General features: G+C 58.8%; 51 protein-coding genes and 2 tRNA genes (1 of these 53 running past the window's edge). 25 read left to right on the forward strand and 28 right to left on the reverse strand.

All coding sequences use genetic code 11. The features are described from left to right. The first annotated feature begins 178 nt into the window (after nt 1-178). Together CJU81_RS13155 and CJU81_RS13160 are read left to right on the forward strand one after the other, a co-directional pair. Nucleotides 179-255 (forward strand) — tRNA-Asp (locus CJU81_RS13155). 210 nt (nt 256-465) lie between these two features. Then, nucleotides 466-1,338, forward strand: a complete 873-nt coding sequence (locus CJU81_RS13160) for a DUF2242 domain-containing protein (RefSeq protein ID WP_095036981.1) — start codon at nt 466-468, stop codon at nt 1,336-1,338. Nucleotides 1,339-1,573: 235 nt separating this feature from the next. Here the strand turns inward: CJU81_RS13160 and CJU81_RS13165 are convergent, their stop codons facing one another. Beyond that, nucleotides 1,574-2,614 carry an AraC family transcriptional regulator gene (locus CJU81_RS13165; RefSeq protein WP_095031001.1) on the reverse strand — a complete coding sequence of 347 codons (1,041 nt, stop codon included), beginning with the start codon at nt 2,612-2,614 and terminating at the stop codon, nt 1,574-1,576. A 4-nt stretch (nt 2,615-2,618) separates the two neighbouring features. Continuing rightward, entirely contained in the window at nt 2,619-3,749 is a 1,131-nt protein-coding gene (locus CJU81_RS13170; RefSeq protein WP_095036982.1) for a carbon-nitrogen hydrolase family protein, read from the reverse strand. A gap of 210 nt (nt 3,750-3,959) precedes the next feature. Here CJU81_RS13170 and CJU81_RS13175 point away from each other — a divergent pair, with 210 nt between their 5' ends. Continuing rightward, nucleotides 3,960-5,996: an oxidoreductase gene (locus tag CJU81_RS13175; protein WP_095036983.1), complete on the forward strand. Its 2,037-nt coding sequence runs from the start codon at nt 3,960-3,962 to the stop codon at nt 5,994-5,996. Nucleotides 5,997-6,109: 113 nt separating this feature from the next. Here the strand turns inward: CJU81_RS13175 and CJU81_RS13180 are convergent, their stop codons facing one another. The 6 genes from CJU81_RS13180 to CJU81_RS13205 all read right to left on the reverse strand — a co-directional run bounded on the left by CJU81_RS13180 (nt 6,110) and on the right by CJU81_RS13205 (nt 11,377). Further along, entirely contained in the window at nt 6,110-6,895 is a 786-nt protein-coding gene (locus CJU81_RS13180; RefSeq protein WP_095036984.1) for an amino acid ABC transporter ATP-binding protein, read from the reverse strand. A 16-nt stretch (nt 6,896-6,911) separates the two neighbouring features. Beyond that, a complete protein-coding gene (locus CJU81_RS13185; RefSeq protein WP_095036985.1) occupies nt 6,912-8,153 on the reverse strand; it encodes an NAD(P)/FAD-dependent oxidoreductase in 1,242 nt (413 codons plus the stop codon). 48 nt (nt 8,154-8,201) lie between these two features. After that, nucleotides 8,202-8,912: an ABC transporter permease gene (locus tag CJU81_RS13190; protein ID WP_095036986.1), complete on the reverse strand. Its 711-nt coding sequence runs from the start codon at nt 8,910-8,912 to the stop codon at nt 8,202-8,204. After that, nucleotides 8,909-9,628, reverse strand: coding sequence for an ABC transporter permease (locus CJU81_RS13195; RefSeq protein WP_095030992.1), 720 nt, complete (start codon nt 9,626-9,628; stop codon nt 8,909-8,911). The genes CJU81_RS13190 and CJU81_RS13195 overlap by 4 nt, the downstream gene beginning before the upstream one ends. Before the next feature lie 104 nt (nt 9,629-9,732). Next, nucleotides 9,733-10,488: a transporter substrate-binding domain-containing protein gene (locus CJU81_RS13200; RefSeq protein ID WP_016780527.1), complete on the reverse strand. Its 756-nt coding sequence runs from the start codon at nt 10,486-10,488 to the stop codon at nt 9,733-9,735. A gap of 13 nt (nt 10,489-10,501) precedes the next feature. Continuing rightward, nucleotides 10,502-11,377, reverse strand: a complete 876-nt coding sequence (locus CJU81_RS13205) for a MurR/RpiR family transcriptional regulator (protein WP_095036987.1) — start codon at nt 11,375-11,377, stop codon at nt 10,502-10,504. 132 nt (nt 11,378-11,509) lie between these two features. Between CJU81_RS13205 and CJU81_RS13210 the strand changes: the two genes are divergently transcribed. After that, nucleotides 11,510-12,520, forward strand: a complete 1,011-nt coding sequence (locus CJU81_RS13210) for an Ldh family oxidoreductase (RefSeq protein WP_095036988.1) — start codon at nt 11,510-11,512, stop codon at nt 12,518-12,520. 186 nt (nt 12,521-12,706) lie between these two features. On the opposite strand, the gene CJU81_RS13215 is transcribed toward CJU81_RS13210, so the two are convergent. After that, entirely contained in the window at nt 12,707-13,741 is a 1,035-nt protein-coding gene (locus CJU81_RS13215) for an AraC family transcriptional regulator (RefSeq protein ID WP_095036989.1), read from the reverse strand. Further along, nucleotides 13,738-14,658 carry a GGDEF domain-containing protein gene (locus CJU81_RS13220; protein ID WP_095036990.1) on the reverse strand — a complete coding sequence of 307 codons (921 nt, stop codon included), beginning with the start codon at nt 14,656-14,658 and terminating at the stop codon, nt 13,738-13,740. Before CJU81_RS13220 ends, CJU81_RS13215 begins: the two co-directional genes overlap by 4 nt. A gap of 418 nt (nt 14,659-15,076) precedes the next feature. On the opposite strand from CJU81_RS13220, the gene CJU81_RS13225 reads away from it, so the two are divergent. The 6 genes from CJU81_RS13225 to CJU81_RS13250 all read left to right on the forward strand — a co-directional run bounded on the left by CJU81_RS13225 (nt 15,077) and on the right by CJU81_RS13250 (nt 23,400). Further along, nucleotides 15,077-17,611 carry a TonB-dependent receptor gene (locus tag CJU81_RS13225; RefSeq protein WP_095036991.1) on the forward strand — a complete coding sequence of 845 codons (2,535 nt, stop codon included), beginning with the start codon at nt 15,077-15,079 and terminating at the stop codon, nt 17,609-17,611. Between the two features lie 149 nt (nt 17,612-17,760). Then, the gene (locus tag CJU81_RS13230) at nt 17,761-19,677 is read left to right on the forward strand and encodes a phytase (protein ID WP_095036992.1); all 1,917 of its coding nucleotides are present in this window, start codon (nt 17,761-17,763) and stop codon (nt 19,675-19,677) included. Nucleotides 19,678-19,725: 48 nt separating this feature from the next. Further along, nucleotides 19,726-20,436: a protein TolQ gene (tolQ, locus tag CJU81_RS13235; RefSeq protein ID WP_095036993.1), complete on the forward strand. Its 711-nt coding sequence runs from the start codon at nt 19,726-19,728 to the stop codon at nt 20,434-20,436. A 14-nt stretch (nt 20,437-20,450) separates the two neighbouring features. After that, on the forward strand, nt 20,451-20,897 hold the full coding sequence (tolR, locus tag CJU81_RS13240; RefSeq protein WP_095036994.1) for a protein TolR: 447 nt from the start codon (nt 20,451-20,453) through the stop codon (nt 20,895-20,897). Beyond that, nucleotides 20,894-21,676 carry a TonB family protein gene (locus CJU81_RS13245; RefSeq protein ID WP_095036995.1) on the forward strand — a complete coding sequence of 261 codons (783 nt, stop codon included), beginning with the start codon at nt 20,894-20,896 and terminating at the stop codon, nt 21,674-21,676. Before tolR ends, CJU81_RS13245 begins: the two co-directional genes overlap by 4 nt. A gap of 233 nt (nt 21,677-21,909) precedes the next feature. Further along, nucleotides 21,910-23,400 (forward strand): DASS family sodium-coupled anion symporter, encoded by a 1,491-nt coding sequence (locus tag CJU81_RS13250; protein ID WP_095036996.1) that lies wholly within the window; start codon nt 21,910-21,912, stop codon nt 23,398-23,400. A 93-nt stretch (nt 23,401-23,493) separates the two neighbouring features. On the opposite strand, the gene CJU81_RS13255 is transcribed toward CJU81_RS13250, so the two are convergent. The 7 genes from CJU81_RS13255 to CJU81_RS13285 all read right to left on the reverse strand — a co-directional run bounded on the left by CJU81_RS13255 (nt 23,494) and on the right by CJU81_RS13285 (nt 30,686). Then, complete coding sequence (locus tag CJU81_RS13255; RefSeq protein WP_095036997.1) at nt 23,494-23,847, reverse strand: Na+/H+ antiporter subunit G; 354 nt, start codon at nt 23,845-23,847, stop codon at nt 23,494-23,496. Continuing rightward, the gene (locus CJU81_RS13260) at nt 23,844-24,122 is read right to left on the reverse strand and encodes a K+/H+ antiporter subunit F (protein ID WP_048358261.1); all 279 of its coding nucleotides are present in this window, start codon (nt 24,120-24,122) and stop codon (nt 23,844-23,846) included. The genes CJU81_RS13255 and CJU81_RS13260 overlap by 4 nt, the downstream gene beginning before the upstream one ends. Beyond that, entirely contained in the window at nt 24,119-24,607 is a 489-nt protein-coding gene (locus CJU81_RS13265; RefSeq protein ID WP_095036998.1) for a Na+/H+ antiporter subunit E, read from the reverse strand. Before CJU81_RS13265 ends, CJU81_RS13260 begins: the two co-directional genes overlap by 4 nt. Then, entirely contained in the window at nt 24,604-26,289 is a 1,686-nt protein-coding gene (locus CJU81_RS13270; RefSeq protein ID WP_095036999.1) for a monovalent cation/H+ antiporter subunit D, read from the reverse strand. The genes CJU81_RS13265 and CJU81_RS13270 overlap by 4 nt, the downstream gene beginning before the upstream one ends. After that, nucleotides 26,286-26,630, reverse strand: a complete 345-nt coding sequence (locus CJU81_RS13275; protein WP_003446102.1) for a Na+/H+ antiporter subunit C — start codon at nt 26,628-26,630, stop codon at nt 26,286-26,288. Before CJU81_RS13275 ends, CJU81_RS13270 begins: the two co-directional genes overlap by 4 nt. Continuing rightward, nucleotides 26,630-29,572 (reverse strand): monovalent cation/H+ antiporter subunit A, encoded by a 2,943-nt coding sequence (locus tag CJU81_RS13280; protein WP_095037000.1) that lies wholly within the window; start codon nt 29,570-29,572, stop codon nt 26,630-26,632. Before CJU81_RS13280 ends, CJU81_RS13275 begins: the two co-directional genes overlap by 1 nt. Before the next feature lie 178 nt (nt 29,573-29,750). Next, nucleotides 29,751-30,686 carry a DMT family transporter gene (locus CJU81_RS13285; protein WP_095037001.1) on the reverse strand — a complete coding sequence of 312 codons (936 nt, stop codon included), beginning with the start codon at nt 30,684-30,686 and terminating at the stop codon, nt 29,751-29,753. Nucleotides 30,687-30,772: 86 nt separating this feature from the next. Here CJU81_RS13285 and CJU81_RS13290 point away from each other — a divergent pair, with 86 nt between their 5' ends. Both CJU81_RS13290 and CJU81_RS13295 read left to right on the forward strand, forming a co-directional pair. Then, a complete protein-coding gene (locus tag CJU81_RS13290) occupies nt 30,773-31,336 on the forward strand; it encodes a helix-turn-helix domain-containing protein (RefSeq protein ID WP_095037002.1) in 564 nt (187 codons plus the stop codon). A gap of 194 nt (nt 31,337-31,530) precedes the next feature. Continuing rightward, a tRNA-Cys gene (locus CJU81_RS13295) sits at nt 31,531-31,604 on the forward strand. 98 nt (nt 31,605-31,702) lie between these two features. Here CJU81_RS13295 and CJU81_RS13300 read toward each other — a convergent pair. The 3 genes from CJU81_RS13300 to CJU81_RS13310 are packed head-to-tail and all read right to left on the reverse strand — an operon-like array spanning nt 31,703 to nt 33,967. Next, nucleotides 31,703-32,752 carry a tyrosine-type recombinase/integrase gene (locus CJU81_RS13300; protein ID WP_095037003.1) on the reverse strand — a complete coding sequence of 350 codons (1,050 nt, stop codon included), beginning with the start codon at nt 32,750-32,752 and terminating at the stop codon, nt 31,703-31,705. A 1-nt stretch (nt 32,753) separates the two neighbouring features. Further along, complete coding sequence (locus tag CJU81_RS13305) at nt 32,754-32,993, reverse strand: DUF4224 domain-containing protein (RefSeq protein ID WP_095037004.1); 240 nt, start codon at nt 32,991-32,993, stop codon at nt 32,754-32,756. Nucleotides 32,994-33,040: 47 nt separating this feature from the next. Continuing rightward, on the reverse strand, nt 33,041-33,967 hold the full coding sequence (locus CJU81_RS13310) for a phosphohydrolase (RefSeq protein WP_095037005.1): 927 nt from the start codon (nt 33,965-33,967) through the stop codon (nt 33,041-33,043). Nucleotides 33,968-34,065: 98 nt separating this feature from the next. Here CJU81_RS13310 and CJU81_RS13315 point away from each other — a divergent pair, with 98 nt between their 5' ends. Next, nucleotides 34,066-34,308: a hypothetical protein gene (locus CJU81_RS13315; RefSeq protein WP_095037006.1), complete on the forward strand. Its 243-nt coding sequence runs from the start codon at nt 34,066-34,068 to the stop codon at nt 34,306-34,308. A gap of 91 nt (nt 34,309-34,399) precedes the next feature. On the opposite strand, the gene CJU81_RS13320 is transcribed toward CJU81_RS13315, so the two are convergent. Beyond that, a complete protein-coding gene (locus CJU81_RS13320; protein WP_176464841.1) occupies nt 34,400-34,882 on the reverse strand; it encodes a hypothetical protein in 483 nt (160 codons plus the stop codon). 572 nt (nt 34,883-35,454) lie between these two features. Further along, nucleotides 35,455-37,503 (reverse strand): DNA cytosine methyltransferase, encoded by a 2,049-nt coding sequence (locus CJU81_RS13325; RefSeq protein ID WP_095037008.1) that lies wholly within the window; start codon nt 37,501-37,503, stop codon nt 35,455-35,457. An 86-nt stretch (nt 37,504-37,589) separates the two neighbouring features. On the opposite strand from CJU81_RS13325, the gene CJU81_RS13330 reads away from it, so the two are divergent. Further along, complete coding sequence (locus tag CJU81_RS13330; RefSeq protein WP_095037009.1) at nt 37,590-37,787, forward strand: hypothetical protein; 198 nt, start codon at nt 37,590-37,592, stop codon at nt 37,785-37,787. A gap of 105 nt (nt 37,788-37,892) precedes the next feature. On the opposite strand, the gene CJU81_RS13335 is transcribed toward CJU81_RS13330, so the two are convergent. Further along, nucleotides 37,893-38,489 carry a hypothetical protein gene (locus tag CJU81_RS13335; RefSeq protein WP_095037010.1) on the reverse strand — a complete coding sequence of 199 codons (597 nt, stop codon included), beginning with the start codon at nt 38,487-38,489 and terminating at the stop codon, nt 37,893-37,895. Nucleotides 38,490-38,570: 81 nt separating this feature from the next. Beyond that, nucleotides 38,571-38,819, reverse strand: coding sequence for a hypothetical protein (locus tag CJU81_RS13340; protein WP_095037011.1), 249 nt, complete (start codon nt 38,817-38,819; stop codon nt 38,571-38,573). Nucleotides 38,820-38,934: 115 nt separating this feature from the next. Here CJU81_RS13340 and CJU81_RS13345 point away from each other — a divergent pair, with 115 nt between their 5' ends. Then, nucleotides 38,935-39,138, forward strand: a complete 204-nt coding sequence (locus CJU81_RS13345) for a hypothetical protein (RefSeq protein WP_048358250.1) — start codon at nt 38,935-38,937, stop codon at nt 39,136-39,138. A 107-nt stretch (nt 39,139-39,245) separates the two neighbouring features. Here the strand turns inward: CJU81_RS13345 and CJU81_RS13350 are convergent, their stop codons facing one another. The 3 genes from CJU81_RS13350 to CJU81_RS13360 form a co-directional block, all read right to left on the reverse strand. Further along, entirely contained in the window at nt 39,246-39,593 is a 348-nt protein-coding gene (locus CJU81_RS13350) for a hypothetical protein (RefSeq protein ID WP_095037012.1), read from the reverse strand. A gap of 394 nt (nt 39,594-39,987) precedes the next feature. Continuing rightward, a complete protein-coding gene (locus CJU81_RS13355; RefSeq protein ID WP_095037013.1) occupies nt 39,988-40,371 on the reverse strand; it encodes a LuxR C-terminal-related transcriptional regulator in 384 nt (127 codons plus the stop codon). Between the two features lie 436 nt (nt 40,372-40,807). Next, nucleotides 40,808-41,518, reverse strand: a complete 711-nt coding sequence (locus CJU81_RS13360; protein WP_095037014.1) for a S24 family peptidase — start codon at nt 41,516-41,518, stop codon at nt 40,808-40,810. A 115-nt stretch (nt 41,519-41,633) separates the two neighbouring features. Between CJU81_RS13360 and CJU81_RS13365 the strand changes: the two genes are divergently transcribed. The 10 genes from CJU81_RS13365 (at nt 41,634) to CJU81_RS24075 (ending at nt 56,961) form a co-directional block, all read left to right on the forward strand. Continuing rightward, entirely contained in the window at nt 41,634-41,903 is a 270-nt protein-coding gene (locus CJU81_RS13365) for a hypothetical protein (RefSeq protein ID WP_053225490.1), read from the forward strand. A 111-nt stretch (nt 41,904-42,014) separates the two neighbouring features. Further along, a complete protein-coding gene (locus CJU81_RS13370; RefSeq protein WP_095037015.1) occupies nt 42,015-42,209 on the forward strand; it encodes a hypothetical protein in 195 nt (64 codons plus the stop codon). After that, nucleotides 42,206-42,916, forward strand: coding sequence for a helix-turn-helix domain-containing protein (locus CJU81_RS13375; protein WP_176464842.1), 711 nt, complete (start codon nt 42,206-42,208; stop codon nt 42,914-42,916). The genes CJU81_RS13370 and CJU81_RS13375 overlap by 4 nt, the downstream gene beginning before the upstream one ends. Then, the gene (locus CJU81_RS13380; RefSeq protein ID WP_095037016.1) at nt 42,909-44,147 is read left to right on the forward strand and encodes a replicative DNA helicase; all 1,239 of its coding nucleotides are present in this window, start codon (nt 42,909-42,911) and stop codon (nt 44,145-44,147) included. The genes CJU81_RS13375 and CJU81_RS13380 overlap by 8 nt, the downstream gene beginning before the upstream one ends. Nucleotides 44,148-45,916: 1,769 nt before the next feature. Continuing rightward, nucleotides 45,917-48,121 (forward strand): OsmC domain/YcaO domain-containing protein, encoded by a 2,205-nt coding sequence (locus CJU81_RS13390; protein ID WP_095037017.1) that lies wholly within the window; start codon nt 45,917-45,919, stop codon nt 48,119-48,121. A 165-nt stretch (nt 48,122-48,286) separates the two neighbouring features. Then, nucleotides 48,287-50,077, forward strand: coding sequence for a putative bifunctional diguanylate cyclase/phosphodiesterase (locus tag CJU81_RS13395; protein WP_095037018.1), 1,791 nt, complete (start codon nt 48,287-48,289; stop codon nt 50,075-50,077). A 335-nt stretch (nt 50,078-50,412) separates the two neighbouring features. Beyond that, nucleotides 50,413-55,113 (forward strand): dermonecrotic toxin domain-containing protein, encoded by a 4,701-nt coding sequence (locus CJU81_RS13400; protein ID WP_095037019.1) that lies wholly within the window; start codon nt 50,413-50,415, stop codon nt 55,111-55,113. A 71-nt stretch (nt 55,114-55,184) separates the two neighbouring features. Further along, the gene (locus CJU81_RS13405) at nt 55,185-55,484 is read left to right on the forward strand and encodes a DUF5629 family protein (protein WP_095037020.1); all 300 of its coding nucleotides are present in this window, start codon (nt 55,185-55,187) and stop codon (nt 55,482-55,484) included. After that, entirely contained in the window at nt 55,474-56,646 is a 1,173-nt protein-coding gene (locus CJU81_RS13410) for a lactonase family protein (protein ID WP_095037021.1), read from the forward strand. Before CJU81_RS13405 ends, CJU81_RS13410 begins: the two co-directional genes overlap by 11 nt. Before the next feature lie 141 nt (nt 56,647-56,787). Beyond that, nucleotides 56,788-56,961 carry a hypothetical protein gene (locus CJU81_RS24075; protein ID WP_176464843.1) on the forward strand — a complete coding sequence of 58 codons (174 nt, stop codon included), beginning with the start codon at nt 56,788-56,790 and terminating at the stop codon, nt 56,959-56,961. A gap of 178 nt (nt 56,962-57,139) precedes the next feature. Here CJU81_RS24075 and CJU81_RS13415 read toward each other — a convergent pair whose 3' ends face one another. Then, nucleotides 57,140-57,164, reverse strand: partial view of an anti-sigma factor family protein gene (locus tag CJU81_RS13415; protein WP_095037022.1) — the final stretch only. The gene runs 710 nt beyond the window's last position; the window shows 25 of its 735 coding nt (coding positions 711-735); the start codon falls outside the window, past its right edge; it ends in the stop codon at nt 57,140-57,142.

The raw sequence follows: 57,164 nt of genomic DNA on the forward strand, positions 1-57,164 counted from the left end.
CAGCGGTAGTTCAGTCGGTTAGAATACCGGCCTGTCACGCCGGGGGTCGCGGGTTCGAGTCCCGTCCGCTGCGCCATATTTGTACAAATCAGGCTCGCCTGGTTTGCGATTGAAAAGCACCGAAGCTCTTCAATCACAGGTTTTAAAAGTTTCAAACGGACGCAAGTCCGAGCGATACGCAGCGGTAGTTCAGTCGGTTAGAATACCGGCCTGTCACGCCGGGGGTCGCGGGTTCGAGTCCCGTCCGCTGCGCCATATTTGCTTCAGAGCCCTTGAACTCTCTGAAGCTACAAACAAAGCGACCCAAGGGTCGCTTTTTTTGTGCCCGGGATTTTGTACGGTCCCAGTCACTGTGGGAGCGAATGCGGTTTCAGGCCGCGATCCAGGATCAGACGCGACAAACTGCCCGCGATTATCACCACTTGATGCACAATACGCCCCGTACCGTTCTCTTCAGGATCTTCAATGCTTATGTCATTTCCCGTGCGTGCCGTTGTAGTCGCCCTCGTGCTGGCTGGACTCGCAGGTTGTTCATCGAAGAAAACCGCAATCTACGAGCATGAGAATTTCGATGATTCCGGTACGTTCTCGCGCAATTACCCGGTGACCGACAAGGCTGCCTGCGAAGCTGCGCGGCGCGCCTTGCTCAGCCAGGGCTATATCATCACCAGCAACGACCCGAAAATGATCAGCGGCCACAAGAGCTTCCAGCAAACCGGCGAAAGCCATCTGGAAATCAGCTTCAACATTGTGTGTGCCGATGATGGCGGTTCTGAGCATCACGCCACCATGTTTGCCAATGCGCTGCAGGACCGTTATGCACTGAAGAAAGTCAACAACTCTGCCAGCCTGGGTGTCGGGGTGCTGGGTTCGGTGTCGATGCCGATTGGCTCCACCGATGATTCGATGGTCAAAGTCGCCAGCGAGACGGTGTCTTCGGCGCAGTTCTATGACCGTTTTTTTGGCCTGGTCGAAGTGTTCCTGCCCAAGCCCAAAGAAGTAGAAAAGGCCCCCCGTGCTCCTGAAAAACCCAAGCCTGACCTGGGAGTGCCCGAGGCTGCGCCGCTCAAGCCTGAAGTCAAGGCACAAGACCTTGCGCCAGCTGTTGTAGTTGAACCGGTCGTTGCCCCTGCAGTGCCTGTCGTGGTGCCGGTCAGCGAGCCTGTGGTGCCCGCGCCAGTTGCATCGCCGGCCGTTCCTGCCCAGGCCCAGCCTGCCCCTGTGAGCGAGCCCCTGGACGTCAAACCGGCCACAGTGGTACCTGAGCCGACAGCGCCTGCAATCGAGCCTGCAATCACCCCTGTACCTGCCATTGCAGAGCCTTCCACCGTTCCATAACTGTGCAGTAAATCTCAAAAGCTCTGCTACGTTTATTAAAGAGTCTTGACAGCGCCCGCGAAGGTGTCATTTTTCCTTCATGCGGGCGCTTTATGCTCTGGCACTTAAACGAACAGACTGAAAAGGGATGCTGCAATGGACGACTATCAGGAAGAGCTGCTTGAGTACCAGGCCTTTGAACTGGACCCGCTGGAACCTGCCGACGATGCAACCGAGCTTTGAGCCCGGTGCGGCATCAGGCAGTTTGGCGCTGACGACGCCGGTATTCTCCCGGCGTTTGCGCATTCCAGCGCTTGAAAGCCCGCTGAAACGCCTCGGCTGAGGCAAACCCCAACAAATAAGCGATTTCGCCGAAGGCCAGCTCCGTATCGCGGATATAGGTCATGGCGAGGTCGCGTCGTGTGTCATTGAGAATGGCGCGAAACTGCGTGCCTTCTTCGGCCAGCTTGCGGCGCAAAGTCCAGGTCGGCAGCTTCAGGCGTGCCGCCACTTCTTCCAGGTCGGGTTCACGGCCACCATTGAGCAATGGCCCCAGCAACTGCGTGATGCGCTCGCGCAAGCTGCGGGTGCGGGTCATTTGCTCCAGTTCGCGCTCGCACAGTTGCAGCAGGTAGGCCCAGGTGCTGGGGCAGTGTTGCGGGTTGCGCAGGTCGAGCGTGGCGTGGTTGAGGCGCAACTGGTTGGTTTCGGCACGAAACTGCAGGGTCGTGCTGCCAAGCGCGCTGTAGTGTTGCGCGTATTCGGGCTCACTGAATTCAATGTCGATGTGCTCACAGCTCAAGGGCTGTGCCGCGACGGCTGACAGGTGTTGCAACCAGCCACTGATGATCGAGTCCACCACAAAGCGGTTATAGGCGTTGTAAGGGCTGATGGAATAGAACCGCAGCCATGCCCCCCGGGCGTCTTCGTGCAGGCTCGACTGGCCGCGATAGTTGGAGCCGTACAGGGCCTCAAAACGGATCAGGGTGCGTGCAGCCTCACGTACAGTGGGGGCCTGGGCTGCGGTAACACCGGCCAGGCCGATCTGGCCCAGGCGGCTGAGCTGACCCATGCGCAGGCCCAGTGCCGGCTCGCCGGTCAAGACGATCGCCGCATGCCCCAGGCGCATGTAGCGCGGTATCGACAGGCGTGCCAGGGGCTGGGCCAGTCGGGCCGGGTCCAGCCCGAACTGCTCGAGGAGGGGGGCCGGGTCATGGCCGCAACTGCGTACGGCGTCGGCCAGGGCCTGGACAAATCCGACCGATAAATCGCCCAGGCGCATCGGCAGCGGTTTCATCATTCTATAACCAGAGGTTCAGCAGCCGTGCACCGCTGCCGGGCTGGTCCGGGCTGGTCTGGCCGTTGCGGCTGACAAAGCCCTGGCCGGTGCTGTGTTTGTCCCAGAACTTGCCGCGCAGGAATACGGTGACGCCCGCTTCAGCCGTGCTGATGGGCAGGCTGCTGGTGAAGGTCAGGCGGTGCCAGGCATCGCCTTCGGTGACTTCGCCTGGCTTGAGGCTGATCTCGCTGGGTGTGGACACGCTTTTGTAGCCGCCCCAGGGTTTGTCCCAAGTGATTTTACCGACGATAAATGCGGGCACGGCGATCAGTTGCGCACCTTTTTCGTTGAGGGTGCGGTAGTTCTCGGGGTACCAGCTGTCGCTGCCGATCAGGATGCCCAGACGCCCGGCCGGGGTATCCACCACATTCAGCTCATGGTCGGGGCCGGGCTGGATATAGCTTTGTTCTTCATAGGTGGGCAGCAACTGAAGCTGGGGCGTACCCAGTGCTGCGCCGGTGCGGTCAAACACCACGCTGCTGTTGTACAGCGGACCGTTGCCGGCCAACAGCTTGCCGTGCTCAATGCGCGGCTCCGGCAAGGCAATGCTGCCAGCCACCAGGGTTACCCCGAACTCCTTGGCCAGGCCGCCAAACAGCGTCTGGTAATCGGCAGCCATGCTGTCGGCCTTCATGCGCAGGTGAGCGTCGTTGACCCGGCTTTCACCGTCCGCGCGCAGCCAGGCGCCAGCAAAGGCCAGCGGGTTGCTAACAGCCAGCCAGCGCATTGCTTCGTTGAGATTGGCGGCTTGATACAGCTCGCTTTTTTCTCCGCGAAACATCAGCCAGGAACCGATGTGCTCCGGCAGCACCACGACAGTCTTGTCGTTGATCAGACCGGCTTCACGGGCGGTGTTCAGGTAGGCCGCCAGTTTCAGGTGCACCAGTTGCAGGCTCTGATAGTCGCGAGGGGACAGATCAGGCTCGATGCCCAGCAGATTGCCGCGATCATTATTGACGCCGTCATTGACCGCCAGCTTGATGCGCAGGTCTGAGAGGTAGTGGCCGACGTCCCTTTGTGTGGTCCACCAGGCATAACCGCCGGCAGCGGCGACGAGGGCAATCAGTAAGGTGCAGCCAATTAATTTGCGCATAGAAATAGAACGGACAGCTTTCAGCGGAATTCGGCCTCTAGGTTAGGCGGCACCTGTCGGCTTGCCAAGGGGTGGTGCGCATTTGGGTTAATAATTTGTAACTTTGGGTCATTGAGTGGGGTCGGTTGAGTCTTTACTGTGCCTCACATCAACGACGGGAGCCGCAGAGCATCCCGCGTTCCGTGATTTCGCCCGTTGTGGAGCCTTCTGATGACCGCCACTCGCTACCCGCATTTACTCGCCCCGCTGGACCTGGGTTTTACCACCTTGCGCAACCGCAGCCTGATGGGCTCGATGCACACCGGCCTGGAAGAAAAGCCCGGTGGCTTTGAGCGCATGGCCGCTTACTTTGCCGAGCGTGCCCGCGGCGGTGTCGGCCTGATCGTCACGGGCGGCATTGCGCCTAACGATGAAGGCGGGGTGTACAGCGGCGCAGCCAAGTTGAGCACGGTTGAAGAGGCCGAAAAGCATGTGATCGTGACCCGTGCGGTGCATGATGCCGGCGGCAAGATCTGCCTGCAGATACTTCACGCCGGGCGTTATGCCTACAGCCCGCGCCAGGTCGCGCCGAGTGCGATCCAGGCGCCGATCAACCCGTTCAAGCCAAAGGAGCTGGATGAAGAGGGTATCGAAAAGCAGATCAGCGACTTCGTGACCTGCGCCAAACTGGCACAAAGCGCCGGTTATGACGGTGTCGAAATCATGGGTTCCGAAGGCTACCTGATCAACCAGTTCCTGGCGGCGCACACCAACCAGCGCACCGATCGCTGGGGCGGCAGCTATGAAAACCGCATGCGCCTGCCGGTGGAAATCGTCCGTCGCGTGCGCGAGGCTGTGGGGGCGAACTTCATTATTATTTATCGCCTGTCGATGCTCGACCTGGTGGCGGGCGGCAGCGTCTGGGAAGAAATCGTGCAGCTCGCCAAGGCTGTCGAATCAGCAGGTGCGACCCTGATCAACACCGGTATCGGCTGGCACGAAGCGCGTATCCCGACCATAGCCACCAAGGTGCCGCGTGCGGCGTTCAGCAAGGTCACGGCCAAGCTACGCGGCTCGGTGAGTGTCCCGCTGATTACCACGAACCGCATCAACACCCCGGAAATTGCCGAGCAGATTCTGGCCGAAGGCGATGCCGATATGGTGTCGATGGCGCGTCCGTTTCTGGCCGATCCGGAGTTCGTCAACAAGGCGGCTGCCGGTCGCAGTGACGAGATCAACACGTGCATCGGCTGCAACCAGGCCTGCCTGGACCACACCTTCGGCGGCAAGCTGACCAGTTGCCTGGTCAACCCCCGGGCCTGCCATGAAACCGAGCTCAACTACCTGCCGACCATTGCCGTGAAAAAAATCGCCGTGGTCGGGGCCGGCCCGGCCGGATTGTCTGCGGCCACCGTGGCCGCAGAGCGTGGGCATGAGGTGACGCTGTTCGACTCCGCCAGCGAGATTGGCGGGCAGTTCAACGTGGCCAAGCGCGTACCGGGCAAGGAAGAATTTTTTGAAACCCTGCGTTACTTCAAGCGCAAACTGCAAACCACTCGTGTTGAGGTGTGCCTGAACACCCGTGTGGATGTGCAGCAATTGGTCGATGGCGGTTTTGACGAGATCATTCTGGCCACTGGCATCGCGCCACGTACTCCGGCGATCCCGGGCATCGATCACCCCAAGGTAGTCAGCTATCTGGACGTGATCCTGCAACGCAAGCCGGTGGGCGCCAGGGTCGCAGTGATTGGCGCGGGCGGGATTGGTTTTGATGTGTCGGAGTTTCTCGTGCATCAGGGCGTTTCCACCAGCCAGGACCGTGAAGCGTTCTGGAAAGAGTGGGGCATCGACACCGCGCTTGAAGCGCGTGGCGGTGTTGCCGGGATCCAGCCCGAGGTGCATGCACCGGCGCGTCAGGTGTACCTGCTGCAACGCAAAAAAACCAAGGTGGGCGATGGCCTGGGCAAGACCACCGGCTGGATCCACCGTGCCGGGTTGAAAAACAAGCAGGTGCAGATGCTCAACAGCGTTGAATACCTGAACATCGACGATGCAGGGCTGCATATCCGCATTGGCGAAGGCGAGCCACAGGTGTTGGCAGTGGACAATATTGTGATCTGCGCCGGGCAGGACCCGTTGCGTGAGTTGCAGGATGGCCTGGTTGCAGCGGGGCAAAGCGTGCATTTGATCGGGGGTGCCGACGTGGCGGCGGAGCTGGATGCCAAGCGGGCCATTGATCAGGGGTCGAGATTGGCGGCGCAGCTTTAACCCTCACCCCAACCCTCTCCCAAAGGGAGAGGGGGCTGGTTTGTGGTGTTGCGAAGACCTGCTTTTGCTTTTAGTTCCCTCTCCTTCCGGGAGAGGGCTAGGGTGAGGGGCTCTTAATGCACGATCTGGGCTAAAAACGCCTTGGCCCGCGGGCTTTTCGGGGCGTTGAAAAACTCTTCGGGTGGCGAGTCTTCGATCACCATGCCGCCATCCAGGAACAACACCCGCTCCGCCACCTGCCGGGCAAAGCCCATTTCATGGGTCACGCACAACATGGTCATGCCACTGCCCGCCAGGTTGACCATCACATCCAGCACTTCGCTGACCATCTCCGGGTCCAGCGCCGAAGTCGGTTCATCGAACAACATGATTTTCGGTTCCATGCACAACGCCCGGGCAATGGCCACACGCTGCTGCTGGCCGCCGGACAACTGACTCGGGTATTTATCAGCCTGGCTGGCAATGCCAACCTTGGTCAAAAAATGCTGGGCCAGTTCAATGGCTTTTTTACGCGACAAACCGCGCACCGACATCGGCGCCAGGATGCAGTTGTCGATCACGCTCATGTGCGGGAACAGGTTGAAATGCTGAAACACCATGCCGATTTCACTGCGCACCTTGCTTGCCTCGCGGGTAGGCAGCGACAGGTCGGTGTCGTTGATCAGGATACGGCCCTGCTCGGCGATTTCCAGGCGGTTGATGCAGCGGATCAGCGTCGACTTGCCAGAGCCGGACGGGCCGCACAGCACGATGCGTTCACCTTCGCGCACTTTCAGGTCGATGCCCTTGAGCACGTGAAAGGCGCTGTAGTACTTGTTCAGCCCGGCGATATCCACGACTACCTTGCGGGTGTCAGTGACTGGCGACACAGGATGAACGTAAGCAGGTTGTGCAAGCATGGTGTGTCTCCAGTGATCAGTGAAAACGCTCGGCGCTGTAGGGCGCAGGGTCGGTGAAAGGTTTTTCGCCGGTCATCATTTCGGCCAGCAGGCGCCCGCTAACCGGGCCCAGGGTCAGGCCATGATGCGCATGGCCAAAGTTGAACCACAGGCCCTTGTGGCGGCTGCCAGGGCCAATCACCGGGCACATGTCCGGCAGGCACGGGCGCCGGCCCAGCCAGGGTTCGGCATCCACACGCTCACCCAACGGGTACAGGCGCTGGGCGCGTTCTTCGCAGCGGCGCAACTGGATTTCGTTGATCGGGTCATCGCTGTCGGCAAACTCGATCCCGGTGGTCAGGCGAATGCCACCCACCATGGGTGCCAGTACATAACCGCCCACCGAATCGAGAATCGGGTGCTGCATGGTCTGGCCGTCTTTGGCCGCGTAATGCATGTGGTAGCCGCGCTTGATCGCCAGAGGAATGCGATAACCCAGCGGTTCAAAAATCTCCCGCGCTTGTGGGCCGAGTGCAACCACCACTTCATTGCCGACGATCAGGCCTTTTTGGCTGTCGACCTGCCATTGTCCGGCCGTGGCTCGCAGGCTGGTGGCATCGCCGGTGACAAAGGTACCGCCACGCTTTACAAACAGTTCGGCGTAACCACGGGTCAGGCCGCCCGGATCGCTGACGGTCTTGGGGTCAAGCCAGTGAATGCCACCGATCACATCGGTATGCAGGCCCGGCTCCAGGGCGTGCACCTGCTGCTCGCCCAGCACCCGGTAGTTGAGTTTGTACTCACTAAGGGCCGCTGCGTCGCGCTGGGCCTTGGCGAAGTCGGCCTGGGTGCGGTAAACCTCGATCCAGCCGCTGTCATCGATCAGAGCAGTGACGCCGGCCGGTTCGGCCAGCAGGTCGTGTTCGCTGACGCATTTTTCAATCAGCGGCAGCATGGCCCGGGTAGCTTTGGCCAGTGGCTTGGGGGCGGATTGCTGCCAGTATTTCATCAGCCACGGGCCGGCCTTTGGCAGGTGCTTGAGGCTGTAGCGCACGTCCGATTGCTGGTTGAGGCCATAGCGCAGCAGGCGCGAGATTTCCCGCGGGAACGAGTAGGGGATCACGCTGGCGCGCTCGATCAGCCCGGCGTTGCCGTGGCTGGTGCCGCTGCCGGGGGTGGCGCGGTCGAGCAGCACAACGTTACGTCCGCGCGCCTGGAGGTGCAGCGCAGTACTGACGCCGACAATGCCGGCGCCTAGAACGATAGTGTCGCAGTGCATAAACAAATCCTTAACACAGGGGCCGTGTTCGCAGCCCGAACAATGGGCCTACTGCAAGTGGCGGCCGAGGCGGCCTTCGATCAGTTTCAGGCTACGGCGCACCACTTCCACGATCAGCAGGTAGAGCACGGCGGCCCATAGGTAGACCTGGAAGTCGAAACTGCGCGAGAACGCCATCTTGGTCACGCCCATCAGATCGTAAATAGTCACCAGCGAGGCAATCGCACTGGCCTTGATCATCAGGATCAGTTCGTTGCCCAGCGGGCCGATGGCCACCAGCAGCGATTGCGGCAGGATGATCTTGCGAAAGGCGGTCCAGCGCGACAGATTCAGCGCCTTGCAGGCTTCACGCTGGCCCTGGGCCACGGAGAGAATGCTGCCGCGCAGGATCTCGGCCTGGTACGCCGCCGTGTTGAGGGTGAAGGCCAGCAGGGTGCAGAACCACGCATCGCGGAAAAACCACCACAGGCCCACGTCCTGCCAGAAGCCCTTGAACGAGCCCAGGCCGTAGTACAGCAAAAACAGCTGTGCCAGCAGCGGCGAGCCGCGGAAGAAGTACACGTAGGCGCCGGTAAAGCTGCGCAAAAAGCGATTGCTGGACAAGCGTCCCAAGGCAATCAACAAACCGAGCAAGGCACCGAGGGTAAAGGAAATCGCCACCAGTTTGCCGGTGACCAACAGCCCGTCGATAAAGCGCGGGCCGTAACGCTCCAGCAGGTCGGGGTTGAGAAACATGTTTTGCAGTTCCGCCAGGCTCATGGTTGCGCGCTCCGTTGATGGCGGCTGAAGTAGCGTTCAAGGAAGGCGAACAGGCGCCCGGAAATCGCCGAGAAAAACAGATAGCCCAGACAGGCAACGGTGTAGAACAGCATCGGCTCTTTGGTCACGCTCACCGCCAGGTTGGTCTGGCGCATCAGGTCCACCAGGGAAATGGTCGACACCAGCGAGGTGTCCTTGAGCAGCGACAACCAGTTGTTCGACAGGCCGGGCAGGGCGATGCGTGCCAGTTGTGGCAGTACCACCTTGCGAAAGGTGGTGAATTTGCTCAGGCCCAGTGCCGAGGCCGCTTCGAACTGGCCCTTGGGAATGGTCTTGAATGCGCCCAGCCAAATCTCGCTGGAGAAGGCGGCAAATACCAGACTGAAAGCGACCATGGCAGCGACAAAGGTATTGATCGTGACCTGAGCGTCGTAGCCCATCATGGCGAGGATTTTTTGCGCGGCGATCTGGCAGCCGTAATAAATGATCAGCAGCGTCAGCAGTTCCGGCAAACCACGGAAGACCGTGGAAAAGGTCGTCGCCCACGCCCGCAGCCAACGGTTTTTCGAGCGTGCCGCCACCGCTACGGCCAGGCCCAGGGGCAAGCCGATGGGCAGGCAGCTCAAGGCCAGGGCAATGGTCACCAGCGCACCGGCAAGCAACGCCGAGCCCCAGCCGCCACTGGCAAAAGAAAGAAGTGAGAGTTGATCGAGCATGCTCGAATCCCCGGGCAAAAGTGGGCCGAAGTTCAGCCACCGCGCACGTTACGTGCGCAGGGCAGGGTCATTGGCAGGGAGGCCCTCAAACGAAGGCAGGCGACTCAGTAAATGTCGAAGTCGAAGTACTTGCTGCTGATTTTCTTGTAAGTGCCGTCAGCCACGATCTCGTCCAGCGCCTTGTTAAAGCGCTCGCGCAGCACGGTGTCACTCTGGCGCACGGCAATGGCCGCGTCGGCATTGGTGCCGTTGACGTCACCGATGATCTTGCAGCAATCGTCGCTGGCCTTGTTGATCCATTCCAGCAGCGGGAATTTGTCGGCAATCACGGCATCGACGCGGCCGTTTTTCAGCTCGGCATTGGCCTCATCCAGCGTCGGATACAAATTGAGCTTGGCGCCGGCTTTTTCGTAATGGTCTTCGGCGTAGATGCCCTGTGTTGCAGCGCCCTGGGCACCGATGGTGCGGCCCTTGAAGTCGATCTGGGCGTCGGTGATATCAGAGTCTTTGGGCACGGCAATGGACAGCGGCGTGCGGTAGTAGTGATTGGTAAACGCGATTTTCTTTTTACGTTCATCGGTCACGATCATCGACGCCACGATAGCGTCGTACTTCTTCGCCATCAGGCCGGGAATAATGCCGTCCCAGTCCTGGGCAACGATCTTGCACTGCGCATTCATGCGTTCGCACAGGGCATTGGTGATGTCGACGTCAAAACCGGACACCGTGCCGTCAGAATTGGTGGTGTTGAAAGGAGGGTAGGCGCCTTCGGTGGCGATAGTCAGCGTATCGGCGTGAGCGTTGGCTGCAACGGCGGCCACCAGTGCACATGCACTTGCAAAGCGAATGACGTATTTCATCTAGCACCTCGTTTTATTGTTTTGATCCGGGTGAGGATGTGTAGCCCACGAACTCATTGTGTAAGGCCGCGGTTGCCTCAAGACGCTTTTCAACGTCGGGCCCCAGTTGTTTGCACACTTCATTGATCAACAGATGCACCAGCGACAGCATGGCCGCGGTGGATTCCCAGAACAGGTTGAATTCGGTGGGCACGCGAAACACTTCATTGGCGCTCTGGTCGGCCCAGTCGCAGAAGGTGTCAGTGATCAGCGTGACCTCGATTCCGGCCTCGCGTGCCTTGCGGCACAGCAACTGGGCGTGGCGTGAATAGCGGCGGGCTTCAAACACCACCAGGGCACAGTCGGCGGGCGGGCATAGCAGCACATCGGCATAGTGCCCGGCGGCGCCGTCAACCAGTTGCACGCCGTCGCGCAGGTATTGCAGCAAATGCACCATCGAAGCGGCGATGCCGCGCTCGGTCTGGAAGCCTGCGACAAACACCTTGCCCCGCGTGGCCAGGCGCTGGCTGACCGCACGCCACTGTGGCGTGAGGCTGTATTCGTAGACTTTGACCAGCGCCCCGACTTCCAGCTCGAAACTGCGCGGCAAGGCCTGCGGGCTCTGGCTCGATTGCTGGCGGAATTCTTGCAGGCGATCACCGACCAGCCACGGGCCATCGCCCAGGTCGTCCTTGAGATCGTTTTTCAAATCCTTGAAATGGCTGTAGCCCAGCGAACGGCAAAAGCGCCCGACACTGGATTCGCTGACCCCCAGTTTGCTGGCGATGTCGGCGGCGGTCTGAAAGGGCAGCTCGTAAAGATTGGCCAGCATATAGCTGGCAATCGCCCGACCCGAAGGTGCGGCGGTTGACAGACTGCTTTCAAGGCGTTGTTTAATCGGCTGGCTCACGACTGCTTCCTGTTTTTATTTCAGCGCGTTGCAGAAAGTGAATGTTTTCTGTCATTAAGTCAACAATTGACAGAGAACTGTCATCGAAGGATAGTTTGCCTCAGACAAAAATAATCAGATTGGAGCGCCAGAATGTCTTCCACGCAGTCGCTTTCCCTCGCCGAATTGACCGCCTTGCTGCAGCGGATTTTCGAGCGTCATGGCACATCCCGGCAGGTAGCCGGGGTATTGGCCGATAACTGCGCACGGGCACAGCGGGACGGCTCCTACAGTCATGGGGTGTTCCGCATTCCGGGCTATCTGTCGTCGCTGGCCAGCAACTGGGTCAATGGCCAGGCGGTGCCGGTTGTCGAAGACGTCGCTGCGGGGTTTATCCGCGTGGATGCGGCGGGGGGCTTTGCCCAGCCTGCGCTGGCAGCCGCCCGCGAGTTGCTGGTGGAAAAAGCCCGCAGTGCCGGGATTGCGGTGCTGGCGATTCGTAACTCTCACCACTTCGCGGCACTCTGGCCCGATGTCGAGCCGTTTGCCGAAGAAGGCCTGGTGGCCTTGAGCGTGGTCAACAGCATGACCTGCGTGGTGCCCCACGGTGCGCAAAAGCCCCTGTTCGGCACCAACCCGATTGCCTTTGCCGCACCGTGCGCTAATGGCAACCCCATCGTATTCGACCTGGCCACCAGTGCGATTGCCCACGGCGACGTGCAAATTGCTGCCCGCAAAGGTCACTCATTGCCTGCCGGTATGGGGGTGGACAAGCAGGGCGAGCCGACCGAAGACCCGAAAGCCATTCTCGACGGTGGCGCCTTGCTGCCCTTTGGCGGTCACAAGGGCTCGGCACTGTCGATGATGGTCGAGTTGCTGGCGGCGGCGTTGACGGGAGGTAACTTCTCGTTCGAATTTGACTGGTCGCAACACCCAGGGGCGCAGACGCCCTGGACGGGGCAATTGCTGATCGTGATCGACCCGAGCAAGTCCGGCGGTAACAGCTTTGCCCAGCGCAGCGCCGAACTGGTGCGGCAGATGCATGCCGTCGGGCTTGAGCGCATGCCCGGTGATCGACGCTTTATCGAACGTGCCAAATCGTTGGACGAAGGCATCCCGCTGGGGGCTGAAGAGCTGGCCAAATTGCGTGAGCTGGCGGGGTAACTGCTGTGAAGTCCTGTAGTCGCTGAGGAGCGAAGCGAGGCTGCGATGGCGTGGTGCGGCACTCCGACGCAGCCGTCGCAAAACCATTCAACGCGGTGTATCAGGTAGAACGCGACTGTACGTTTTGCGAAGACTGCGTCTTCGATCGCAGCCTCGCTCCGCTCCTCAGCGACGACGACCGGATTTTTACAACGCCAGAAACTGCCGTATCAGGTTGGGCGTGCACCCCGTCCAGCGCTTCAGGGCGCGGCGAAAGTTCGCCGGGTCGCTGAAATTCAGGTACTCGGCCACGGCTTCATTGCTCAGCCCCTTGATCTGATACAGGTACAGCGCCATATGCTTGCGCGCCTGATCCTGCTGGGCCTGAAAGTGGGTGCCGTGCTTGTTCAGCTTGCGCTTGAGGGTGGCCTGGCTCACGCAAAAATGCTGCGCCGTTTGCTCCAGGCTCGGTGCCTGCCGCGCGTTGTCGCGCAAGTACACATACAACCGATCAAGCAGGCTGGCGCGAAAGCCCAGGCCGTGCAACTGCTCCTGAGCCTGTTGATGGGCCACTTGCCGGGCAATGGCCGAGGCGTTGGGCCAGGGGCGGGTCAGGTATTCGCGGGGCAGGCGCATCATGTCCAGTTGGCAGCCAAACTGGGTGTTCTCGCCCAGATGTACCCAGTACTGCTCCACATAACGCGGTTCCGGGTGGCTGAAGCTGCATTCCCACGGCAGGCGCTCGCCGCTGAGCCACTGACTCATGGCCATCAGCGCCGTCATGCTGGCTTCCAGCACAAAACGCAATTGTTCCTGGGCCCCGCAACTGTCGAGCCAGTACACATAGGCGTATTTGTCGTCCAGCAACAGCCGCGGGGTGAGCAAGGGGCTGAGCAGGGCGCGGTGATGGATCAGGGTTTCCAGGGCCTGCTGCAGGTTCTGCGCCTGTTGCAGGGCGTGGCTGGCCGGACCGTAGTGCCCCGGCCACAGGCGCTGGCCAAACAGAAAACTGCTGTCATCGGCTTCAAGCAAACGTTGCGCGTTGGCGATCAAGGCAAAGCATTGCTGGGGGCTGAGGCGCGCGTGCCCGGCGACGATATCCTCGTAAAACAGTCCGGTACCGCGTAACAGGCGATGGCTGTCGATATCCCGCGACATCGCCAGATCAATCAGGGTCGCGGGTTGATAGTGGCCGGCAATAAATCGGCTGTCGGCTTCGTACCAGCGGCTGTCCAGGGTCATGCGCGTTTGCTCCGTGGCGGCTTGGCCCGCACCAGCGTCAGGTTCAGGCGCTTGAGCAGCTCATCGGGTGCTTCGTTGACTGCCATCACTACAGCGGTACTGGCCGACAGATAGACCCGCTCGCCATGTTGACGGGTTTTGTGGGCCAGGCTTTGCACGGCCTGTTGCAGCTCCAGGGCCAGCAGTCGGGCCTGGCTCTCGCCGGTATTGGGCAGCAACACCACAAAACGGTCACCGGCCAGCCTGCAGAGCAAGTCGTGGCGACGCAGGTTGAGCAGCAGCAACTGGCTGAGGGCCTGCAACACGGCATCACCTTCGGCGTGGCCGTAATGCTGGTTGATGGACGCAAAATCGTCGATATCCAACGCCAGCAGTGACAGCGGCTGTTGCTGCTCGATGCTTTGCGCCAGGCAGTCGCTGACCTGACGCTTGAGGTATTCGGCGCCGCCCAGCGGGGTCAGTTTGTCGAACAGCCGGTGCTCGCGAAATACCCGCTCGCGCTTCTCCATTTGCTGGTTGATTGCCTGCTGCTCGCGGTGCCAATGAAACAGGCCGATGGTCAGCAGAATCATGCCGATGGGCATGGGTGCCGACTCCATCCAGTGATCCCAGCCGATATGTTTGGGCAGGCGAATAAATTCGTCGAGCACATCCACCCACCAGGAAAAAAACATAAAGCACAGGCCGTACGCCAGGTAGTTGGTGACCCTCCCGGTGGGTCGGCTTTTAATCACCAGCCCCAGCCAGAACAGCATAAACAGGGCGGTGCCGCCTTCGCCGAGGATATCCAGCCAGTTCCACTCGCTGAAGGCTTTGGGGGTGCCGAAGGCCAGGTTGAGCAGCACTGCGGCATTGGCAGCCAGCAGCAGTAAACCCAGCTTGTAGCGATGGTGTTTAAGGATGTTTAACCAAGTCATCACAGTTCTACCCAAACCTATTGCCGGTCAGCAGAGCAGAGTGGTGTGACAGCTGTATGACGGGGCTTGCAGGTCGAATCAGCTCAGGTGTGTTGTGCAAAAAAAGTTAAACATGCGCACCGTTATTGTAGTCGCTGCCGAAGGCTGCGATGGGGAGCGTAGCGCCCCTGTGCTCATGGATAGAAAGGCAAGGCCCTGCGGGCCATCTCGCAGCCTGCGGCAGCGACTACAGGTTTAAGAGTTTTATGGGTATCAGGTCAAATCAGCTCATTTACCCCTGTTTTACCGCGTAAAACCCTCTGTTTCGGGCGTTTCGCCGAACACTGTCACAGCTCTGTCATCCGCCGACCCTAGCTTTCGCTCCCAAGTTGTCGGGCCATTTGCCCGGCCTGACGTGCGATTTTGGGGGAGCACCAACATGTACAAGTGTCGCAGCAAGGCGCAGTGGGTCGGCTTTACGGTCAGTGCATTGGCCCTGGCCATCGCCAGCGAGCGTTTGAGCGCCGCCGAGACATCGGCCATCGGTGCCACTGAACACGTCGAGGTGGTCGGTCAGGCCGTCAGCCTGGACAAGGCACTCAAGCAACAACGCAACTCGGACACCATCGAAAGCGTGGTGCATGCCGATGGCGTGGCGCAGTTGCCCGACGCCAACGTCGCCGAGGCCGTGCAGCGCCTGCCCGGCATCAGCATCGAGCGTGACCAGGGCGAAGGACGCTTTGTCAGCGTGCGCGGCCTGGGGCCGGACCTCAACAGCGTGACCATCAACGGTACGCTGGTACCGTCCCCGGAAAGCGCCCGCCGCGCCGTGGCCCTGGATGTGTTGCCCTCGGAGCTGGTGCAGTCGCTGTCGGTGATCAAAACCCTGACCCCGGATATGGACGCCAACTCCCTGGGCGGTACGGTGGACGTACAAAGCCTCTCGGCCTTCGACCATGACGGCCTGTTCTTCACTGGCAGCACCGAGGCCGGATACAACAAGAACAGCCACAAGACCAGCCCCAAGGTGTCGGGCGCCATCAGCGACCGTTTCAGCCTGGGCGACGGTGTCGACAACTTCGGTGTGGCCGCAGCCCTGAGCTGGAACAAGCGTGACTTTCGCTCCGACAACGTCGAAACCGGCGGCGACTGGGATTTTACCGATGGCGCACGCCTGAACAGCTTTGAACAGCGCGTTTATGAAATCAGCCGCGAGCGTACCGGTGGCGGCCTCAACTTCGATTACAAGCCCGACGACGACACCAGCCTGTACCTGCGCACGCTGTACAGCCGCTTTGAAGACAACGAAACCCGCAACTCCACGGCCTTTGAGTTCTCCGACCCCCAGGCCGAAGACGAGGTGGGCAAAACCAAGACCAAACGCAAGCTCAAGCAGCGCGAAGAAACCCAGGAGATCCAGTCCTACGTCTTCGGCGGCGAACGCACCATGGGCCTGTGGACCCTGAGCGGCCAGGCCGGTTACAGCGAGTCCAGCGAAGACAACCCGGGCGGCATCGCTGGCGCCACCTTCAAGGGCAGTTCGAGCATTGGCAACGGTGGTTTTTACGACACCGAAAAACCGCGGCCGATCATTGGCGCAGGTTTTTATGACCCGACCAACTTCAGCCTCGACAAGGTGGACTGGCAAGAGCAGCACACCAAGGACACCGAGAAAAACATCCGCCTGGACCTGGCCCGCGACTACGACGTGCAGGGCTATGCCTCCCAGGTCAAATTCGGCGGCAAGGTCAGCCGGCGCAACAAGGACAACGACCTCAATGCCTGGACCTACAAGGACTTTTCCGACCTGGGTTTCAGCGACGAGCAACTGAGCCTCAATGCGTTCAACAAGGGCAACCTGCACTACAACCTTGGTCAGTACGGCCCGGGCATCAGCGGCGGCGCGATCAAGGACCTGATTGGCGGCCTGAATCGCGACGACTTCTACAACGAGCAAGACTCGCGGGCCAATGACTTCAAGATGCGCGAAGACATCAACGCCGCGTATCTGATGAATACCGTCGATATCGATGACTGGCGCTTTATTGCCGGCATGCGCTACGAGGGCACCGAGTTCGAGGCCAAGGGTACGGGCGTGCGCGATGGCGTCTTTGAAGACCAGGACACCAAGCGCGATTACCACCACTGGCTGCCAGGGCTGCATGCCCGTTACCAGTTGGCGAAAAACACCCAGGTACGTGCGGCCTGGACCAACACCGTGGTGCGCCCGACCTTTGGCCAACTGGCCCCGGGATTTGTGATCGAAGACGACACGGCCGAGTTCGGCAATCCCGACCTCAAGCCGCTGGAATCGAGCAACTTCGACCTTGGCATTGAGCACTTCATGGGGCAGGCGGGCACGGTATCGGCGTTCCTGTTCTACAAGGACATCAAGAACTTCGTTTACAACAACGACCTCGCCGGCAGCGGCGAGTGGGTCGACTTCACCGAAGCCCACAGCTATGCCAACGGCGACAGCGCCAAGCTCTATGGCCTGGAACTGGCTTACTCGCAGAAGTTCGACTGGCTGCCGTCACCCTGGAACGGTTTGATCCTGGGCGCCAACAGCACGTTCAGCCGCTCCAATGCCAGTATCAAGGGCGTTGACGCAGCGACCGGAGCCAGCCTCAAGCGCGATATCGATTTGCCCAACCAGTCCAAGACCGTTGGCAACCTGATGCTTGGCTGGGAAGACGACAAATTGAGCCTGCGCCTGTCGGCCAACTACAAGTCGGACTACCTCTACGAACTGGCCGGGGTCAACGACAAGGCCCATGACACCTATGTCGATGCCCAGACCTTTGTTGACTTCAGCGCCCGCTACTCGCTGACCAAGAATCTGCAAATCAAGTTCGACGCCCAGAACCTCACAGACCAGCCGTACTTCATGTACAGCGGCAACAGCCGCTTCAACAACCAGTACGAAGAATACGGCCCGACCTACTCGCTGGGCCTGACCTACACCCATTTTTAAGCGCTGGGCAAATCACTGTAGTCGCTGCCGAAGGCTGCGAAGGGTTGCGCAACAACCCGTTCTCCAAAAGCTGCACGAGGCTTTTTCGCAGCCTTCGGCAGCGACTACAGACCAGGCCTTACCCCCATTTTTTATGGATTGCATTACCCATGACTTATTTGTTCAAACGCAAACCCCGCTTCCTGCCCTTGCTGGCCTGCCTGACCGCAGGCAGCGTGCAGGCAGCCCCCGATATTGCCACCCCGGCCTTGCAGCAATGGTCCACCAGCAAGGCCCAGGCCCTGGGTTTCTTGCCCAATGGCACGGGTGACGAACGCCTGGCGGCAAGCAAGCGTGAAGGCCTGCTGTTGCTGGATAAACAGGGCAACACCCTGAGCCGGGTAAAGGGCGCCTTTGCCGGGCTGGACAGCCGCGCACTGGGTGATCAGGTGCTGGTGGCCAGCAATGACAAGGACAAGCAGCAGGTCGCACTGTTCAACCTCGACCCCAAGAGCCATCAATGGCAGGCACCGTCCTATCTGCCTGCCCGGGACTATGCGGTGAATGGCGTGTGCCTGTACCAGGATGACGCCAGCAATATCTACCTGTTTACCGTGGGCGAAGAGGGCAAGGGCGAACAGTGGCTGGTGGCGGCTGACAGCCGGCGTTTGCCCGCGCCACTGCTGGTGCGCAGCCTGCCACTGCCGCCGCAGGCCAAGTTCTGCAAGGTCGATGACGGCGCGCAGACTCTGTTCGTCAACGAAGAGAATGTCGGTTGGTGGGCCTACCCGGCACATGCCGAGGCCGACGTCGAGCGCGTGCCGGTGGCGATGGTCGAGCCATTTGGCAACCTGAAAAAATCCGCCGGGGACATGGTGCTGGTGCCGGGCGGCATGCTCGGCCTCGATCCCGAGGCGGCACAATTGAATCTGTATCAGCAACAGGGCAAGGCCTGGGCCCCCGTGGCCAGCCTGACGCTGGCCGGGGTCACCGAGCCTGAGCATCTGGCCCTGCGCCAGACGCCGCAAGGCCTGCAACTGCTGGTACAGGACGGTGCCAGCAACAAGTTGTACGAAGGCGCATTGGCCTGGAAAGCCACACCGGCCAGCCTGCCCCCTGTGCTGGTCAGCGTAAATCCCGCGGTGCAAACCGAAGTGGTGATGAGCCAGGGCGATGCCGCCGATGACCCTGCCATCTGGGTTCACCCGCAAACCCCGGCCCTGAGCCGGGTGCTGGGCACCAACAAGCAGCAGGGCCTTGAGGTGTACGACCTGCAGGGCAAGCGCGTGCAGCATCTGCCGGTCGGGCGGCTGAACAACGTCGATGTACGGCCGGGCTTCGAGCTGGGCGGGCGCACTGTGGATCTGGCCGTGGCGACCAATCGCGATCACAACAGCCTCAGCGTGTTCAGCATCGACCGCGCCACCGGCACAGTGCAGGCCGCGGGCGAGATTGCCACGTCGGTTACCGACATCTACGGCCTGTGCCTGTTCAAGGCACCGTCGGGCGACATCTACAGCTTTGCCAACGACAAGGACGGCACCTTCGTGCAGCACCGCCTGTTCGCCAAGGGTGACAAGGTTGAGGGCGAACTGGTGCGCCAGTTCAAGGTGCAAACCCAGCCCGAAGGCTGTGTGGCCGACGACCGCAATCAGCGTCTGTTCCTCGGTGAAGAGGATGTGGCGGTGTGGGCGCTGGATGCCCGACCGGATCAACCGGCCACGCTGACCAGCGTGATCAAGGTGGGCGGGCCAGTGCATGACGACATCGAAGGCATGGGCCTGTACCAGACCGAAAAAGACAACTACCTGGTGATCTCCAGCCAGGGCAACGACAGCTATGTGGTGGTCGATGCCGAGCCGCCTTATGCCCTGCGCGGTACGTTCCGGGTGGGGGTCAATGCGGCGGCGGGCATCGATGGCGCGTCGGAAACCGATGGCCTGGAAGTGACCTCGGCCAACCTCGGCGGCCCGTGGAGCAAAGGCATGCTGGTGGTGCAGGACGGTCGCAAGCGCATGCCCGAGCAGGCGCAGAACTTCAAGTACATCCCCTGGACGGAAGTGGCCAAGGCGCTGCACTTGCCATAACCCGGTCATTTAAGACGCTTATAAAAATCCCTTTACTGGAGCAACAACATGCACGCAACCATGGAACATATGACGATCTGGGGCCTGATCAGCGACGCGAGTCTGCTGGTCAAGGGCGTGATGCTGATCCTGCTGCTGGCTTCGCTGTTGAGCTGGTTTCTGATTGTGCGCCGCAGCGCCATCCTGCGCCGCAGCGAGCGCGACATGGACAGCTTTGCCCAGCGTCTGCGTGGCCAGGGCGAGCTCAATGCCCTGTACCGCGAAAGCCGCGACGCCAGCCAGGAAGATGCGGGTGCCGAGCAGGTGTTTGTCGCGGCCTACAGTGAATACGCCCAGCTCAAGCAGCAGCCGGGTGTGGATACCGAAGGCGTGATGCAAGGGGTGGAACGGGCGCTGTATGTGGCCATCAGCGAGCAGGAGATCCGCCTGGAGAAAGGCCTGCAGTTTTTGGCGACCGTGGGCTCGGTGAGCCCCTATATCGGCCTGTTCGGTACGGTGTGGGGGATCATGAACTCCTTTATCGGCCTGTCCCAGGTGCAGCAGGCGACCCTGTCCACCGTCGCCCCGGGCATCGCCGAAGCCCTGATCGCCACCGCCATCGGCCTGTTTGCGGCGATCCCGGCAGTGATTGCCTACAACCGTTTTTCGGCCCGTGGCCAGACCCTGCTGACCCGCTACTACAGCCTGGGCAATGAAGTGCAGATGCGCTTGTACCGCAGCCTGCATGCCGGTTCGCGGAACATGTCCGCCGTCGCTTGAAAGGGAGTTTCAACATGCTAGCTCGACCACAGCGCAAACACGGGCCCAAGGCCGAAATGAACGTAGTGCCTTACATCGACGTGATGCTGGTGCTGCTGGTGATCTTTATGGTGACCGCGCCGATGTTGACCCAGGGGGTGAAAATCGAACTGCCGAAAGTGGCCAGTGAAGCCCTGGTCAATGACAGCCAGCAAAAAATCCTCACCCTGTCGGTCAAGGCTGAAGGCGGTTACTACTGGAACCTGGGCAGTGAACTGGACACCAGGAACCAGACCGACAGCGCCGTGAGTCTAGAAGAATTGCAGGCCAAGATTGGCCAGGTGGTGGCGCAGGACAGCAACACCCAGGTGTATATCCGCGCCGACAACGAGGCGGGGTATGGCAGCGTGGTCAAGGCAATGGCGGCTCTTCAGCAAGGTGGCGTGAGCAACTTGGGGCTGGTGACCGAGGCCCCGCAGTGAGTGCCGCGTTGATGCATGGTTCGATGGTGCAGGCGCAGCCGTTGCCGTGGACGCGGGTATGGCGTGATAGCCAGGCGCTGGTGGTCACTGTGGCCCTGCACAGTGCCGTGGTGGCTTTTTTGGTGCTGGGCTGGAGCATGGAGCAGTCGCTGCCGGAACCTGCGCCCTCGACCCTGAAAACCCGGCTGGTGATGCTGCCCGCCGAGCCGGTCGCTGCGCCGCCTGCGCCTGAGCCGCTGCCTGTAGTGGCGCCGCCGGTGGTGGAGGCAAAACCCGAGGTGGTAAAGCCTAAAGTGGACCCGCAGATCCAGGCGCGCAAACTGGAACAGGCGGCGCTGGCGCGCAAACGTGTGGAGGAGCAGAAGCTGGCGCAAGTGGAGCAACAAAAAGCCGCGCAGCAGCGCGCCGAACAGGTTGAGGCCCAGCGTCAGCAAGCCGTGGCGGAACAGGCCCGGGTTGCAGCGGCGGATAATGCCCACCGAGCGCAACAGGCCGCTGCGGCGGCGGATGTGCGTCAGTACCTGCCCATCAGCAAACAAGCCCCGGACTACCCGCAACGGGCACTGGACAAGGGCATTCAGGGCGATTGCACGGTGGAGTATTCGGTGACGCCGCAGGGCAAGGTCGACAACCCCAAAGTGGTGGGCAACTGTCACCCTGCATTTATTCGTCCTTCACTGGCGGCGGCGGCAACATTCCGCTATCAGCCGCGCATGGTCGATGGCCAGGCAGTGACGGTGCCGGGGGTGCGCAATACCTTTCACTACAAGATCCAGTAGCCGAAAGCCCCCTCACCCTAACCCTCTCCCGGAGGGAGAGGGGACTGACCGAGTTGTTGCTGGATTCAACTCATTACCGTCAGATTGGCGAATATCTGAAATATCCCCCGATCGAGCTCCCTCTCCCTCCGGGAGAGGGCTGGGGTGAGGGTGCTTCTGAGCTGATCAATATCAAAGCCCGTCTCAGGTTCCTGGCCTATGCTCCACGGGTTTTCAAGCTCAAGGAGATGGCCATGAATGCGCCTGCAACCAGCCCCACGCCGGCTACGGCAAAAGCAAAACTCCCCATTGGTCTGGTGATAGCTGTCCTGGTCATGATCGGCATTCTGTTGCTGCCATTGCCTGCTGACCTGCCGGTGGCCGGCCATCGGATGCTGGCGATTCTGGCCTTTGCCGTGGTGGTGTGGATCACTGAAGCGGTGTCGTACGAAGCCAGCGCCATCATGATCACGTCCCTGATGGCGTTCCTGATCGGCATGGCGCCCACCCTGGCAGACCCTTCAAAGCTCTACGGCACCTCTGCCGGAATCACCATGGCCCTGACCGGGTTTTCCAATGCCGCCCTGGCACTGGTGGCGGGCGCTCTGTTTATCGCTGCGGCCATGACCCATACCGGCCTTGACCGGCGCATTGCGCTGGTGACCTTGTCGCGTATCGGCACCAGCACCCGACGCATTTTGCTGGGGGCGATTGCGGTCACCATCCTGCTCAGCCTGGTGGTGCCCAGTGCCACGGCGCGCAGTGCCTGCGTAGTGCCGATCATGATGGGGGTGATCCTGGCCTTTGGTGTGGACAAGCGTTCGAACATCGCAGCCGGGATCATGATAGTCGTGGCGCAGGGCACCAGTATCTGGAACGTCGGCATTCAGACGGCAGCCGCGCAAAACCTGCTGACCGTAGGCTTTATGGACAAGATGCTCGGTGCCCGGGTGAACTGGCTCGACTGGCTGATTGCCGGTGCGCCCTGGGCCATCATCATGTCCGCGGTGTTGTTGTTCGTGGTCCTGAAAATGCTGCCGCCGGAAAGCGACAGCATCCCCGGCGGCAAAGAGGCGGTAGAAAAATCACTGGCCGAACTGGGCCCCATGACCGGACCGCAGAAGCGCCTGATGGGCGTGTCGATCGCCTTGCTGCTGGCCTGGGCCACTGAGGGCAAACTGCACAGTTTTGACACCACCTCGACCACTTATGCCGGGCTGGTGTTTTTGCTGCTGCCGCGCTTTGGCGTGATGACCTGGAAAGATGTGCAGTCACGCATTCCGTGGGGCACGGTGATTGTGTTCGGGGTCGGCATCAGCCTGGGCACGGCCTTGCTGACCACCCAGGCCGGGCAGTGGCTGGGCGGGCAGGTGGTGGCCAATACCGGGCTGGATCAGGTAGGGCCGCTGGGGATCTTTGCGATTCTGGGGGCGTTTTTAATCTTGATTCACCTGGGCTTTGCCAGTGCTACGGCGTTGACCTCGGCGCTGCTGCCGATATTGATCGCGGTGCTGCAAACCTTGCCGGGCGAATTCAACCGCCTGGGCATGACCATGTTGCTGGGTTTTGTGGTCAGCTACGGTTTTATCCTGCCGATCAACGCCCCGCAAAATATGGTGTGCCTGGGCACGCAGACTTTCACTGCCAAACAGTTCGCCAAAGTCGGGTTGGTCGTGACGGCGGTGGGGTACTTGCTGATGCTGCTGTTTGGTGCAACCTACTGGAGCTGGCTGGGCTGGATGTAAGTGTGTGGGAGCGGGCTTGCTCGCGATTGGATCAACGCGGTTCACCTGACGAATCGCGTCGCCTGAATCGCGAGCAAGCCCGCTCCCACAAGGTCAGCTGCCGTTCTCGCTACGCCCGCCACTGCTGACTTCCGCCGGTACATCCTCACCCGCCATGCGTTTGCGGAACAGCGAAGTCCGTGCCAGCAGCAAGGTCGTCACCGGTACGGTAATCGACAGCAGGATCGGCATCAGCCAGGCATGCAGTACCGGGGTCGATTTAAGGGCGGAAAAGTACAGGATCGAGGCCAGGGCCACGCCCCATGCGCCAAGGGTCGAAGCCAGTGCCGGCGGGTGCATGCGCTGGAAAAAATCCTTGAGGCGCAACAACCCGATCGCCCCGCACAGGGCAAACAGGCTGCTGAGCACCAGCAGCACAGCCACCGGTATTTCGATCCAGAGACTCATTCGATCACCTCGCCACGCAGCAGGAATTTGGCCAGCGCAAACGAGCCGACAAAGCCGAACAGGGCAATCAGCAGTGCGCCTTCAAAGTAGGTGTCACTGGCGTATCTGATACCCAGCACCAGCATCATCAACATGGCCAGGATATACAGGTAATCCAGCGCCAGAACCCGGTCCTGGGCCGAGGGGCCCTTGAACAGGCGGATCACGGTCAGAACCATTGCCAGGCTGAAGATAAACAGGCTGAGCAGGATGGCATTGGTGAGCAGGGCACTCATTCAAAGATCTCCATCAACGGGCGCTCGTAGGCGGTTTTGAAATGTTCGATAAACGACGCCTCGTCATCCAGATCAAACACATGCAACAACAGCACGCTGCGGTCCAGCGCCAGTTCCGACCAGATGGTGCCGGGCACCACGGTGGTGATCATCGACAGGGCGGCCAGACCGTTGGCGTCGCGCAAGTCCAGGGGGATCTTGATAAACCGCGAACGTGGCGGATTATTGCCCGCGCGCAGTACACCCCAGGCCACGGCGATGTTGGATGCCACCACATCGCGGCCCACCAGAAAGAACAGCTTGAGAATCACTCCGGGACGGCGAATGCGCACTGGCAGCGGGCGCAGCGGCGCAAACATCAGCGGTGCCAGAATGGCCAGCGCCGCGCCCAGCAGCAGGTTGCCTGCACTCAGGGACAGGTTGAGCAACAACCACAGCGCCCACAGCGCCAGGGACAGCCAGGGGGCAGGGAACAGGCGCTTCATGGTTGCACCTCCTGCGCTGCCGCCCTGGCTTGCGGGCTCGGCACCGGGCGGGTGGCGATCACGGCCATCACGTAACGCTCGGGGTTGTTCAGGGTGTCGGCGGCGGCCTGGGTATAACGCAGTACCGGCTCGGCCTTGAACGTCACCACTACGCACAGCCCCAGCAGCAACACGATGGGCAGGCACTCGATGCGACGCAGTATCGGTGACTCACGTTCAAGGGGCGTCCAGAAGCGCTGGATGCCCATACGCGAAAAGGCAATCAATGACGCCAGCCCCGAGAGAATCAACAAGGCCAGCAGGCTCCAGGCCGCAGTTGAGATTGGCGCATCGCTGGCATTGCCCAGCCCCAACGGGTTGAGCAAGGCGTTGAGCAAACCGAGCTTGCCGATAAACCCGGACAGCGGCGGCATGCCGATAATCAACAGCGCGCAGGCGATAAAACTCAAGCCCAGAAAGGCCATCGTCCAGGGAATGATCTGGCCCACGACTATTTTTTGCTCATCGTCCAGGTTGCTGCCCCGCGGTGGGGGTATCGACTCGCTCAGGCTGGGCTGCGGCTCGGCATCATCTTCAAGCACCAGATCGGCAGAAGAGCGCGAGCGTTCGATCAACTCAGCCAGCAGGAACAGTGCGCTCAGGGCCAGGGTTGAACTGACCAGATAGAACAGTGCGGCGCTGGTCAGGTTGGGCTGGGCGAAACCGACAGCCGATAACAGGATGCCGGCAGACACCAGAATACTCAGGCTGGCCATGCGCTCCAGGCGCTGGGCGGCGAGGATGGCGATGGCGGCGCAGACGATGGTCGCCATGCCGCCGTAGATCAGCCAGTCACCGGCAAAGTACGCCGAGGCACCGGCTTGCCCGGAAAACAGCAGGGTCCACAGGCGCAGCACGGTGTAGATGCCCACCTTGGTCATGATCGCAAACAGCGCCGCCACCGGCGCACTGGCCGATGAATAGGCCGGTACCAGCCAGAAGTTAAGCGGCCACATGCCCGCCTTGGCCAGAAAGGCCACCGCCAGAATGGCCGCGCCGGCGTGCAGCAAGCCGCGATCGGCCTCGGGCACCAAGGGGATTTTCAGCGCCAGATCGGCCATGTTCAAGGTGCCGGTCACCCCGTAGATCAACGCCGCACCGATCAGGAACAGCGATGAAGCCAGCAGGTTGATCGAGATGTAATGTAGCCCCGCCGACACCCGCGCCTTGCCCGAACCATGCAGCATCAAACCGTAGGAGGCGGCCAGCAGCACTTCGAAAAACACGAACAGGTTGAACAGGTCGGCGGTCAAAAAGGCCCCGTACAGGCCCATCAACTGAATCTGGAACAACGCGTGGAAACTGGCCCCGGCACGGTCCCAGCGGGCCATGGCGAACAGCAGGGCGCAACTGGCGATAATGCCGGTCAGCACCAGCATCAAGGCGCTCAGGTGATCGACCACCAGGGCGATCCCGAACGGCACTTGCCAGTTGCTCGGTAGATAGACACCAATCGAAGCCGGGATCGCTTGCTCACGGGTCCACAGCAACAGCATCACCGAAATACCCAGACCGATCAGGGTCGAGATCAGGTTGATGCGCGCTTTCAGCGGACGGTGTTTCTCCCCAAGCAACAACATGCAGGCTGCGGTCAGCAGCGGCAGCAGAATGGGCGCGACAATCAGGTGCGGCATCAAATTCATTCTTTAGGCTCCCGGCCATCAACGTGGTCGGTACCGGTCAGGCCCCGAGAGGCCAGCAAGACCACCAGAAACAGCGCGGTCATGGCGAAACTGATGACGATTGCGGTCAGTACCAGTGCCTGGGGCAGCGGGTCGGTGTAGTTGAGCAAGTCCTGGGGCACGCCGTCCTTGATCACCGGCTCCTTGCCGATAAACAGGCTGCCCATGCTGAAAATAAACAGGTTGACCCCGTAAGACAGCAGACACAGGCCCATGACCACCTGAAAGGTTCGCGGACGCAGAACCAGCCAGGTGCCCGATGCGGCCAATACTCCGATAGCGATGGCAATGACTTCTTCCATCAGGCGGCTCCTTCTTTGGATGCAAGCGGGGGTTGCTGGGCGGGCAGCGGGGCCAGCTGATTGCTCGGGCGATGGGCCCTCACGGACTGGTGAGCCAGTGCCGTGAGGATCAGCAGGGTTGCACCGACCACCACCGCAAACACGCCGATATCGAAGAACAGGGCGCTGGCCACATGAATATCGCCCAACAGCGGCAGGCTGAAGTGGAAGGTATGGGTGGTCAGGAACGGGTAACCCAAGGGGATTGCGCCCAGCCCGGTCAGGGTTGCGCACAGCAGGCCGAAACCCATCCAGCGCAGCGGTCGCAGGCTCATCTGCGCCTCGACCCACTGCGTGCCGGCAACCATATACTGCAGGATAAACGCCACACTCATCACCAGGCCTGCGACGAAACCGCCGCCGGGCTGGTTGTGCCCGCGCATAAACAGGTACATGGACACCACAAAAGCGATCGGCAGCAACAGGCGCACCAGCACCGCCGGCACCATCATAAAGCCCAGTGCGGTATCGCTGGCGCTACGCGGGTTGACCAGGTCGGTCATCACGTCCTTGGCCAGCAGACGCTGCTGGGCAGGCAATTGCATGCTCTCTTTCGAAGGGCGGAAGCGGCGCAGCAGGGCAAACACGGTCAGCGCCACGGCGGCCAGAACAGTGATTTCACCCAGGGTGTCGAAGCCGCGGAAGTCCACCAGCATCACATTCACCACATTGCTGCCGCCGCCTTCAGGCAAGGCCCGGCTGAGGTAGAACGAGGAGATGTCGTTGGGCGTCTGGCGGGTCAGCATCGCGTAGGACAGCAATGCCATGCCACCCCCCACTGCAGTCGACAGCAGCAAGTCGCGCAGACGACGGACCTGGGCCTTGCGCAAGGTGCCCGGCAGGGGTGAGACCTCTTCAATACGCCGTGGCAGCCAGCGCAGACCCAGCAGGATCAGCACCGTGGTCACCACTTCAACCACCAGTTGCGTCAACGCCAGATCGGGCGCCGAAAACCATACGAAGGTCACGCAGGTCATCAGGCCGCACACACTGACCATGGTCAGGGCTGCGAGACGGTGGTACTTGGCTTGCCAGGCAGCGCCCAGGGCACAGGCAATCGCAATCAGCCACAGGGTGATAAACACGATCGAGCCCGGTATTTTCGGGCGGTCGCCCCAGCCCAGCCCGCTGTACAGCATCGGGATCAGCCCGGCGATTACGGCGACCAGAATCAACAAAAACAGCTGGGTTTGCAGGCGCTGGGTGCTGATGCGGCGTTCGATGCGCCGCGCACCGCGCATGATCACCACCAGGCTGCGTTCAAAGAAGCGTTTGCCATTGAAATACTGGATCAGTGGCGGCAGCGGGAAACGATCGAGCTTGAGCTGCTTGCGCAACAGCACATACAGCACAATGCCGCCGGACATGGCGATCAAACTCATGATCATCGGTGCATTCAGGCCGTGCCAGATCGCCAGGCTGTACTCGGGCAGCTCGCCGCCCACCACTGGCTGCGCCGCTGCGGCAAGCAGCGGGCCTACGGTTTGCGCCGGGAAAATCCCCACCGTCAGGCAGGTCAGCACCAGCAGCTCAACCGGTGCGCGCATCCAGCGAGGCGGCTCGTGGGGGGTATGGGGCAAGTTGGTCGCGGGCGGGCCGAAGAACACATCCACCGTGAAGCGCAGGGCATAAGCCACGCTAAACGTACCGGCGATCGTCGCAATCACCGGCAGGGCGATTTCCACCCAGGCCGTTGAATTGATAAACACGGTTTCGGCAAAGAACATCTCTTTGGACAGGAACCCGTTCAGCAGCGGCACGCCTGCCATGGAGGCACTGGCGACCATGGCCAGGGTCGCAGTGTAAGGCATGAGCTTGAACAGGCCGCTGAGCTTGCGGATGTCCCGCGTGCCGGTCTCGTGGTCGATGATCCCGGCCGCCATGAATAGCGACGCCTTGAAAGTGGCGTGGTTGAGAATATGGAACACGGCGGCAACCGCTGCCAGCGGGCTGTTGAGGCCCAGCAGCAGGGTGATCAGGCCCAGATGGCTGATCGTCGAGTAGGCCAGCAAGCCTTTAAGGTCGTTTTGAAACATCGCGCAATAAGCGCCCAGCACCAGGGTGCAGGCCCCGGCACCACTGACAATCCAGAACCACTCTTCACTGCCCGACAGCGAAGGCCACAAGCGGGCGAGCAGAAAGACCCCGGCCTTGACCATGGTTGCCGAGTGCAAGTAAGCCGATACCGGAGTGGGCGCCGCCATGGCGTGGGGCAGCCAGAAATGAAACGGGAACTGCGCGCTTTTGCTCAGAGCGCCGATCAGGATTAGCGGGAGCAGGATTGGATACAGGCTGTGGGCGCGGATCTTGTCGCCCGCAGCCAGCACTGCATCCAGATCATAACTGCCGACGACATGGCCGAGCAGCATGACCCCCGCCAGCAGACACAACCCCCCGGCGCCCGTGACCATCAGCGCCATATAAGCGCCGCGTCGGGCATCCGAGCGGTGGTGCCAATAACCAATCAGCAAGAATGAGAAGAGGCTGGTGAGCTCCCAGAAAAACACGATCTGGATCAGGTTGCCGGACAACACCAGGCCCAACATGGCCCCCATAAACGCCAGGAAAAACGCAAAAAAGCGCGGAACCGGGTCCTCGGGTGACATGTAATAGCGGGCGTACAACGACACCAGCGTGCCGATGCCAAGCACCAGCATCGAGAACAGCCAGGCGAACCCGTCCAGCCGCAGAACAAAATTCAGGCCGAGACTGGGCAGCCACATGAACTCTTCACGAATAACGCCACCATGGGCGATCTGTGGATAGAGCAGGGCTACTTGTACAGTACCGATCAATGCAATCAGACCGGCCAACAGTGATTCACTGTTACGTGCGTTGTGCGGCAAAACAGCCGCCAGACAGCTGCCGATAAAGGGCAGAAGCAGTAGAACTATCAGGGACATAGGCTTCTAATCTGCAGGAGTTTGTAAGCGATCATACGGGGCGGGCTGCAGATCACCAACAGCAAACCTGTGGCTGAATCCTACAAAGGCTGTCTATAACCTGTCTGGTTTACTACAGCTCTATCCCTATATAAGCGCTTCTAAGTAAAAATTCGTACCGGCTCTAAGCCTTGCAGCTTTAATCGCAAGCTTGATCACCTTGCTTGTCCTCAAGCGCTTCGTGCTTTTTACCCTTGGTTTTTAACTCACTCACGATCACCGCTGCAACAATCAATACTGCTCCCAACAGAGCAATAGCGGGCAAACGCTCGCCTGCCAGGCGCCCGGCGATACCTGCCCACACCGGCTCGCCCGCATAAATAAGCGTCGCCCGGGTTGGTGAGACGCTTTTTTGCGCCCAATTCATCGCTACCTGAATCACCGCACTGGCAGCGCCAAGTCCTACAGCACTGGCTAACAATAGCCATGAAAAGCCAGGAAGGGTCTCTTGTGTCGGAACAATCATCAAAAAGGCCAGAACCGATGCCGTACTGAGCTGCACCACGGTCACCCGGCGCACATCCACCTTGCCTGCGTAAGCACTGATCAAAATGATCTCAGCCGCTATGGCAATGGCGCTGATCAGCGTGGCGATCTCGCCCGGGCTGAAATCCAGCGACGCACCGCTTGGGCCGGACAGCAACATCAGACCGGTAAAGGCCAGCATGATCCCCAGGCTCGGCATCAGGCCGGGCCGGCGACCCAGCACCAGCCATTGCAGCAGAGGCACAAAAGGAACATACAGAGCGGTAATAAACGCCGACTGGCTGCTGGGAATGGTTTGCAGGCCGATGGTCTGCAAACCGTAACCGAGCATGATCGAGACCCCGATAAACATCCCGGCCTTGAGCTCGAACAGCGTGATGCCACGCAAACTTCGCAGAGAAAACAGCGCGACCATGGCCGCCGCCGCGGCAAAACGCAGGCCCACAAAAAACATCGGCCCGCTCGCCGTCAAGGCATGTTGCACCAATAGAAAGGTGATGCCCCAGACCATGGTGATCAGGATCAGCACACATTCGGCTTTACTGAAGCGGGAAGTAACTGACAGCAATCCGGGAAGTTTCAATGGCATTGAACCTTGCGTGTTACAGGAATGGAGACGCACAATGCGCCAAAGCTGGGCAGTATACTGCGCAGTCCCACAAGGTGAGCAATATAGTGCCCAAAGAAAATTCACAACGCGCTTCTGTTCTCCAGCACGTCAGCCAGAACGTACGACGCCTCAGGCTGCTCGCGCACCTGAGCCAGAGCGCATTGTCAGAACAGTCCGGGGTAAGCCGGCGAATGCTGGTGGCCATCGAAGCGGGCGAAAAGAACGTCAGCCTGAGCACCCTTGACCGTGTGGCGGAGGCGTTGAATGTAGCCTTTAGCGACTTGATACAGGCCCCGGGTTCAGGGGACCCGAGCCGCATCAACGAAGTGGCCTGGACGGGCACCCGGGTTGGCAGCAAAGCGGTTCTACTGTCCAAGGCCACCGCCACACGGGAAGTAGAACTGTGGGAATGGACCCTGGAGCCGGGCGAGGAATACCACTCCCAGGCGGATGCCGAGGGCTGGAGCGAACAGCTCTATGTATTTGAGGGCAGCCTGACCCTGGTGATGGACGACCGGACGCTGCAGATAGCGGCGGGGGAGTTCCATATGTACGCCAGCAACCGCCCCCATACCTACCGCAACGAAGGTGACGGGATACTGCGCTTTGTGCGCAACGTGGTGATCTGAAAACGGGTGCCTGAGAAATAACTAAAAATTATTAGAATTCAGGGGGTTGCCAGCTTCCAGCTTCTAGTACATAATGCGCGCCATCAGCCCGGGGGCAACTACCTGAAGTGCTGAAGAATCAAATGCTTGTAGCGATATAGTCGCAGTAACAAACTCTTGTTTTTGATGTTTCCACAGAAACTTCAAGCACAATTGGCCGAATAGCAAAATGGTTATGCAGCGGATTGCAAATCCGCCCACGCCGGTTCGATTCCGGCTTCGGCCTCCACATTCGAAAGCCCCGTAGACCTTGGTCTACGGGGTTTTTTATTGGGCGCAGGAAAGTGAAGTGTTCCATTACTTTGGGCATGGTGTTCCATAACTAATTCACTTTGTGGGCTTGGCGATGGCTCCGATACGCCGGTAAACCCGTTCCGTAATCCCTTCTTTTGAGTGCCCAAGAAGCGCGCTCGCCTCCGAAATATCTGCAATTTCCGACGCAGCCTTTGGCCTGATATCGCGAAACTGAAATTGCATGATCCGCTTTGCTTCCTCCTCAGATCCCGATGCTCTTGCCCTGTCAGCGGCAAGCAGGCGGGTGGCGTCCCAACGATTGCGCATCATTTGCCAGGACACCCGCACACCGCTTTTGCTGAGAATGAAATAAGGCGAGGTGTGAGCAGCATTGCGCTGCATGATTTGGTCAAGCAACAGCCCGAGACTGCTGCGGCCGATACTGGTGTTCAAGTGAATGCGCAGGCGCTTGCCCGTCTTGCCTTGGCTTACCAGCAGAAAATCCCCGGCCATGTCGTCGCGGCGCATCGCCAAAACATCTGCCGGGCGTTGCCCTGTCAAATAGGCTAAGTCCATTGCATCCTGAACTTCTTGTGGTGCGCAGCCATAAACGGCTGCCCATACTTCGTCATTGGCGTAATAGTCCCTGGGCTTCTCTTTGTTCTTGCGAACACCAAGGCACGGATTCTCCTGTCGAGTTAATCCCCACTCCCTGGCAATGTTGAATACATGCGAGAGCAAAGCGAGCTCTCTATTGGCTCGAGTCTTGGCAGATCGGGCATCGCGGTATTGGGCGACCATAGACGGCGATATCGCATCAATAGGCGCATCATCAAATACCGCTCTCAGCTGGCGAAGTTCGGCGGCATTGTCTTTTTGCGTCCTTGGGGCTTTCTTGGGAATGATGTCTCTGGCGTATCGATCAAATATGCCTCTCATTACAAGCAGGTCTAAAGGTTTTTCTTTCGACTCCAGTTCGGCCCACTTCATACGGGCCTGGTTAATATCTTTGCCCAGCGGAATGTCATGGCCCGTTGCATCGCGGTAATAGTAAGCCGTCCACACTTTCCCGTTTTTACGCAGGCGCGTGCGCTGATACATCCTTGGCGGCAGGTGTTGGTTTTCAGTTTTGCGAGGGCGCATTTCAACTTACTCGAGAAAAGTCAGGGGTCCAGATAGGGGCTGGTGGTGAGGGTTGGGCTGCTAGCGTTGGCGAAATTATTCCGAGCTTCATACGGGCGAACATCCGGCCAACGAGAGGGCGACCACCGCGACTTTCGATAAAGACCCAGTTGCGAGCCTTGAGCCATTGACGCTGGTAGCCGCGGTGTTTGTAGCCGGTAAGGTCGGCCAGCTCTTCCTCTGAGAGGATTTCAGTTTCCATGCGCGTATCTCCATGCCGCCGCGCTGGGCGGAAGAAGGTTGATGGGATCAGAGAGTCAGTACATGGCCGAATGGCACGCGGAACCTTGAAGCGTTGCGGTGGCCACCGCCTCCGTACTGGTTGGCGATTTCCGAAACATCCATTCCTTCATCAGTGCTGCGCAGGCTGAACACTCGTCCAGTCGGCGTATCCCAATAGCAGGCTGCAAATGGTTCGCCCTGGGCCATTAAGTGGCCAGCATCGCTGGTCAGTGTGTAAGGTAGGGATGCGACAGGTACGTCGAAACCTCCGATCAGCAACCTTCGCTTTGTCACGCCAACCAACTCTGCTACATCCTTGTGATGCTTGCGCTCAATTGCGGCCCCATCGGATACCAGGGTGAGTACATCAGCGGCCATTAGTTGGTCCCATACTTCAAAGTCGTAGGGGTAGCTGAACAGATTGGCTTGGATCTCCCGCGTTCCTTCAAGCTTGAACAGCCAAAGGTCGCGATCTTCGATGTGCCGCAGTAACTGAGGGGGCTCTTGGCCAGGGAAGTAGTGATCCCACGCGAGCATTGCTCCGCTTCGGTTCATATCGAAACAGCAGGCGATCGATGGGCCGTTTTGAGAGTTAGCCATGGCGTGCGCTGTTTTCCAGCCGAGCAGTGGGGTTCCGTCATCGCGACGTTTATCTTCTTCAATGCCTGCGTGGAATAGCTCAAAGCGCCCCAAGTCTTCGGCCGCACTTTTGTGATGGTCGAGCACGATTATGCTTTTCGCTCTCCACGCGAGCTCCGCCAGTACGTCGTACTTGTAGCTGAAGTCGACGAGAACAACGTCTTTTCCAGCTACATCCGGTGGCTCTTGGCCGTAGACACCAGGTACAAACTCGACATTGGCGCCAAGGGCTTTGCGTACAACCCAGGCAGCGCCAAAACCATCAGCGCAGTTGCCGTGATAGATGCATAGGGTCTTCGATTTATTTTCAGACATGACTTCGTCCTTGCCGCTGTAGCGGCTGGCTTTGAATTGGGAAGTTTTGTAGTGAATTATGGAGTAAACTAACGACTTTAATCAAAGGGAGTTGGGATGTGTTTGCGCGAATCGTAGTTGGTGTTTTGATTGGTCTTGCCGCCGGACTATTTCTGAGCGGAAAGTTTTCCCTAGACGGAAAGACTCTACAAATAATCCAAGGATTTATTGCCATCGTAGCCATAGGCTTTATTGCGGCATCGTTTATGTTTGGTGCGGTTTTTGGAGTGATAGCCGTAGCTGAAATAGCTATTGGTTATTTTGTGTTTGTGAAGTTTCTTTCGGGCAGCTCTACAAGGTGAGTCAGTAGCGCTTCAGGAGAGGTAGAGGTACCTATCGTAGCTCTTGGTAGGGCCGTGAAGGCCCTTTAGAAGTGTTCTGTTGGATGCTGCTTTAGTCAACAAGCTCTGGAGCAGGCTTTTCGAAAGCTTTATGTTTTGGCGTTGTGGGTTTGATGTCTTCTTTTTTGGTGTAGGGCGAGATTTTTCCTAGTGCCCAACTGCTACTCCTAGATATCTTCATGGTCACCCATGTTGAATGTGCGAGGAATAATAATCCCACTACAGCTCCAATCTGAATGGTGAGTGTTTCGAGCATTGTTACGCCCTTGTGTGGGGTGGCACCATACAAATAAAGCACCGGTATAATCATTAAGGCCCATGCAGCAAACCACGCTAGTACACCAGATACAAGAGGTCGGAATGCTAACTTGTACAAACTACTTAATGATGCGTTGCGTATAATTTTGTGCTTGGTGGAAATGTCATCCACGCCAGCGATGGTTAGCGGTTTCTTGAAGCCTGGATCATAGAACAATATACGAGCTTTGGTATTCGCTCCAAGACCCATCAGATAATGAAAAATATTGTTATCCATTACTAAGCGCTCGATCTTTCCTCCGTCAACGCGAGCGCTGAACTCGTCCCCATTAAAATCTAGCCTGTCGAGATTGGTTATCGCACAATCTGAATAGAAAAATCTTGGCACCTTGACATCCTGTTCGAGTGAGCTATACGAGATTTTGCGCATGATATCAATTTGATATCCGTATTCCAATTGACGGCCAAAAAATAAGAAAAATGTATAGTGAAGCGTATCCTTACGCTTGTGTGGGTGCGAGCTTGGCGTAATAGTGGTTTCTGTGATTTTTTTGATTTTTTCTCTAGGCTAAATCTTTGAGTAGAAATTGATGATTTGGGTTGTGAGGCTCACCAGCCCTGAAGGCGACACCGTTTATGGCGAGGCAATCGACCGTGATGGCATTCGATATCACTGTAAAAATGCATGCGAGGCTGAGTTCTTCAGTACTGAGTTAATTGCGCAGTCAAGCTTTCACTGCTTCGAGCATTTGAACAGCTTCAGGGCTACAAGCTTGAGGCCGTCGAGATGTTAGAAATGCCGCAATTCTAGGTCTGCTGTCTTCCATTTCTTGCGTGCCGCCTATGTAGCTAGGCTGCTTTTGCTCGGTATTCAGCTGCTCGCCATGGGTCATTTGCCCGGGCCAGAGCAGCCATCGGTGGTGGGCTGACACTATTCCCGCACATGTGAACCTGCTGGGTTTTGGTGAAGGGTTTGCCGTCTGCGCCATGGCTGATGATGTAGTCAGCAGGGAAGCCCTGGGCCTTGTAGAGCTCAGCGGGTTGCAGCATCCGCAGGCAGATATCGACGATTACATACGGCGTGCCTTTGATTGTCACCGTGACGAGTGCCAGGCGGTCGCGGGTGGTGATGGTGGGTGCCGGCTCGTTGGCGTCGCTGACATTCTCCGTGCCGTAGTAGCTGATCAGGAAAGCTGCGACCCGCATGGCACCGGCTTCAACCTCTGGCGAGAGCTGCAGCTCGACCAGTGAGCTCTTGCCGCCACCGCCCGCGGTGATGGTAGGTGCCGGATCGTCCAGGCCCTGGCCGACACTGGCGCCGAACTGACGCTCAAGGAATGCCGTCATCAGCCCGTGATGGGTGCCGCCTGCGCTGATCGTGTGTAGCGGGTCGTTCATGTCCCGTGCATCGCAGTTGCCGCGCAAGTGCACCAAGTTGGCGGTGACCAGTTGTTGCTGGCTGCCGGTGTTGGTCACGGTGGTCATCGGGTCGGTGATGCTTTTCGCGGCTGTTGTGTTGAAGCCGCCATTCATCTGGGCCATAAACACAGTAGCGATGGATTGACCGCCGCCGCTGGCTGTAACCGTGCCTAACGGGCCGCAGATATTGTTCACCCCGTGACTTCTGCGTTTGCTTTCTCCAGATCCTTCTCCGTGGCCTGCCTGAACAATGCATGCTGATGCAATCGCACGATGATTTTGCGTCATCAGGGTGCCAACTGGCTGATCGACGGCCACCGGCTTGCCGGAGTACGCAGGGCCACCAGCACCCACCATTACAGGGCTGATCAGCGTCAATTCGCCACGATTCGCGCAAGTGATTGTCGGTAGCGGGGCGCCTGGGTCATTTATCCGGTCGCTGCCCTGGTGAGTGGCCGGCGCAATGATCGGGCTGGCCATTGTAAACGATCCACCGCGAGGCCATGAGGTCACGGTGCGCAGTGGCTCATCCGCAGACTGCACGCTCTCACCGGACCAGTTAGCGATCGGTACGATAAAGGGACTGGCGGCATCCAGTACGAACTTGCGCATGCCCTTGGCAACGCGGCGCAGGGTGGCCGGGGCCAGATCCTTTTTACGGCCAAAGATGCTTTTGCTTGGGATCGTCCAATCGATGCACTCGGCGGCGGTGCGCCACTTCTGCTGGCCCTTGGCGGGGTTCTTGGCGTGGGTCGGTTCTGGCCACACGATGGGCTGCTCGTCACATCGAGCAATCATAAACAGTCGCTCCCGGCTGGTAGGGGCCCCGAAGTCGCAGGCCTTGATCACGCGCCATTCGACGACATAGCCCAGGCGCTGCAGCTCGGCGACAAACACAGCCCAGGTCTGACCGCGACGTTTCGGGTCGGGTACCAGAAATTGCTCGCTGACCGGCACCACTTCACCTGGCTCAGCAGTCCCGCCACCCAGCTTGATGACACGCCCGGTCGATTTGCAGCGCTTGGCCACCAGCGGCCCCCATTGCAAAATTTGCTTCACGTTCTCAAGGCTGATCACCCGTGGTTGCTTCATGCCAGCCCACTTGAGGCCAATCCACGAGAGGTTACGAATCTCGCGTTTGCGGGGCTGCCCTCCGGCTGCCTGGCTGTGATGGGTGCAGTCCGGCGACATATGGAACCAACCCACAGCCCGGCCGCCGCATTCGGTGTCAGGGTCACCCTCAAACACGTCAGTGGTGAAGTGCTTTGCATGCGGGTGGTTGACTGTGTGCATGCTGATCGCTGCAGGGCTGTGGTTCTTGGCGACCGTTACTGCACGACCAAGCCCCATTTCCAGCCCGGTACCGGCGCCGCCACCGCCGCAGAAGAAGTCCACGACGATCTCATCGTCCTGCTGGTTGAAGCCAAGGCCGTACTGGGTTTTGAAATCGAAAGGGTGTTTCTTCTGTTGTGCAGACATAGGAGATCCTCGCCGGCTGGCGTGAAGTGGATTTGTGGTCTATTTCTTGTTTGCGCGGGACGGGCCCGGCTATGAGGACGCACCAAATGAACGGCAAGCCGACAACTGGTGAAATCGCTAAATCTCTAGGGCTTACGGTGGATCAAATTGGAGGGTATATAGCGGAAACTGAAAAGCGAGATGATGGGAGCTGGCTAATCTACCTTGATCCCCACATTGGGAAACTCGATTTCTATGCTCGAATCAAGGACAAGCTGAAGGGATTTTACACTTACGAGATGTAATTTTTTGAGTCGATGGTATGCAGTTTATTTTGAGCTCTTCCCTCGTGCTCCGGCTGACGTGAATCTTTGATCTGGGGTATCACGAGTGACCGGCATGGAGCCGGATCAGGCCGTGATGCGCTCGCCAATCACCTCGGTGGTGAAGCTCACCGAGTACTCGATTGTCAGCTCGAACAGGCCGTTGCAGGTGTCGCACTCCATGTTCTTGTCGCCGTAATCCTCGGCTTCAATGTGGATCACGGTGGCGCAGTGCGGGCATTTGCATTCGTCCAGGTTGCGATAATCCCACGCGTCATAGTCGGTCTCGGCGACCTTGGTCAGCGCTGCGGCCTTCGCAACGGCGTCTTCTGCGTCCTGGCAAGGTTTACAGGTGAAGCCGTCAGGATGGCCCCACGGTGTTTCTGTGAGCTTCGAGCGGTGAGTACTGCACAGACGGCAAACGTTGTGCTTGTCGCATACCGAGTAGCTGTATTTCTCACCGCTTCCGTTGCACTTGGCGCAACCCGATACCCAATACCAGGCCCCATCGATGCGCTCGGCGTACAGCCCCACTTCAGGTGGATCAAGCCGAACCTCTGGTAGCCCGTTGAGGTGCGGACGGTCATGGCTGCAGGCGTTCCAGATGTTGGTTTTCCCTGAGCGCAGGCGCTGCGTCCATTCGCCGGAGATCTCCGAGATCAGGATCTTCGTGTTCTTGTCCATGGATTATCTCCAGTCAGGCGCCGCCCTCCGTGACCGGATGCAGCGTGTATATTTGTCGTTTGTGACGTGTTGGCGTGACAGTTACAAAAGGCGAATAAATTCCGCCAATTGCTGATCAGCCATGCGGTCGGCGCCGCGAATGAAGCGCGATATCAGATCCTGTTCCTCATCGATCCCGGTGCGTGCCATGGTACGTTTCAGCGCGGCGTCATCGTTGTGATACAGGGCCGTGACAATCTTGCGTGACAACAGGAGCGCTTCTTTTTCCTTCGCGCTCAATTTGTCCCGCACCCGCTGTTCGCGCTTGCGCTCGGTTGCAGATTTGGCCATGGCCTTTCTCTTTAAGTCCGCTTGTGGGCAGTGGGAGTAGGGGGTTATGTGTAGTGGCAAGTTGCTATAGCTTTGTGATCAACTAAACGGTCTGAACCACTACTCAAGGATTCACATGAAATTGAAAATCACCGCTCTGTGCCTACTCGCTGTACTGGGCGGCTGCACAACTGCTGGCCCATACGTCACCAACATCTCCAGCGATGGGCGCAACGGCCTGAACATTGAGCGGTGCGCCGTGAAATTGAACGCATTTATGGGTACCGTCAGCACCACAGAGTGCACGAGCCAGAACCTGCAGCTCAGCCGTAATAACTGAGGGTGCAACTTCTGCCCAGGGCGCTGACTTTTCAGCTGTGAGCGCGCTGGGCGGCAGATGGTGTTGAATTTTTCGAAGGCCGCGCCGTACTGAGGCGTTGATACGCCTCACAGATGACTGCCGAAGAAGACAAATACGGCCAGTATTGCGCTAATGCGTAATGCCCAGTCTCGCAGTAGCTGACCGAATTGCTTGATGCCGAACTGCGCTGCTTTTGCTTCCAGCGCCCGGGCATGGCTGGTGGCGTTGTTGTGGCCGAAGCGCTCGGCTACGACCATGCCAGTAGCCCGATTGATCAGCGAGAAGGTGTTGTTGCCGCTTGGACGCACGATGATCAGCGGTGCGAGTGGCGGCGGTTGTACACCGGGCTTTTGGTAGAACTCGGCAGTGGCCTGGCGTGTGCGTTCGCGCAACCCTTCAAGAATTGCGCAGCGCTTGGCGAAAGATATATCCATGGTCGATCCTCGACAGAGTTACGGTTATTCGTCAGCAGTCAGGCATCGCGCTGTTTGCCGATGGGCGCGCAATGGAGTGCTGACGGATAAACGCAGGTATTAAAAAGCCCAGTCGAAACCGGGCTGCGTTGCTCTCTTATAACGCCACCGTATGTAAGAGCCTGGCTGTGCGGGCGTGCCCGTCTTGGTTTACTTGTGCATGGCTGAGTCCTCAGTGTTGATCGTCAGTAGGGAAGGGGGGATGCAGGTGTCCAGCGTCTGCTGGGTTGGCGTCCGCATCGGTCTGTACTCTGGCTGGAATATGCCGAAGATCAGACCGATACGGCCTGGTGCTGGGGAGTACCAGGGGCTCGGGCAGTTAGCGACAGGCTGTCGTGGCGCTGGTTGATTCGGGTTATACGGTCAGCTCTAGCGCTTCGGCGCGGCGCACCAGGCGCATCTCGGCGAAGCGTCGTTCTGAGGGGCGGCGGTCTCGGCGCGACATTTCGCTGTCTGTAGCGGCGTGCATTGCGATCAGTCCGGCAAGTAGCAGGCAGAGTGGGGAGATGATCTGTCGCCGCATCGCTTCGGCGACCATCGCGCCTTGGCGATGAACGCCGAGCTTGTACATGGCGCAAGCCAGCCGCTTGACCACGGTGCCCGGCGCAATGTCGAACGCTCTGGCAATCTCTTTGGCTGTCAGTCCCTGGGCAACTGACAGCACGAATTGCAGTTCCCGCGGCGCAAGGCCTCGGCCGAGGTGGCCTTTCCATGCACCGTCTACGATTGTCGATTCCATGATGTTTACTCGGTTGTTTTCCCACTGCACCCGGTTGCCCAGGTGCAGGAGTGAAAGTGTCCGGTGTTGCCAGCAAACCTTGCGTGTCGAGTTATCGGTCACGGAAGCAGGCTGTATTGCGTGCTGTTCCCTGAACTCAAATGCCGTATGGCGTCAGGGTGCGTCTGCAGGTTTTTAAAGAGCGTTCGGGTTGCCCCGGGCATCTCTGCCGCGTTGCCGGTGTTGGCCGGCGATGGAGTAAATTTATCTCTGTGATAAATTACTGTCAATATCATTTTGATAAATTTATCTCCGCGCTCATTCGTTTTTTGATCAATTGCTTTATCGCAGGCACAAAAAATCCCGCTCGACGGCGGGATTTCGTGTGTATCAATTCTGTGCAGATGTTATGAGGTGGCCTTAATGCTCGAAGGGGAGCGAGATGCTGCCTGGGCCATCAAAAGTTTCGGCCATTCCACCAATAGATTACCTGCGCCATGATGGTCAGATCCTCTTCGCGGTCCGCAGGAACCCTGATGGACTGATATTTGTCGTTGTCAGAAATGATCGTCAGCCCATCCAGGTCTCGCTGTATGCGCTTGATGTGGAGTTGCCCGCGCATCTGGAAAAAATAGATCGCATCTGATTCAACTGACACAACACCGATGTCTACAAGTACCGGGTCACCGCTGCGAATGGTGGGTGACATGCTGTCGCCGCGACCTGAAATCAGCTTGATATTGTCGATGGATGTGAACACCAGGTTCTGGCGCACCCAAGAAGCGTCAAGGCTCATGGCCTCTACAACGCCGTTGAATTCAGGCGGTTCAGAGCCGGAACCCATCGAGCCCGCCACATCAAAGCGTTCTATTTCAATCACAGGACGGTAAGACGAAATTTTCTGTGCCAGGGCGGCCGGCAGAAAATCAACTTCTATTGGCGGCTCAGTTGAAGCGGAATGCTCGCTATCCAGCCAGCCCAGAGGCAAGCCTTGGGCCTCTTCGATTTTTCTGGCCAGCCTGTGCCCCAAATTGCGTTTTGGGTTGGGGGAAATGATCAGGCTAATTACCGATGCCGCTGTTCCGCAGGCCGCTGCGAAATCCGCTTGGGATTTGTGCGTGGCTGCAAGGGCTCTGAGGTTTTCTCTACGAATGCTGTTGGTGTCCATACCCTAATGATCCCTCCTTTTATCTATCTGATAAATAATCAGAATGATCAATGCTTTCTTGCCTTGAAATTATCAATGAGATAAATTTGATAAATATCCAGCTAAGGCATTGCACATGAAAATTCCGATTCCCGGTATGCAGCGATGGCTCACAAAAGCCTGTAACGACGAGCGACAGCGGGTTGCCGACGAAGCAGGGATCTCTGTTGGCTACCTCTGGCTGATCGCTGGGGGCCACAGAAAGCCGTCCGAGTACGTTGCCGCAAAACTGCACAAGGCTACTTCCGGTGAGATCTCGGCGTTCTCTTTTTTCCCGAGACTGGCCGAAATTGCGGCTGAGTCTGAACAGCCAATCCATTTGATAAGCGAATTATCGGCCTCTTAGATGTCGAGAAACAGCGCCTTGGATTAGCTGTTAATTCATCCAGTTATCAAATCGTAGACGAAAAAAAGCCGGTGGCTAGACCGGCTTCAGTACAACACTTGCGGGGTCATTATGAGCACCATTCGTCCATCAAGCAATACCTCCAAAAACGCAGCGCAATCCGGCGCCAGTCACCAGTCCGCGGCCATGCGCGCTGCACTCCTGGTTCGTTGCCAGTACTCCAGCGAGTCGAAAGCCCAGTTCAGTCGTGAGTGCCTTGAACACCTGAAGGCATCGCTTGCGCATGGTCAGGAAGCAACCGCATGAGCACAATCATCATGAGCGTCTGCTGGCCGCTCCAAGGCATGAGCCCCACCCAGAAAGCTGTGCTGATCAGCCTTGCCGACAACGCAAGCGACGAGGGCGTTTGCTGGCCTTCGATCAACACCATTGGTGTCCGGACCTGTCTGTCAGAACGCGCTGTTCGGGGCGCATTGCGCTGGCTGGAAGAGGCCGGGATTCTGATCAGTAATCAGCGCTATGGCCGATCCACCTGGTACACGATAACCCCGGCAGGATATGCCCCCGGCACCAAATGCCCCCCGGCACCAGATGCCCCATCACCCCGGCAGGAGGTGCCGGTCACCCCGGCAGCAGCTGCCCCCAGAACCGTAAAGGAACCATCAATTGAACCGTCACCTCTTGTCGACGGTGATGAGTCGCTGAAAATCTCGAAGTCGAAGTGCGACCCTCAAGCCATCGTAGACCTGTTCAACAAGACGCTTCCAGCACTGCCGCAAGTAGCAATGCTGACCAAGGATCGAAAAGCCAAGATCAGTGCTCGCTGGAACGAAAGTAATGTTCATCAGGATCTGGATTTCTGGGCTGAGTTCTTCGCGTTGGTTGGCTCAAGCGCATTCCTGATGGGAGAGGGTGATGGTCGCAATGGCGGCAAGCCGTTCCGCGCCACGTTTGACTGGCTGATCGCCCCGAGCAACTTCGTGAAGGTTGTGGAGGGTAATTACAATGCGTGATCCTTTCAGCGTTGAGGCCGAACACGGCGTGCTGGGTGCGATGTTCCTGCGCCCTGAACTGATCGATATCCTGAGTGCAGACCTGGCCATCGATGATTTTTACTACCAGGACAACGCGGCCCTGTATCGCGGCATTTTGGCGTTGCATGCCAGTGGCCAGCCTGCGGATGCCGTGACAGTGGGTGTTTATCTGGGTGAATTGCCCAGCACCAAGAATGCCACCTGGTACGCCGCTGAAATCACCCGCAACACACCCAGCGCTGCCAATGCTGCGTCATACGCGACAACGGTGCGTGAGCGCAGTCTCGACCGCGCCATGATCGCGCTGGGCAACCGCATCAACGAAATCGCCCACAGTGACTGGCCAACCGTGGACAAGGTCGCGGCTGTGCAGGCCGAAGCCCAGGCCATCGACAGTCAGTCAGCCACTTCTGAAGTGGTGATGGCCGAGGATATGCTCGATGACTACATCGAGGTGTTGCAGGCCCGGGCTGATCGCGGGGAGGGAATCGACGGGCTGTCTACCGGCATCCCTGATCTGGACGCCAAGCTTCAAGGGCTGAAGCCCGAGCAATTGATCATCATCGCCGGTCGCCCCGCGATGGGTAAGACCACCCTGGCGATGAACATCGCCTCACATGTGGCTATCCGCGAGAGCAAGAGCGCGATGGTGTTCAGCCTGGAAATGAACAAGACCGGCCTGATGGATCGCTTTATGGCGTCCGAAGGGCGTATCCCGCTGCAACTGATCAAGGGCGGTACCGCCCCGCAAACCCACGGCGCTGAGATGATGAGTGCGGCCGGAAAACTGAAGCACTCCAAATTGTCTATTTCTGACCGTGCCTCGATGACGATAAATCGGATTCGTTCGGCTGCCCGTCGCCATAAGCGCCGCCACGGCCTGGATTTGATCGTTATCGATTACCTGCAACTGATGGACTCCGATTCGCGCACGTTCAGCCGGGAGCAGGAGGTCAGTCACATGACCCGCAGCGCGAAGCTGATGGCTCGCGAACTGGGCATCCCCGTGATTCTGCTTAGCCAGCTCTCGCGCAAATGCGAAGAGCGCCCCAACAAGCGCCCGCTGTGCTCTGACCTGCGTGAATCCGGGGCCAGGGAGTGGCTGTGCCTATCAATAAAGGCTGCCGGCATCAGTATGATGTGGCGATGGCCTGGGCAGGAGCACAGTTGCTCCGGCTTTATTACAGATAAAGGGTCGGTACGAAGTTGAACGGGCAAAATATTAACTGCGAACCGATTGCAATATCAACCTTTAAATCCGCTGGCGATTTTATTTGAGCTATATAGGCGTATTTCAATATCTATTGACTGACAATAAATAACATTCTGGCCGTTTTCGACCAAAAATAACTCCGCCCAGTGGCAGGTGTCTTGAGCATGGCCCTGTGCTAGCGGGCGCTGCCCCGGCCCTTGCCTGGGCCGTGTACGGACGGGAGGTTTGCGCAGGCCGGTGTTTTTTTGGCCCGAAAGCAGGTGTTTTTTGCAGCGGGTTTGCTGTGTGTGGCGATAGTGGCACTGTGATATAGAGGTGTAAATAGTGTTTTTTGAACTTGTTGGGGGAGGCGGGTATATGGGGTTAAGTGTGCGGTGTTAGTTCTGTATATAAGGTTAGATGTATTTACTAGTTGTCAGGTGGGTGCTTTAAGTTAGTGCGGGTTTATGGGTATGTGCTCCAGTATTGCGCTAGCGCCTGTGACTGTTATTGGGGATGTGGTCGCTATATGGCCAGTATTTGGGTGATGGTCGTGGTTTGCTTGTTTTTTGGGGGCAGGCGCGTTATTGGGCTGCTGAATAACTGATCCTCCGGGTACATATCCGGCATTTGTGTCTAACTGGGATATTGGTTTCGACCTTACGTCGAGTCCCTTTTGGAAGGACCCAAAAGGAACCAAAAGGTCCTCGCCCCTTCGTACGGCCTTCGCTGCGCTCAGGTTCCCTCGCGCAGGTTTTGTTCCGTGGGCACGCCGCCACGGGCCATCCATGGCCCATCGCGGCTCTCCCGGCATCCATGCCGGTCGACCCACTCCACATAACCTCCTCTCGGCCTCCCGGGAGGGCTGGCAGATCAAAAGCAGTGCGCCACTAGGCGGCCTACCGGCCGGCCTGTTTTGCAGGCCATATGTGCCCGTGTACAAGATCTATTTTTCTTTTTCTTTTTCTTTTTCTTTTGTTTTTGCTTTTGCTTTTGCTTTTGCTGTAGCCCCGCGCTTGTCCAGACAACGCGAATGCCCCTCACAGAAGGCTGAACGCAGGTGCTGTTATGGGGGTGGCGCGGCAGGACGCCGCGCCAGCCGCGATGGGCCATGGATGGCCCGTCGCGGCGTGCCCCCATAACAGTGCCGGAGTGAGGGCACCGGCGAGCCTTGGCGAGGCGGCCGTATGGTAGGGCAAGGCCTTTTTGCTTACTTTTGTGGCTGTTTGACAAAAGTGAGCCGCCGTAAGGGCGGAACCCGTAGAAAGCCGTGATACATCGAATGGATATGTACTCGGTGTAGATATGGGCGCATTGCAATACCACTGATTCACCGAGTACATATGGCCGCAGTTTCCTTCCTTCGCCAGCGGTTATATGCCGGGAAAGAGGTGATGGCTGAAAGCCCCTCACCCCAACCCTCTCCCAGAGGGAGAGGGGGCTGATCAGTGGATATCTTGAGGCCGCGTGCGGTCAGTTTCCTCGCCCTCAGAAAGTTTAGCGTCAACATTCAAGCCGTTTAGGAGCGCAGCAAGGCTGCGCTAGTTTGGTGTGCCACTGCGACGCAGCGACTGTAAACCTGAGTCCAGGTTTTATCTGAACGACTGCAGTGCCCGGTTTTACAACGGCTTCGTCGGCGTGCCGCATCACCGATCGCAGCCACGTTCCTTCGCCAGCGGCTACAGGTGGCGGGGGGCACATGTCGCCCATGCGCAAAAGCACAACACTTCACGCCGAAAAGCCGGATAATGCCCGCCATTATTTGTTAGCAACTCTGGTAATCCCGCATGGAAATCAAGGTCAACTTTCTCGACAACCTCCGACTTGAAGCCAAGTTCGATGACTTCACCGTGGTTGCCGATCAGCCCATCCGCTACAAGGGCGACGGTTCGGCTCCTGGTCCGTTCGATTACTTTCTGGCTTCGTCGGCGCTGTGCGCGGCTTATTTTGTGAAGTTGTACTGCTCGACGCGCAATATTCCCACCGAGAATATTCGCCTGTCGCAGAACAATATTGTCGACCCCGAAAACCGCTATAACCAGATTTTCAAGATTCAGGTCGAGTTGCCTGCGGATATTTCCGAGAAGGACCGTCAGGGCATTCTGCGTTCCATCGACCGCTGCACCGTGAAGAAGGTGGTGCAGGCCGGGCCTGAGTTTGTCATTGAAGAGGTGGAGAACCTCGACGCCGATGCCCAGGCCCTGCTGATGCCGGCGTCCACTTCCGGGGGCGGCACGTTTATCGCGGGCAAGGATCTGCCGCTGGAGCAGACCATCGCCACTATGTCCGCCATTCTGGCCGGCCTGGGGATGAAGATCGAAATCGCTTCGTGGCGCAATATCGTGCCCAACGTGTGGTCGCTGCATATTCGCGATGCGCAGTCGCCGATGTGTTTTACCAACGGCAAGGGCGCCACCAAGGAGGGCGCGCTGGCGTCGGCCCTGGGCGAGTTTATCGAGCGGCTGAACTGTAACTTCTTCTATAACGATCAGTTCTGGGGTGAGGAGATCGCCAATGCCGAGTTTGTGCATTATCCGGATGAGCGCTGGTTCAAGCCGGGCCCCAATGATGAGCTGCCAGGGGAGATTCTCGATCCGTACTGCCTGAAGGTTTATAACCGCGAAGGTGAGTTGCGCGGCTCTCATCTGATCGATACCAACTCGGGTAATGAAGCGCGGGGTATCTGTTCGCTGCCTTTCGTGCGCCAGTCCGATGGCGAGGTGGTGTATTTCCCGTCCAACCTGATCGAAAACCTGTTTCTCAGTAATGGCATGAGTGCCGGTAACACCCTGGCCGAAGCCCAGGTGCAGTGTCTGTCGGAGATTTTCGAGCGGGCGGTAAAGCGCGAAATCATCGAGGGTGAGTTCGCCCTGCCCGATGTGCCGCAGGCCGTGCTGGCCAAGTATCCGGGCATTCTGGCCGGGATCCAGGCGCTGGAAGAGCAGGGCTTCCCGGTGCTGGTCAAGGATGCGTCGCTGGGCGGTGAGTTCCCGGTGATGTGCGTGACGCTGATGAACCCGCGTACCGGCGGTGTGTTTGCTTCGTTCGGGGCCCACCCGAGTCTGGAAGTGGCGCTGGAACGCAGCCTCACCGAGTTGCTGCAAGGGCGCAGTTTCGAAGGGCTTAACGATCTGCCGCAACCGACCTTTGAAGGTCAGGCGGTGACCGAGCCGAACAACTTCGTCGAGCACTTTATCGATTCCAGCGGTGTGGTGTCGTGGCGCTTCTTCAGCTCCAAATCCGACTACGAGTTCGTCGAGTGGGACTTCACCAGCCAGGGCGAAGACTCGAATGCCGAGGAAGCCGCGACCCTGTTCGCGATTCTCGAGGGCATGGGCAAGCAGGTGTATATGGCGGTGTACGAGCATATCGGCGCCAAGGCCTGTCGTATCCTGGTGCCAGATTATTCGGAAATCTACCCGGCTGACGATCTGATCTGGGACAACACCAACAAGGCGCTGTTTTTCCGTGCCGATATCCTTAATCTGCATCGCCTTGATGATGAAGAGCTGCAGGGGCTGGTCGAGCGTCTGGTGGAAAGCGAGCTGGATGATTACACCGATATCACTACGTTGATCGGTATCGAGTTTGATGACAACACGGCCTGGGGCCAGTTGACCATTCTGGAGTTGAAACTGCTGATCTGGCTCGCCCTGGAGCAGTATGAAGAGGCGAAAGAGGCGGTGGAGATGTTCCTGCAGTACAACGACAACACCGTGGAGCGCGGTTTGTTCTACCAGGCGGTCAATGCCGTGCTGGAGATGAAGCTGGACGAAGACCTTGAGCTGGAGGATTACGAGGCCAACTTCCGCCGTATGTTTGGCCATGAACGCATGGACGCCGCCATCGGCTCGGTGGACGGCACTGTGCGTTTCCATGGTTTGACCCCCACCAGCATCAAGCTGGAAGGGCTGGACAAGCATCTGCGCCTGATTGACAGCTACAAGAAATTGCATGCTGCACGGGCCAGGGCAGCGGGCCTGGCGGGCTAAGCCGCAGCGCAGTCAAAAAAGCACCTCAGGGTGCTTTTTTTGTTTTTGCCGTTCATGGTGAAGTGCCGTTATCGGTGCTTTACTGGATCTTTAAACGGGCATGAGCCGCTGGCCAGGGAGGCTGGCTGATCAGGCACCTAACAGCCTCTTATTTGAGCGCGCTCCATGTCCAATACCTCTGCCACACTCTTGATCGTGGATGACGATGTTCATGTTCGCGAGTTGCTTGAAGCCTTGTTGCAAGAGCAGGGTTACCACACGCTGACGGCCAGCTCGGGGGAGCAGGCCTTGAGTCTGGTGGCGCAACTGCAGCCAGATCTGATTTTGCTCGATGCGATGATGCCGGGCACTGACGGTTATCAGGTCGCCCGCCAGCTCAAGGCCAACTCTTCGACGGCCAATATCCCGATCATCATGCTGTCGGGCCAGGGTGAGCAAAGTGCGCGGCTGCTGGGTCTGGAGGCGGGTGCCGAGGACTTTATCTGCAAGCCTGTGGCCAGTGACGAGTTGTGGTTGCGGGTGCGCAATCTGCTGCGGCTCAAGGCGTTTGGCGACTATCAGGCGGTGCATACCCTGATGCTTGAGCAGCAGTTGGAAAAACGCACCAGCGATCTGGAGCGCTTTCGCACGGCGATGGGCACCGATGAGCGGCTGCTGAAAATGGCCAATTACGACCCGCTGACCGGCTTGCCCAACCGTGACCTGTTTTACACCACCTTGCAGATGGGCCTGACCCAGGCGGTGCTGCGGGGCTGGCAGCTGGCGGTAGTGACGGTGGGCCTCAATGACTTCAAAAATATCAACCTGACCTGGGGCCATTTGATGGGGGACCAGGTGTTGGCCGAGTTCAGTCAGCGTATGTCCAACTGCCTTAATGTCAGTGACACCCTGGGGCGGATGGACGGTGACGAGCTGGCCTTGATCCTGATGATCCGCAAGGGCCAGCCCGGGCCACGGCAGATGGTTGACCGTATCCGCGAAGTGCTGCGCGAGCCGTTCAGGCTGCAGGGGCATGACACGCCGATGACCGCCAGTTACGGCATCGCCCTGTACCCGGACGACGGTGCCGAGGCGCATCGGCTGATCAAGCACGCCAATACCGCCATGGGCCTGGCCAAGCAGGCGGGCAAGGACACCTATCGGTTTTACACGGCACAAATGAATGTTGAGGTGCTGGCTCGCCAGGAGCTGGAAACCGCGCTGCGCGATGCAGTGCGCAAGCAGGCGTTCGAGGTGTATTACCAGCCCAAGATCAGCCTGGCTGACGGTCAGATCAGCGGGGTAGAGGCACTGCTGCGCTGGCACCGGCCGGGGCATGCCACGGTGTCCCCTGCGGTGTTTGTGCCGCTGCTGGAAAGCCTGGGGTTGATTTCGAAGGTGGGCCAGTGGGTGATTGACCGGGTGTGCAGCCAGATTGCTCAATGGCAAAGCGCGGGCCTTGGCGGGGTGGAAGTGGCGGTGAACGTGTCGGCGCTGCAGATTTGCGAAGGGGATCTGGTGGACGATATCGAGCGTTCGCTCAAGGCCCATCAGCTCGACCCGCACTTGCTCGAAGTGGAGCTGACTGAGGGCTCGCTGATGGAGAACACCCCTCATACCGTGGCCAGCCTGCTGACGCTGCGCGATATCGGGGTGAAAATTTCCATTGATGATTTTGGCACCGGGTATTCGAGCCTTGCCTACCTGAGCCGTTTCCCGATCGACAAGCTGAAGATAGATATTGCGTTTATCCGTGAGGTTACCTTGAGCCCGCAGGATGCGGCCATAGCCCGGACCATTATCGAGCTGGCCCATAGCCTTGATTTGCAGGTGATTGCCGAAGGTGTGGAGACTCGCGAGCAACTGGAGTTCCTGACGGCCAACGGTTGCGATCAGGTGCAGGGCTATCTTTTTTGTCGCCCTCTGCCGGCGGTGGAGCTGGAGGCCTTGTTGCGCGAGCCACGCAGTTTTATCTGAGGGATGGGTTTTTGTAGATACTCTGTGGCAGGTCAAGCCCAACCAAAAGCCCCTCACCCTAGCCCTCTCCCGGAGGGAGAGGGGACTGACCGCACGCGGCCTCAAAATCTCCACAGATCAGCTCCCTCTCCCTCCGGGAGAGGGTTGGGGTGAGGGGCTTTCAGCCATCACTTTTCCCCCAGCTTGTAGCAGCAGCCTCGTTCCTTCGGCAGCGGCTACGGATATGGGTACGGACACGGATATGATTTCAATCACCCTGCACTAACCCGCTACCCCACGCTCCCCCCGACGATTCCTTTAACTGTTGCCTTGAGCCAACAGTGAAGGATGCCCACATGAATACAGCCGCTTTACCTTTCCCCCCGATTATCGACGCCCGGTTGGTCCAGGAGGTCGTGGCCAGTCAGTTCGCCTTGCGCCCCAATCTGCGGGTTGTGGTGCGCCAGTTATTGCTCGAGCAACTGAATGAGGCGTTTGCGCCGCAGGTCTTCGATATCTTTCACACCTGGCTGGTGCAAACGGTAGCCCCGGACGGTACTGCCCTTGAGCAGCCCGGCTATCGGCTGCTGAGTCATGTGCTGCTGGAGCATATCGCCAGCCAGCAATCGCTGAACTACGACTACTATTCGGACGACGAGTGTTTTATTGGCGTGAGAACCGCCCATTCTCAACTGAGCCAGATCGAGCCCATAAGCCGGGTCGTGCCGCTGATGCGCAATGTGGTGCAGGGCTGGCGTGTGGCGCTGCAAAAAGCGCTGCTGGGGTACTGGAATCAACCCGCCGATGCCGGGCCAAGCCGTCTGATCTGGTTGTCGCGGATCATTCAGGAGCAGTTGCTGGCCAGTGCCGAGACCCGGGTTGACCTGAGTGCCCGCCAGCGTGGGGTGCTGCGCACTGTGTTCCGTTACCCCGACCGCCTCGATCGGCACGCTTTGCCTGGCCTTGACAGCACGACCCGGGCCTACAGTGTGGCCGCGAAGATTGTGGCCGGGGGCACGTCCTGGGAGGTGCTGACCCCTGATGTGCTGATTGTGCATCTGCTGAGTGGCGAAAATGGCGTTTTCCACTGCAAGGTGGACGGCAGCATTCAGGCTTATGCGTCCGTCAGCCGCTTTACCCAAAGCTGGGGTGGCGATATGGCTGCGCGCTTTGAGCTGGACTCTGTCACCCGCGTACTTTATGAGCCTGAAGGCAACCTGGTGCAGGCTCAGGCCCTGTGCCTGCTTGAGCGTCATCTGGATGCAATCATGGCGCCGGTGCCGCGCACGAGTGCGGATGCTCTGGAGGGACATGTTCTGGATATTACCGATACCGCGGCCGTGTTCAGCGCCACAGAACGGCTCGATCCGCGGGATTTGTCCAGCCTCTACGCCGGACTGCCTGAGTGGCTGCAACAGTCATCTGCAGCCGATCGCTTCGCTTATCGCAGCCATTTGACGGCCCTGGCCAGTACCAATCAGCAGGCCAATGGCCAACGTTTCGACGACGATATCCCCAACCTGCACGATTTTACGGTCAATGCCCTGCGTCGGCAGATGGGCCGGGACCAGCCACTGGCACCGGGCTATAACCCTGACGAGCTGCTGCTGACTTTTATCAACCCGGTCGGGCCGGGAGGTGAGGGCACGGTTGGCACCCTCAACCCTTACACCCAGACCCTGACCGAACTGGCCGTGCAAAATCTCAGGGGCGCAATGAGTCGGCCCCAACGCATCAGCCATGCCAGGGGCCAGTTGATCCAGGACTGGTGGATGACCCCGGACTACGTGCGGCGGCTGATCCAGACGGTCGATATTGGCCAGACCTACCCGCAATGGATCAGGCGCTGCCTGCTGGATAACCCCGAGCATGCCCGGGCGCGGGAACGGCTGTTTGTCGATGAGTTGCGGGTGCACTTACCCTTGCAGGCCCTGGAATGCAAAATCCGCCAGCGCTGCAACTTCACCGAGCGCGGTTATCACTGCGTAAAGGGCTTGATGATGCTTGACCCTGCGTTGCGCAAGATGCCGGGGCAGGGGGTGGTGATCCGGCCGCTGGCTTTTTTGGCATCGCCCACTGCGCGGCCGGATGTGGTGCGCAATATGTTTGTGATCGGCCCGCAACAGGTGACGGCCGGGCCCCATGTGCTCTATCGGCCCTTGTATGAGGACGCGCTGGTGGAGTATTCGTCCTGGGACGCACTCAGGGCAGCCATTGTGGCGTCAGGCCCGCTGCAACAAAGCGTCCTTGACTGGTTGCCCGCCGGTGCCCGACGTATCTATGAGGACGGTGGCTTCAAACGGGTCCATCAGGCGTCGTCATGGGTGTTTGATGAATTTCCGATGCGCCTCTCACCCCGCCCGGCATTGCTGAGTGAATTTGCCCTCAAAGACGACTTCGGCCATACGCTGTATACCGAGATGGCACTGGCACTGGGCGAGCTGGGCGATCGGCAAACCCTGTCCAACAGCGAGCGGCGCTGGGCATCTCTGCTGGAAGGAGGGTGGCTGCTGTTCAATACGATGGTGCCCATGCTCAAGTTGCCATGGGCGCTGCATGTGCTTAACGCGGTGGTGATGACCGTGCTGGCATTGCAAAGTGATGTGCAACGCCTGCGCAGCCCGGACTCGACCGCCAGGGCGCCGGCGCTGATTGATCTGCTGTTCAATATCGGGTTGACCCTGTTGCATCTGGGGCCTGAGCAGGTGCAGCTGACGGGCAGAGTGGCCCGGCCCGATAACGTGCTGCTGCCCGCCGAGTTTGCGCAACGACGCATTGCCCCTGACGCCGGGCCGGTGATTGCTGGTGAAATCAGGGAAGGGGTGATCTTTCTACCGGCGGTGCCCGTGGGCAATTATAAAACCCGGCTGGATTTTGCCTGGTTCAGTGACCGTTGGGAGCATTTCAAACCGTCGAATCTGGAATGGCTTGACCGAAACCGCGGTCAATGGTCCGACACGCAAAATATGTATGTAAGGGAGGGGGTCTATAAGGGCCTGTACGCATTGAACGGCAAATGGCATGCCCTTGTTGAGGACTTTCCCTATCAAATCGGGATTGATTCTGATGGGGTCTTTTTGGTCAATCCCCGTGATCCCTCGGATAAAGGACCGCGCATCAGCGGTGATGACGCAGGGGTCTGGCGATTTTCCCGCAAGGCGGGACTGCGTGGAGGTGGCGATGCACCTGAGCCTCCGCCCAAAGGCGGGGCCCGGATCAAACGCATCAATGAGTTGCGCAAAAAAATGACGCAGTACAACGAGCGGGTACCGGCCCTGCAAGCCCAAATGGACGAAGCTACCCAGGCCTATGAGCAACTCGATGCCCAAGGTGCCCCTGCGCCAGAGCGTATCCAGGCGCTGGAGCGCTGCATCACGGTGATTGAGCAGCAGCAACCGCAGTATGTTGCCGTACTGGATCACCTGCTGCAAAAACATGCACTGCTGGCGGAAGACAATGACCATGTCATTCTGTCGCAGAGTTACAAGAACATGATCCTTCTGACGGCGCATCTGTTTGATTCAAGGGTGACTATCTGCCGCTCTTTGCAAGAGATGCACCCGCAGGTGTTCCGGGACGAGACGCAGGTGGTGGATGCTGCGATGTTCAAAACGGGGGGGTATCGGGCGGATTGCCTGAAGATTTTCCAACAGCTGGAGGGCGCCGTTAACGACTTCAAGGCCATGCAGGCTTATCTGGAGAAGCTGCGTGGAGTGCCCAAGTCGGGTTTCAGGGAGGCGCTGGACGCGCGAAGACGTCATATCCGCTATGAGGTTGAGATTGAGGGGCAGGCCGTAACGCGTTACCGCTCCGATGTGCTGTGCAGATCCCATCAACTGGTGGTGCTGCGCGATCTTGTGCCGCTGGAGCCGGCGGGCGAAGACCGGCGCGCAGTGGATGAGATTGTCGGGCCGCTGTATTTCAAGGCTAAAAACCAGTCCGAACTTGAAGACGAAACCTTGTTCAGCCACAGCGAGCGCCTTGAAATCCTCAACGATGTGCGCGAGCACTATGCCGCTGCTGAAGAGGCATTGAGCATTTTCCTGGCACGGCCCGGTACACGACTGGATCAACGCCATGTGGATAATGTCAACACTGTGATCAAGGCGCTGGATTCCCGGGCCGTGGCCATGCAGCTGGAGCAGGCCAGCGCCCTGCAAGAGTGGCTTCCGGCGCAGCCTGGCCCTTCCCGTGTGCCTCAAGCCAGGCGCAAAATTGTGCGCACGCGCAACAAGGGGCTGCTGATCGGCACCGTCAGGGCCAGTCATGCCCAGGGTGAGGGTGAGATTGTCGATATCGGTGATCGGCCTGCGGCTCAGCCACCGGGCGGGATATCGACGAATGTGTTGACCGCCTATAAGCAGATGGCTGCGGGTCAATGGGTCGAGCTGCCTACACCTCAGGTGGCGCTGGTACGACCCTACGGGACGGTCAGGGCCCAGGCGGCCACCCTGTTAAAACAGGTCAATGGTGAAATCCATCGAGTAAAAAGCCGCATCAAGCGCACCAAGTTTGCGCCAGAGCTCTATGGCTCACTTGATCGTTTTGCCCATAACCTGGATCGGCTGGTGACTGAAATCAAGGCATTGCATCCTGACCTGCTGCCAGTGCACACGCCCGTACCCGGTACGCCCGAGGCCTTGATTGCCCGTCTTGAAGGCGCAGCAACCCTGTTGCGCAGCGAGGGGCTGAAGATCCTGCTGTCATTGCCGCCGACTTCGCGCACTGTGGGTTTTCTGCTGGATCTGGGGGAGGTGCAGCTGGTGAAAATCAATCAGCGCATCGCCATGACCGGTGAGCGGCAGGATTTCGTGCAGGAGTATGAAGTACAGGATCCTGCCGGTCAGGTGCTCTGGTACGCGCATGTGCACTATGCCCAGGCGATTGGCGGTGACAACAACCCCACAGCGGCCCACTTCAAGCTGCCCGGCCAGCGCATGGACAGCAAAAAAAGCCTGGAGGCCAAGGCCGGGCCCGGGCAAAAAGTGCCCGAGGTGTATTACGCAACAATCACTGAGGCGTTGTTCAAGGAACACTTTTTGCCCAAACAGCCCTGATAACGCATCGGGTACGTGGGTTCCAGGCACAATTGACCTATCATTACGCCTTTCCAACAGGTGATTGATTAATGAGCGATTCAAACCAGACCTTGCGCACAGCCCTTGCAACCAGCGACATGCTGGTGATTGACGGGCTGCATGCCTGGGATTTTTCTCTGGACGATGTGCAGTTGCTCATCAAGTGCATGGACGGGCGCGCGGAAAAACGCTGGCACTTCACCGCGGCGCAGATCGACGCGGCGGTATTTGATCAGGGTTTGCAAAGCTGGACCCTCACCGGTGACTCGGGCGAGCATCGCCTGGTTTGCCTCAGCGCCCTGAGCGCAAACAACGACGACGATGAAGCCGAGGTCGAAGATGAAGTTTAAAACCCTGCCGATGCTGATGGCTTTAAGTGTGGGTGCGATGTCGGCCCAGGCCGAGTCGCGCGATGAAGTCGAACTGCTGGTGGGCTCCTACACCCAGGGCAAAAGCCAGGGTATCTACCGTCTGCAATTTGACAGCGCCAAGGGGCATATCACCCCGCAGCCGCTGCAAGTGTTCAAGGCCGCCAACCCGTCGTGGCTGACCCTGTCCAAAGACCAGACCCGATTGTTCGTGGTCAATGAAAACGGCCAGGGCCAGGCCGATGTTGTCGGGCGCGCCAGTAGCGTGGCCATCGACCCGAAAACCAATGAGCTGACCCTGATCAACCAGGTCAAGACCCTGGGTGAAGAGCCGACTCATTCCAGCTTGAGCGCAGACGAACGATACCTGTTTGTTGCCAACTACGGCGTTCACGCTGACCCTGGCGGCAGCCTGGCGGTATTGCCGATCAATGCCGAAGGTCAGTTGCAGGCCGTGACGCAGATGAGCAGCCACCCGGCCAGCCTGGTCAACCCTGAGCGGCAGATGTCGGCCCATGTGCATTCGGTGGTGTCCTCGCCCGATGGCAAGTTCGTCTACGCCAGTGATCTGGGTGCGGACAAAGTGTTTGTCTACCGCTACGACCCGGCCGCCAACCCGGAACACCCGCTGGTGGCAGCTGACCCGGCATTTATCGAGTTGCCGCCAGGCAGCGGGCCACGTCACCTGTTGTTTTCCAGGGACGGCAAGCACGCTTACCTGACCACTGAAATGAGCGCCCAGGTGTTTGTGTTCGACTATGACAATGGTCGCCTCAAGCAGCGCCAGGCGCTGGAACTGGCCAAGGGCATGCCGGCGCAGAACCGTGCGGCCGGTGCCTTGCATGCGTCACAGGACGGCAAGTTCCTGTACGTCAGCAACCGCGGCAAGGCCAATGAAATCCTGGTGTTTGCGATTAACCCGGACAATGGCCAACTGACTGAAATCCAGCGTCGCCCGGTGGATGGCGATCATCCGCGCGAGTTTGCCCTGAGCCCCAACGGCAAGTTTTTGCTGATTGCTAACCAGATGAGCAATGCCATCGTGGTGCTGGAGCGTGACCCTGCAACCGGCAAGCTGGGCAAGACCGTACAAACCCTGGCGATGGATGCGCCGTCTGATGTGAAGTTTATCAACCGCCCGTAATCATGGGCGTGCAGCCTTGTATCAATCGCACTGATAGACGCTAGTGCTGCAATGAATTTCTGCACGAAGACCCTTGGCGTTAAGTTGGTTTCACGGCCTGAAAAGGCAAGCAAGCCAACTGAATCGTCGAGGGTTAGTGCCATGAACTTCAATCTTTTCTCCGTTATTGCGGCTTCCGCCATCTCCGCCACCGTGGCCCTGCCTGCCAGTGCCGCGACGGTGCTCAGCGACAAAAAATCCACGGCTTACACCCAGAAATACCTGCAGCAAAGCGCCAATTTCTATGCGGCCCTGGATCATAAAACCCGGGGTTGAGAAACCTCAAAAGGCTTGTAGTCGCTGTCGAGGTACGAGGCTGCGATCGAGGACGCAGTCCTCGTAAATCCGATTATCGGGTTGTTTCTGAAACAACCCATTGACCGAACCTAGGACGGCTTCGCCCTCGATCGCAGCCTCGTACCTCGACAGCGACTACAAGTTAAGGGTCAGGCCGTTATAGCCTCACCGTCTCCAGTAAC

The sequence above is a fragment of the Pseudomonas fragi genome, assembly GCF_002269505.1.
GTDB lineage: Bacteria > Pseudomonadota > Gammaproteobacteria > Pseudomonadales > Pseudomonadaceae > Aquipseudomonas > Aquipseudomonas fragi_D.

Bases quoted from the DNA above. Each gene is read 5' to 3' on its own strand.
- CJU81_RS13390 (WP_095037017.1), top strand. From the start codon at position 45,917: ATGGAAATCAAGGTCAACTTTCTCGACAACCTCCGACTTGAAGCCAAG.
- CJU81_RS13250 (WP_095036996.1), top strand. From the start codon at position 21,910: ATGAATGCGCCTGCAACCAGCCCCACGCCGGCTACGGCAAAAGCAAAA.
- CJU81_RS13285 (WP_095037001.1), bottom strand. From the start codon at position 30,686: ATGCCATTGAAACTTCCCGGATTGCTGTCAGTTACTTCCCGCTTCAGT.
- CJU81_RS13330 (WP_095037009.1), top strand. From the start codon at position 37,590: ATGAACGGCAAGCCGACAACTGGTGAAATCGCTAAATCTCTAGGGCTT.
- CJU81_RS13335 (WP_095037010.1), bottom strand. From the start codon at position 38,489: ATGGACAAGAACACGAAGATCCTGATCTCGGAGATCTCCGGCGAATGG.
- CJU81_RS13395 (WP_095037018.1), top strand. From the start codon at position 48,287: ATGTCCAATACCTCTGCCACACTCTTGATCGTGGATGACGATGTTCAT.
- CJU81_RS13300 (WP_095037003.1), bottom strand. From the start codon at position 32,752: ATGCGCCCTCGCAAAACTGAAAACCAACACCTGCCGCCAAGGATGTAT.
- CJU81_RS13210 (WP_095036988.1), top strand. From the start codon at position 11,510: ATGTCTTCCACGCAGTCGCTTTCCCTCGCCGAATTGACCGCCTTGCTG.
- CJU81_RS13365 (WP_053225490.1), top strand. From the start codon at position 41,634: ATGAAAATTCCGATTCCCGGTATGCAGCGATGGCTCACAAAAGCCTGT.
- CJU81_RS13325 (WP_095037008.1), bottom strand. From the start codon at position 37,503: ATGTCTGCACAACAGAAGAAACACCCTTTCGATTTCAAAACCCAGTAC.
- CJU81_RS13345 (WP_048358250.1), top strand. From the start codon at position 38,935: ATGAAATTGAAAATCACCGCTCTGTGCCTACTCGCTGTACTGGGCGGC.
- CJU81_RS13355 (WP_095037013.1), bottom strand. From the start codon at position 40,371: ATGGAATCGACAATCGTAGACGGTGCATGGAAAGGCCACCTCGGCCGA.
- CJU81_RS13310 (WP_095037005.1), bottom strand. From the start codon at position 33,967: ATGTCTGAAAATAAATCGAAGACCCTATGCATCTATCACGGCAACTGC.
- CJU81_RS13185 (WP_095036985.1), bottom strand. From the start codon at position 8,153: ATGCACTGCGACACTATCGTTCTAGGCGCCGGCATTGTCGGCGTCAGT.
- CJU81_RS13405 (WP_095037020.1), top strand. From the start codon at position 55,185: ATGAGCGATTCAAACCAGACCTTGCGCACAGCCCTTGCAACCAGCGAC.
- CJU81_RS13180 (WP_095036984.1), bottom strand. From the start codon at position 6,895: ATGCTTGCACAACCTGCTTACGTTCATCCTGTGTCGCCAGTCACTGAC.
- CJU81_RS24075 (WP_176464843.1), top strand. From the start codon at position 56,788: ATGAACTTCAATCTTTTCTCCGTTATTGCGGCTTCCGCCATCTCCGCC.
- CJU81_RS13260 (WP_048358261.1), bottom strand. From the start codon at position 24,122: ATGAGTGCCCTGCTCACCAATGCCATCCTGCTCAGCCTGTTTATCTTC.
- CJU81_RS13280 (WP_095037000.1), bottom strand. From the start codon at position 29,572: ATGTCCCTGATAGTTCTACTGCTTCTGCCCTTTATCGGCAGCTGTCTG.
- CJU81_RS13400 (WP_095037019.1), top strand. From the start codon at position 50,413: ATGAATACAGCCGCTTTACCTTTCCCCCCGATTATCGACGCCCGGTTG.
- CJU81_RS13255 (WP_095036997.1), bottom strand. From the start codon at position 23,847: ATGAGTCTCTGGATCGAAATACCGGTGGCTGTGCTGCTGGTGCTCAGC.
- CJU81_RS13320 (WP_176464841.1), bottom strand. From the start codon at position 34,882: ATGGATAACAATATTTTTCATTATCTGATGGGTCTTGGAGCGAATACC.
- CJU81_RS13225 (WP_095036991.1), top strand. From the start codon at position 15,077: ATGTACAAGTGTCGCAGCAAGGCGCAGTGGGTCGGCTTTACGGTCAGT.
- CJU81_RS13195 (WP_095030992.1), bottom strand. From the start codon at position 9,628: ATGCTCGATCAACTCTCACTTCTTTCTTTTGCCAGTGGCGGCTGGGGC.
- tolR (WP_095036994.1), top strand. From the start codon at position 20,451: ATGCTAGCTCGACCACAGCGCAAACACGGGCCCAAGGCCGAAATGAAC.
- CJU81_RS13360 (WP_095037014.1), bottom strand. From the start codon at position 41,518: ATGGACACCAACAGCATTCGTAGAGAAAACCTCAGAGCCCTTGCAGCC.
- CJU81_RS13340 (WP_095037011.1), bottom strand. From the start codon at position 38,819: ATGGCCAAATCTGCAACCGAGCGCAAGCGCGAACAGCGGGTGCGGGAC.
- CJU81_RS13275 (WP_003446102.1), bottom strand. From the start codon at position 26,630: ATGGAAGAAGTCATTGCCATCGCTATCGGAGTATTGGCCGCATCGGGC.
- CJU81_RS13305 (WP_095037004.1), bottom strand. From the start codon at position 32,993: ATGGAAACTGAAATCCTCTCAGAGGAAGAGCTGGCCGACCTTACCGGC.
- CJU81_RS13375 (WP_176464842.1), top strand. From the start codon at position 42,206: ATGAGCACAATCATCATGAGCGTCTGCTGGCCGCTCCAAGGCATGAGC.
- CJU81_RS13220 (WP_095036990.1), bottom strand. From the start codon at position 14,658: ATGACTTGGTTAAACATCCTTAAACACCATCGCTACAAGCTGGGTTTA.
- CJU81_RS13410 (WP_095037021.1), top strand. From the start codon at position 55,474: ATGAAGTTTAAAACCCTGCCGATGCTGATGGCTTTAAGTGTGGGTGCG.
- CJU81_RS13175 (WP_095036983.1), top strand. From the start codon at position 3,960: ATGACCGCCACTCGCTACCCGCATTTACTCGCCCCGCTGGACCTGGGT.
- CJU81_RS13170 (WP_095036982.1), bottom strand. From the start codon at position 3,749: ATGCGCAAATTAATTGGCTGCACCTTACTGATTGCCCTCGTCGCCGCT.
- CJU81_RS13190 (WP_095036986.1), bottom strand. From the start codon at position 8,912: ATGAGCCTGGCGGAACTGCAAAACATGTTTCTCAACCCCGACCTGCTG.
- tolQ (WP_095036993.1), top strand. From the start codon at position 19,726: ATGCACGCAACCATGGAACATATGACGATCTGGGGCCTGATCAGCGAC.
- CJU81_RS13350 (WP_095037012.1), bottom strand. From the start codon at position 39,593: ATGGATATATCTTTCGCCAAGCGCTGCGCAATTCTTGAAGGGTTGCGC.
- CJU81_RS13265 (WP_095036998.1), bottom strand. From the start codon at position 24,607: ATGAAGCGCCTGTTCCCTGCCCCCTGGCTGTCCCTGGCGCTGTGGGCG.
- CJU81_RS13215 (WP_095036989.1), bottom strand. From the start codon at position 13,741: ATGACCCTGGACAGCCGCTGGTACGAAGCCGACAGCCGATTTATTGCC.
- CJU81_RS13380 (WP_095037016.1), top strand. From the start codon at position 42,909: ATGCGTGATCCTTTCAGCGTTGAGGCCGAACACGGCGTGCTGGGTGCG.
- CJU81_RS13270 (WP_095036999.1), bottom strand. From the start codon at position 26,289: ATGAATTTGATGCCGCACCTGATTGTCGCGCCCATTCTGCTGCCGCTG.
- CJU81_RS13200 (WP_016780527.1), bottom strand. From the start codon at position 10,488: ATGAAATACGTCATTCGCTTTGCAAGTGCATGTGCACTGGTGGCCGCC.
- CJU81_RS13165 (WP_095031001.1), bottom strand. From the start codon at position 2,614: ATGAAACCGCTGCCGATGCGCCTGGGCGATTTATCGGTCGGATTTGTC.
- CJU81_RS13370 (WP_095037015.1), top strand. From the start codon at position 42,015: ATGAGCACCATTCGTCCATCAAGCAATACCTCCAAAAACGCAGCGCAA.
- CJU81_RS13230 (WP_095036992.1), top strand. From the start codon at position 17,761: ATGACTTATTTGTTCAAACGCAAACCCCGCTTCCTGCCCTTGCTGGCC.
- CJU81_RS13160 (WP_095036981.1), top strand. From the start codon at position 466: ATGCTTATGTCATTTCCCGTGCGTGCCGTTGTAGTCGCCCTCGTGCTG.